Origin of the sequence: Streptomyces tateyamensis (genome assembly GCF_003205575.1) — a bacterium.
GTDB lineage: Bacteria > Actinomycetota > Actinomycetes > Streptomycetales > Streptomycetaceae > Kitasatospora > Kitasatospora tateyamensis.
The window spans coordinates 1-48,463 of sequence record NZ_PYBW01000021.1 but is presented as its reverse complement, the minus strand read 5'-3'; the positions used below and the strand labels follow the sequence as shown (position 1 = coordinate 48,463).

Below are 48,463 nucleotides of genomic sequence, written 5' to 3'. Positions count from 1 at the left end.
AGACCCTGATCGAGGAGGCGATGCTGCTCGCCGAGCAGCACCTGGCCGAGGGCGGCCCAGGCGGGGCGCCGGCCGTGGTCACGGCCGGCTGAACCCCCCAACCCGCACCGCCAGACCGAGAGGTGGAGTCATGTCACTGCTGTCCTCCGTCCAGAGCCCGGCCGACCTCAAGCGGCTGCCGGCCAACAGCCTGCCGGAACTCTCCCAGGAGATCCGCGACTTCCTGATCGAGGCGGTCTCGCGCACCGGCGGCCACCTGGGCCCCAACCTCGGGGTGGTGGAGCTGACCATCGCGCTGCACCGGGTCTTCGACTCGCCGCGGGACCGGATCCTGTTCGACACCGGGCACCAGGCCTACGTGCACAAGCTGCTGACCGGTCGGCAGGACTTCAGCCGGCTGCGCGCCAAGGGCGGCCTGTCCGGCTACCCGTCCCGGGCCGAGTCCGAGCACGACGTGATCGAGAACTCGCACGCCTCCACCGTGCTCAGCTACGCCGACGGGATCGCCAAGGCGCACCAGCTCCAGGGCCGCCGGGACCGCCAGACCGTCGCGGTGATCGGCGACGGCGCGCTCACCGGCGGCCTCGCCTGGGAGGCGATGAACAACATCGCCGAGGCCCAGGACCGCCCGCTGGTCATCGTGGTCAACGACAACGAGCGCTCGTACGCCAAGACCATCGGCGGCCTGGCCAACCACCTCAGCACGCTGCGCACCACCCAGGGCTACGAGCGCTTCCTGTCCTGGGGCAAGGAGGCGCTGCAGCGCACCCCGGTGGTCGGCCAGCCGATCTTCGAGGCGCTGCACGGCGCGAAGAAGGGATTCAAGGACTCCTTCGCCCCGCAGGGCATGTTCGAGGACCTCGGGCTGAAGTACCTCGGCCCGATCGACGGGCACGACATCGCCGCCGTGGAGTCCGCGCTGCGCAAGGCGCGCGGCTTCGGCGGCCCGGTGATCGTGCACTGCCTGACCGTCAAGGGCCGCGGCTACCGCCCCGCCGAGCTGGACGAGGCGGACCGGTTCCACGCGGTCGGCGCGATGGACCCGTACACCTGCCTGCCGCTGTCGCCCGGCGGCGGCACCTCGTGGACGTCGGTCTTCGGCGAGGAGATGCTCGCGGTCGGCACCCAGCGGCCGGACGTGGTGGCGATCACCGCGGCGATGCTGCAGCCGGTGGGCCTGGCGCCGTTCGCCAAGGCCTTCCCGCAGCGGATCTTCGACGTGGGCATCGCCGAGCAGCATGCGGTGGCCAGCGCCGCCGGCCTGGCCACGGCGGGGCTGCACCCGGTGGTCGCCGTCTACGCGACCTTCCTCAACCGGGCGTTCGACCAGGTGCTGATGGACGTGGCGCTGCACAGGCTCGGCGTCACCTTCGTGCTGGACCGGGCCGGCGTCACCGGGAACGACGGCGCCTCGCACAACGGCATGTGGGACATGTCGATCCTGCAGGTGGTGCCCGGCCTGCGGCTGGCCGCCCCGCGCGACGCCGAGCAGCTCAAGGCCCAGCTGCGCGAGGCGCTGGAGGTGACCGACGCGCCGACCGTGGTCCGATTCCCCAAGGGCGAGATCGCCCCGGTGCACCCGGCGGTGGAGCACCTCGGCGGGGTGGACGTGCTGCAGCGGACCGGCGTGCCCGGCCGCACCGGCCAGCAGATCCTGCTGGTCTCGGTCGGCACCATGGCCGGCGCCTGCCTGGACGCGGCCGCGCTGCTCACCGCCGACGGCTTCGCCACCACGGTGGTCGACCCGCGCTGGGTCAAGCCGGTCGACCCGGCCCTGGTCAAGCTGGCCGCCGCCCACCAGCTGGTGGTCACGGTCGAGGACAACGGCCGGGCCGGTGGCGTGGGCGCAGCCGTCGCGCAGGCGCTGCGCGACGCCGACGTGGACACCCCGCTGCGCGATCTGGGGCTGCGTCAGGAGTTCCTGGAGCACGCCGGGCGGGGAGAGATCATGGAGGAGGCCGGCCTCACCGGCACCGGCATCGCCGCCCAGGCCGCCGCCTTCGCCAAGCACCTACTGACCGACCGAGGAGTGAACGAGCCCCGTGCCAGCTGACCGACCAGACGGAGCCATGGACCTCGCCGCGCTGCTGGCCGCGCGCGGCGGGGAGCGGTACGAGCTGCATGCCCGTCACCTCAATCCGCAGCTGCCCCGGATGCTGCACACCATCGGCTTCGACAAGACCTACGAGCGGGCCGAAGGCGCGTACTTCTACGACGCCGAGGGCAACGACTACCTGGACATGCTGGCCGGCTTCGGCATCTTCGCGCTGGGCCGCCACCACCCGGTGGTGCGCGATGCCGTCCAGCAGGTGATGGACCTCGACCTGCCGGACCTGACCAGGTTCGACTGCCCCCCGCTGCCGGGCCTGCTGGCCGAGGAGCTGCTGGCGCTGACCCCGGGGATGGACCGGGTGTTCTTCGGCAACAGCGGCACCGAGGCGGTCGAGACGGCGCTGAAGTTCGCCCGGTACGCGACGGGGAAGAAGCGGATCCTCTTCTGCGACCACGCCTTCCACGGCCTGACCACCGGCTCGCTCTCGGTCAACGGCGAGGCCGGCTTCCGCAAGGGCTTCGACCCGCTGCTGCCGGACACCGCGATCGCGCTCGGCGACCTGGCCGCGCTCCAGCGCGAGCTGCGCAAGGGCGACGTGGCGGCGCTGATCGTCGAGCCGATCCAGGGCAAGGGCGTGCACGCTGCCCCGCCCGGCTGGCTGGCCGCCGCCCAGGCGCTGCTGCACGAGCAAAAGGCGCTGCTGATCTGCGACGAGGTGCAGACCGGGATCGGCCGCACCGGCGCGTTCTTCGCCTACCAGGACGAGCCGGGGGTGCAGCCCGACCTGGTCTGCGCGGCCAAGGCGCTGTCCGGCGGCTACGTGCCGATCGGCGCCACCCTGGGCAAGAACTGGATCTTCGAGAAGGTCTACTCCTCGATGGACCGGGTGCTGGTGCACTCGGCCAGCTTCGGGTCCAACGCGCAGGCGATGGCGGCGGGCCTGGCCACCCTGAAGGTGATGAAGGACGAGCGGGTGGTGGAGAACGCCCGGGTGGTGGGCGAGCTGTTCCGCTCCCGGCTGGCCGCGCTGGGGGAGAAGTACGAGATGCTGGCCGAGGTGCGCGGGCGTGGGCTGATGATCGGCATCGAGTTCGGCCGGCCCAAGTCGCTCAAGCTGCGCACCGGCTGGACGGCGCTGCAGGCGGCCCGCAAGGGGCTGTTCGCCCAGATGGTGGTGGTCCCGCTGCTGCAGCGGCACCGGATCCTGACCCAGGTCTCCGGTGACCACCTGGAGGTGATCAAGCTGATCCCGCCGCTGATCATCACCGAGCGCGAGGTGGACCGGTTCGTCGACGCGTTCTGCGACGTGATGGACGACGCGCACCGGGGCAGCGGGCTGATGTGGGACTTCGGCAAGACGCTGGTCAGGCAGGCGGTCGGGAACCGCTGAGGCGTCGAGGACCACTGACGGTTCAGAGCTCGACCCGCCGGCGGCGGATCACGACGTAGAGGTCGACGGCGGCGAAGACGGTCAGCGCGAAGCAGACCGCCGCGAAGCCGATCAGCGTGCTGCGGGCGGGCACGCTGGCCGGCCCCGCCAGCGCGGCGCCGGTGGCGAAGGCCGCGGTGATCAGCGCGAAGAACGGTGTGAAGAGCACCGAGAGCAGGAACCGCAGCTTCAGGTCGCTGCGGGCGAACCGCGGTTCGGTCCCGCTGCGCCAGCGGCGCGGTGTGGTGGCGTTGCGCACCCGGACCACCTCCGTCCGTTACCCGGGTACCCGGACACCTCCAGGTTAATCCGGGTACCCTTCGTGGTCCGGGGCATCCGGGCGAGTGAGCGGAGGAGCGGGCGTGAGTATCGCGGTGTGCACCATCTGCACCGGGACCGGTCGACTGGCCGGCCTGCAGTGCCGGACCTGCAAGGGCACCGGAACGACCGAGCGCGACGGCGGCGGCAACTGCTTCCTGTGTGCGGGCACCGGTACGTACACGCGCTTCCGGGTTTCGGCCGACGGCAGCAAGCACGCGTACCGCGAGGAACCCTGCCGGACCTGCGACGGCACCGGGTCGATCGCCACCAGTCACCCCGTGGACGCTTGATCGTCCATCAGGTCGCTCTTTGCTGATGTACGGTCAAAACGCTACCGTGGAGCCACTCTTCGTACCCGATGCGAGGTCTCCATGGCTGCTACCGTCACCTACTCCAGGTACTGCGCGTCCTGCGGGACGTCGGTGTCCGAGGGGCCGCAGGGCGGCTACGTCTGCGGGGCCTGCTTCCACGTGGTGGAGCCGCTCGGCGCGGACGAGGCGCGCAAGCGGCGGCGCGCCGAGCGGGCCGCCATGGCCGCGGAGGCGGCCCGGCTGCGGGCGCTGACGGAGCAGTACTGACGGCCCGCCGCCTCAGGGCTTGCGGGCGACCACCGCGTAGCCCGGCGCCCAGACCTCGGCCTGCTCGGCCGACTCCGGTCGCCACCGGGAGAGCGCCACCAGACCCGGCTCGACCTCCTCCAGGCCCGCCGTGAACCGGGCCACCTGCTCGCGGGTGCGCGGACTGACCTGGGCGGCGGCCTTCTTGTAGATCTGCTTGCCCGCCTCGGCGGTGGCCGGCGGGTCGAAGTCGCCGGTGGCGTGCGACAGGATCAGGTAGCTGCCGGAGGGCAGTGCCTCGAGCAGGGTGGCGACCAGGCCGTACGGGTCCAGTTCCTCGTCGACGAAGTGCAGCACCGCGACCAGCATCAGGGCCACCGGCCGGTCGAAGTCGAGCACCTCGTGGACCCGGGGGTCGGCCAGGATCGCGGCGGGCTCGCGCAGGTCGGCCTGGATCACCGCGGTGGCGCCGTGGCCGGCCCCGGCCATCAGGGCCCGGGCGTGCGCCAGCACGATCGGGTCGTTGTCCACGTATACCACGCCGGCCTTGGGGTTCACCTGCTGGGCCACCTCGTGGGTGTTGCCCGCGGTGGGGATGCCGGTGCCGATGTCCAGGAACTGGTCGATGCCCTGGCCGGCGACGAAGCGCACGGCCCGCTGCAGGAAGGCCCGGTTGGCCTTGGCCGCGCCGGGGGTCCGCGGGGCGACGGCGATCATCTGCTCGGCGGCGGCCCGGTCGGCGGGGAAGTTGTCCTTGCCGCCCAGGAAGTAGTTGTAGATCCGGGCCGGGTGCGGCATCTCGGGGCGCAGATCGGTGGCCGGCCGCTCCTCCTCGGTCCAGTCGGTGGCCATCCAGCTGACGTCGTTCTCCATGAGTCCCGCCCTCGTCCCGGTTGCCTGGGTCCTGACAGCAGCATAGACAGCGCACGATCATCCGGGCGACGGAGTGTCAATTGTTCGACCGGAAAACCCTGGTGGCGTGAGGGGTGAGTGGGAGCGGACGGAGTGCGCCCCCGCCTCCCGGGGCGCGCCGGGGCGCGAGCTGGTCATCCGGTCCGACGACCGGATGAATACGCAACGTCCCTGGCCACCGGGGCGACGGGTGACCAGGGACGCTACGCAGGAATGACTAGTCGAGCGGGCCGCCGGCGACGTAAATCACCTGACCGCTGACGAAACCGGCGCCCTTGCTGGTGAGGAAGGAGATGGTGTGGGCGATGTCCTCGGGCACGCCGACCCGGTTGACCGGGATCTGCGAGGCGGCCGCCTGCTTGAACGCCTCGAACTCCATGCCCACCCGGGCCGCGGTGGCGGCGGTCATGTCGGTGGCGATGAAGCCCGGGGCCACCGCGTTGGCGGTGATGCCGAACTTGCCCAGCTCGATCGCCAGGGTCTTGGTGAAGCCCTGCAGGCCCGCCTTGGCGGCGGAGTAGTTGGCCTGGCCGCGGTTGCCCTGGGCCGAGGAGGAGGAGAGGTTCACGATCCGGCCGAAGCCGGCGTCCACCATGTGCTTCTGGCAGGCCCGGGTCATCAGGAAGGCACCGCGCAGGTGCACGTTCAGCACGGTGTCCCAGTCCGCCGCGGACATCTTGAACAGCAGGTTGTCGCGCAGCACGCCGGCGTTGTTGACCAGCACCACCGGGGCGCCGAGCTCGGCGGCGATCCGCGCCACGGCCGCCTCGACCTGGGCCTCGTCGGATACGTCCGCGCCGACGGCCAGGGCCCGCCCGCCGTTCGCGATGATCTTCTCCACGGTCTCCCGGCCGGCCGACTCCTCGAGGTCGACCACGGCGACCGCGTACCCGTCGGCGGCCAGCCGCAGTGCGGTGGCGGCGCCGATGCCGCGCGCGGCACCGGTGACGACGGCGACCTGCTGGCTGCTGCTCTGCTCGGTCATGCGAAGCACTCGTCTCTACTCGGTTCAGGGGTGGAGTCACCCTACCGGCGAGTAGTTAACGGAGCCAGAGTGCCGCTTCGGTAAAAGGTCAAGTCGATATCGCGGGACGAACTACCACAAGTACACCGAACATCCGTCTACTGTCCGCCCCTGCCTGCCGCATCAGGGGCTCCGTTTGTATAGTGTGCGCCAGCAGCCGTCGGCTGCACGGCGGAGCTCCCCTCGATTCGGGTCGACATCACTGCGGTTGGTGCCGGTCCCGCCCGGGGGAGGCCAGCACGCCGCTACTGCCCCGCCCGGGTGTCCCACAGCACGCCGGGTGTGACATCAGGACGGATTCATGGTGCTGGGGGAGATCCCGACGACCCGTGTGCCCGGACGGCTTCAGCAGTCGCCCGGACACCTCATCCGCGTGACCCAGCAGGTACACACCAGGCTGTGGTCCGAGCATGTCGGAGCCGAACTGACGGCTCCTCAGTTCGCGGTCCTGCTCGCGCTCGCTCTCGAACCGGGCGCCGACCAGCGCACCGTCGGTGAGCGTGCGTCGCTGGACAAGGCGACGATGGCCGAGATGGTCGCTCGGCTGGTGCGGCGCGGGCTGGTGCTGCGCCGCCGCGATCCGGCGGACGGCCGGCGCAAGCTGCTCGCGCTCTCGCAGAACGGCGCCCAAGCCGTGCGCGAGGCCACCGGCGGAGTGGTCAGGGTGCAGCGCACCCTGTTCGAACCGCTCAGCTCCGACGAGCAGCTCGAGCTCGTCCGGGTGCTGGCCAAGATAGCCAGGCTCGAGCCGGCCGCAGTGGCCGCGCTGACCGACACCCGGCCGCTGCTGGACGCGCAGCGAGCGGTCGGCTACCTGATCCGGGTCGGCCAGCAGGTGCACACCAAGCTCTGGTCGGAGCACGTCGGCTCCGAGCTGACTGCACCTCAGTTCGCCGTGCTGGACGCCCTGGAGACCGAACCGGGGGCGGACCAGCGCACGGTCGGCGAGCTGGCCTCGCTGGACAAGGCGACGATGGCCGAGATGGTCTCCCGACTGGTCCGACGCGGCCTGGTGCTGCGCCGGCGGGACCCCTCGGACGGCCGGCGCAACCTGCTCTCGCTCTCGCCCACCGGTCAGGAGCTGTTGCACAGCGCCGCCGCCGGGGTGGCGCAGGTGGAGCGGCTGCTGCTGGAGCCGCTGGAGCCCGCTGAGCAGCAGCGGGTACTGGTACTGCTGGGCAAGGCGGCCCGGCTCGCGCCGGAGGCGTAACGATTCGCCTCCGGGATCCTGGGCAGCCGGGAATCCGGTGAAAGCAAAACCCCCGTGGGCGTTCCCGAACTGGGACGCCCACGGGGTTTTTCACTGACCCGTGGTCAGTTCATGCTCAGTTCCAGTCGAAACCGGCCGGGTCCGGTCCGATCCGCCGACCGGTGGCCACGGAGTCGACCGCGGCCATGTCCTCCGCGTCCAGCTCGAAGCCGGCCACCTCGAAGTTCTCCTTGATCCGGGCCGGGGTCACCGACTTCGGGATGGTGATCACGCCGCTCTGCAGGTGCCAGCGGAGCACCACCTGGGCCGCGGTGCGGCCGTGCTTGGCGGCGACCTTGGTCAGCGCCGGCTCGGCCAGCAGCTCCCCGCCCTGGCCCAGCGGGCTCCACGCCTCGGTGGCGATGCCGTGCTCCGCGTGGAAGGCGCGCAGCTCGCGCTGCGGGAAGTACGGGTGCAGCTCGACCTGGTTGACCGCGGGGACCAGCGAGGTGGTCTCGAACAGCGCCGTCAGCTCGGCCTGGCCGAAGTTGGAGACGCCGACCGCCTTGGCCCGACCGCCGGCCGCCAGCTCCTCGAAGGCCTGCCAGATGTTGCCGTAGCTGCCGTGCATCGGCCGCGGCCAGTGGATCAGGTACAGGTCGACGTAGTCGGTGCCCAGGCGCTCGAGCGAAGCGTCGAACTCGCGCAGCACCGCGTCCCGGCCGGCCTGGCCGGACCAGTCCTTGGTGCCGCTGTTCCACAGCTTGGTGGTGAGGAACAGCTCCTCGCGCGGCACGCCCGCCTCGCGGACGCCCTGGCCGGTGCCCGCCTCGTTCTCGTAGATGGCGGCGGTGTCGATGCTGCGGTAGCCGGCCTCGATGGCAGTGCGGACGGCGGCGGCCGCCGCCTCGTCCGGGACCTGCCAGACGCCGAAGCCGAGCTGCGGCATGGCCAGACCGTTGTTCAGGGTGATGGTGGGGATGCTGCTCACGAGAGGGAAGTGCCCTTCGGGTCGTCCAGTGGTGCCGCAGAGAGAACCCCTGGCCGGCTGTCGGTGTTCCCGGGCGGGTCGAACCAGTTTCCGATCACTCGTGTGGGGGACGCGGGGTACTCCGTAAGGGGCAGCTGACGGTGGATCGGCCCGGCTTCGGGCGACCCGGCGAGCACACTGCCCCTGTGACCAAGAACCCGGGCAGTTCGTTCTCCGGAAAACAGAAGCGAAGTGAGATCGCCGGCATCCCGACCAACGTCGTGGTGGGCGTGGTGGGCGCCGGGCTCGCGCTCTGGTTCCTGTTCGCCAACCTCGACAAGGTGAAGATCCAGTTCTGGGTGTTCACGGTGACGGCCCCGCTGTGGATCGCGCTGCTCACCACGCTGCTGATCGGCGCGGTGCTCGGCTACGTCGTCAAGGGCCGCCGGGACATGCGCTGACCCGGCCGGGGAGCCGGGCAACCGATTTCGACCAGGGGAGGGACGGCGCGTGACCACTGCGCCCTTCACCCCGCTGATCCAGCTCAGCGGGGTCAACAAGCACTACGGTGCGCTCCATGTGCTCCAGGACATCGATCTGACGGTGGGCCGGGGCGAGGTGGTGGTGGTGATCGGCCCCTCCGGCTCGGGCAAGTCGACGCTCTGCCGCGCCATCAACCGGCTGGAGTCGATCGAGAGCGGCACCATCACCATCGACGGGCAGCCGCTGCCCGCGGAGGGCCGCGGGCTGGCCCGGCTGCGGGCCGAGGTCGGGATGGTCTTCCAGTCCTTCAACCTGTTCGCCCACAAGACCGTGCTGCAGAACGTGACGCTGGCCCAGGTCAAGGTCCGCGGCCGCAGTCGGGCCGAGGCCGAGGCCAAGGGCCGGTCGCTGCTGGAGCGGGTCGGCCTGGTGGAGCACGCTGACAAGTACCCGGCCCAGCTCTCCGGCGGACAGCAGCAGCGGGTGGCCATCGCCCGGGCGCTGGCGATGGAGCCGAAGGCGCTGCTGTTCGACGAGCCGACCTCGGCCCTGGACCCGGAGATGATCACCGAGGTGCTGGACGTGATGCGCGGCCTGGCCGCGGACGGGATGACCATGGTGGTGGTCACCCACGAGATGGGCTTCGCGCGCTCCGCCGCCAACCGGGTGGTCTTCATGGCCGACGGGCGGATCGTCGAGGACCGGGCCCCGGAGGAGTTCTTCGCCAACCCGCGCAGCGAGCGGGCCAAGGACTTCCTCTCCAAGATCCTGCACCACTGAGGGGGCCGGAGTGCGACGCTTCGTCACCTGTTCGGCCCTGCTCCTGCTGCTCGCCGCGCCGCTGGGCTGCGGCAAGCCCGGCACCCCGCCGGCCAAGGGCCCGCAGCCGTCCAGCCTGCCCAGCTACCAGGTCGCCACCGCCCCGGCGGTGACCGGCTCACCCACCGTGGACGCCGCCCGCGGCCGCGGCCACCTGGTGATCGGCGCCAAGGAGGACCAGCCCTACCTGGGCCAGAAGGACCCGGCCAGCGGGGTCTACTCCGGCTTCGACATCGAGATCGCCAAGATGGTCGCCGCCGACCTGGGCTTCGGGCCCGACCGGATCGAGTTCAAGACGATCGCCTCGGCCAACCGGGAGACTGCGCTGCAGAACGGCCAGGTCGACTACTACGTCGGCACCTACACCATCAACGACAACCGCAAGAAGCTGGTCGGCTTCGCCGGCCCCTACTTCGTGGCCGGCCAGGGCCTGCTGGTGCGCAAGCACGAGAGCGGCATCACCGGCCCGCAGGACCTGGCCGGCAAGAAGGTCTGCTCGGCCGCCGGCTCCACCCCCTACCAGCGGATCCAGCAGCAGTACCCCAAGGCCAAGCTGGTCGGCTACGACACCTACTCGGCCTGCGTCGACAACCTGATCACCGGTCAGGTGGACACGGTGACCACCGACAACGCCATCCTGCAGGGCTACGCGGCCAAGGTGCCGGACGAGCTGCGGATCGCCGGGCAGCCGTTCTCCACCGAGCCCTACGGGATCGGCACCCCCAAGTCGGACACCGCGCTGCGCGGCGCGATCGACGACGCGCTGGCCCGCCACGAGCAGAACGGCGACTGGAAGAAGGCCTACGACGCCACCCTGGGCCTGTCCGGCGTGCCGGCGCCCACCCCGCCCGCGATCCAGCGGTACTGAGGAGCGGCCCGATGCACGTCCTGACCGCCAACTGGCACACCTACTGGGAAGGCTTCGTCGGCACCATCGAGCTCACCGCGGTCAGCTCGGCGCTGGCGCTGCTGCTCGGGGTGCTGATCGCCGGCTTCCGGGTCTCCCCGGTGCCGGGGCTGCGCGCCTTCGGCACCGTCTGGGTCACGCTGCTGCGCAACACCCCGCTGACCCTGCTCTTCTTCATCGTGGTGCTGGGCCTGCCCAGGTTCGGCATCTCGCTGCCCTTCTTCACCTTCGCGGTGCTGGCGCTGAGCTGCTACACCTCGGCCTTCATCTGCGAGGCGCTGCGTTCGGGCATCAACACGGTGCCGCTGGGCCAGGGCGAGGCGGCCCGCAGCCTCGGCATGACCTTCGGCCAGACCCTGTCGCTGGTGGTGCTGCCGCAGGCCGCCCGCTCGGTGATCGGGCCGATCGGCAGCCTGCTGATCGCGCTGGCCAAGAACTCGGCGATCGCCGGCTCGTTCAGCGTCACCGAACTGCTCGGCAGCTACCGGACCATCAACGAGCTGGGCTACAGCATCATCTGGACCTTCGTCTGGATCGCGGTCGGCTACCTGGTCATCACCCTGGCCATCAGCGCCGTCTTCAACCTGCTGGAACGACGACTGGCGGTGGCCCGATGACGGCGGCGGCACCGAGCGCCAGCGCGCTCTACGACATCCCCGGCCCCAAGGCCCGCTCCCGGCACCGGCTGTACGGGGTGCTGGCGCTGCTCGCGATCGCCGGACTGCTCGCCTGGATCGGCTACGAGCTGGTCAGCACCGGGCAGTTCAGCTACGCCAAGTGGAACCCGTTCCAGTACGTCGGGATCCAGGAGCTGCTCTGGCACGGGCTGCTCAACACGCTCAAGGCCTTCGGGCTGACGGTGCTCTTCGCGCTGCCCTTCGGCGCGCTGTTCGCGGCCGGGCGGCTGTCCGAGCACCGGGTGGTGCGCTGGCTGTCCACCCTGGTGGTGGAGTTCTTCCGGGCCATGCCGCTGCTGGTGATGATCTTCTTCATCTTCGTGGCGATGAAGGTGCAGCCGCTCTGGGCCCTGGTCGCCGGGCTGACCCTGTACAACGGCTCGGTGCTGGCCGAGGTGTTCCGGGCCGGGGTGCGGGCGGTGCCGCGCGGGCAGCAGGAGGCGGCGTTCGCGCTCGGGATGCGCAAGACCCAGGTGATGGCCTCGGTGCTGGTCCCGCAGGCCAACCGGGCGATGCTGCCGAGCATCATCAGCCAGCTGGTGGTGGCGTTGAAGGACACCTCGCTCGGCTTCCTGATCACCTACGAGGAGTTCCTGCACGCGGGCAAGCTGATCGCCACCAACCTGGACTACGACCTGCCGTTCATCCCGGTGGTCATGGTGATCGCACCGGTCTACATCGGCATGTGTCTGCTGCTCTCCTGGCTGGCCCACTGGGTCGAGCGGCGCGGCCGGCGCAGCCCGCGGGTGCGGGGCGGAGCGCCGATGGCCACGGCCGGGCCGGGGATGGGGCTGCCGCCGGAGGTGCGGGGGCAGGATTAGTGGCTGGGCGCGCGCTGACGGGGTGGCGGGAGCGGGGCCCCAGGGGTAGGCCGGGTCACCGGCACCCCGCCAGCGTTCGCGCTCCCTAGGAGAACGGGTCGGGCTTGGGCGGGGCTGAAGCCGCGCTGGAGGCCGGGCTGTCCGCCGACCGGGCGGGTTGCTCGGGTTGTGGGGCGAAGGGGTCGAAGTCGTCGGGCGGGATCAGGACGGGGGTGCCCTTGGCGGCCGGGGCTTGGGCCGGCTCCTCGGGTTGTGGGGCGAAGGGGTCGAAGTCGTCGGGCGGGATCAGCACCGGGGTGCCCTTGGCGGCCGGGGCCTGGGCCGGCTCCTCGGGTTGTGGGGCGAAGGGGTCGAAGTCGTCCGGCGGCACCAGCACCGGGGTCCCCTTGCCGGGTCCGGGCGGCGCCGCGGCCGCCGGGGCGCTCGCCGGGCGGGGCGGGGCCGCGGCGCCGGCCGGGGTCTGGCGGGTGACGGTGCCGAACGGGTCCTGGGGCTGATTGGCCATCACCGTGCCGAACGGGTCCAACGGCACGGGCTTGGGCACGGGCGCGGGTACGGCTTCGGGCGCGGGCGGCTCCGGGGCGGCGGCCCGGACGGGCTGGCCAGGCGGTTCCGGCAGCTTGGCGAAGGGGTCGAGGTCGTCCGGCGGCACCAGCACCGGGGTCTCCTCGACTCCCTCCGGGGCCGGGTCCGGGTCCGGCGCCGGTGTCACCGCGGGCGCGGCCGACGGCGCGGGGACCACCGGGGGAGCCGGCGGCCGCGGCGGCACCGGGGGTGCCGCCGCGGGCTGGACAGGCACCAGCTGGGGCACCGGCGGCAGCTGAGCCGCCGTCAGCTGCCGCTCCGTCAGCTGGGCCGGCTCCCCGTCCCAACCCGTCTCCACACTGCGCAGCAGGTCCGCGAAGAGCTGGGCGTACCGCTCCCAGTCCTCGCCCTGTGCCGTTCCCAGCTGCACCGAGAGCAGCGAGCCGCCGTCCGGCAGCGGCAGGAAGGCCTGCATCACCGAGCAGACCAGCCAGTGCCGCACCCCGTCCCCGGTCAGCGCGGCCGGCACCGCACCGGTGCGGCTCTGCACCAGCACCACGGCCGGCCCGGCCGGCAGGATCACCGTCCACACCTCGGCGTGCGGGCGCGAGGTGGCCAGCTCCGCGGCCAACTCGGCCACCGGGGTGGCGTCCCGGTGCACCGCCACGACCAGCGAGGCGCTGCTCGGGCGGCCGTCCAGCTCCACCGCCGCCAGGCCGGCGTACCGGACCCCGGCCGCCGCGCCCGGGTCGGCCAGCGTCGCGGTCAGCACCGCCCAGTCCCGGCGGGCCGGCAGCCCCTCGGCCGCGAACAGCTCCTCGGCCACCTCGGCCAGCTGCTCGGCCAAGGCCCGGCCCGAGCCGCGCACGGTGAGCGCGTGGAAGGCGGCCGGCAGCGCGAGCCGGACCTCGACCCCGTGGCCGGTGGGCAGCTCCTCCGGCGTCAGGGTGTGCCTGCCACCGGCGAGCTCGGCCAGCGGCGCGGCGAACGGCGGGCGCAGCCGGGCGTCCGAGGGCTGGGCGGCCACCGGCAGCTGGAAGTCGGCGGCCCGCAGCGGCCCGGCCGAACCGGTCACCCCGCTCACCGGGCCGTCGCCGTAGCGGGCCAGCAGCTCGGCGACCGCCTCGGCCGCGCGGTGCGGGGCGGGCGGCGCGGTGCTGCAGGAGAGCACGGTGCCGAAACCGGGGATGGCCAGCCGGCCCGGGCCGGAGAGGGCGAGCCAGCGGTCGAACAGCCGGGTGCGGGCCGGGCCGGTGGTCAGCGCGCGGGCCGGGTAGCGGGTGGCCCGGGGACCGAGCAGGGCCGCGGCCAGCGAGTCGATGGTGGCGCCGATCGCCTCGGCACCCGCCGTGGTCGCCGCCGCCCGGGCGCTCTCCGCACCGCCCGCGGGGGCGCCGGTCGTGGTCTCCGCCGTGTCCGCGGCCGCCGTGCTCGCGGCCGTCGTGCCGGGCGCTGCGCCCGGGTACCCGTCCTGCGTCATGTTCCGCGGCCCCCGCTCCTGATCGCGTGCGTGTGGTTTTTTGTATCAGAGCGCCGGCGGCGCCGGATCGGCTCCGTCGGCGCCGGCCCCGACGACCAGCTCGGTCAGCGCCTGCGCCAGCGCCGGGACGGCGAGCAGGCCGGCCAGGTCCTGGACCAGGTCCGAGGTGGGCGAGCCCGGGCGCTCGGCGCCCAGGTAGCCGGCCAGGGCCGCGGCCAGCTCGGGTTCGCGGGCGGCGGTGACCACCAGGGCGGCCACGAAGTCCTGCACCAGGCGGCGGCGGACCAGCTCGCGCGGCTCGCGCTGCCCGTCGGCGAGCCAAGCGAGCGAGGTGATCTCGGCCTTGGCGATCCAGGCGCGGATGGTCAGCCGCAGCTGGGGGCTGGGGTCGGGCAGCGCCAGGTGCACCAGGATCTGGTCGTGGGCGGCCTGGCGCACCTCGTCGATCACCGCGTTGGTCCCGGGACTGGCCGCCACCGAGCCACCGCGCAGCAGCGCGGCGAACCCGGGCCCGTGGCCGGCCACGTAGGCCAGGTAACGGTCCATCACCCGGTCCAGCCGGTCGGACAGGGCGCCGACCGCGGGCTCCTCGAACCGGCCGGCCAGCTCCACGGCGGCCCGGCGCAGCGACTCCTCGTAGATCGCCTGCTTGCCGGGGAAGTAGTGGTAGACCAGCGGCCGCGAGGCACCGGCGGCGGCGGCGATGTCGTCGATCGACACCTCCTCCGGCGGCCGGGCGCTGAACAGCTCCAGGGCGACGGCGATCAGCTGCTCGCGCCGCTCGTCCACGCTCAGCCGTCGGCGCGACGGGGTCCGGGCAGCGGCAGCGGGCGTTCGGGGGGCCATGCGGCCCACCCTATCGACCTGCCCGGGGCGGTGGCGGCGGGCGGAGCGGGCGCCCCGGTGGTGACGAAAGTCTGACGGCGGGCCCGCAGTCCTGTCGGCGCCGTCCCCGCGGGACGACAATGGGGAACGTGAACGACGATGCGGCACAGCGCGGCACCCCGGTGGGCCGACGGGTGATGCTGGGGGTGATCGGCCTGGGCGCCGCCGGGGTGGCGGCCGGGCCGGTGCTCTCGCGGGCGCTGGACTCGGTGCTCTCCGGGGTGGCCCGGAAGGACCCGACCGGCCTGACCGACCTGCTGCCCAACTCCGGCGGCTTCCGCTACTACTCGGTGACCGGCCCGGTCGAGGCCAGGAGCGCAACCGACTACCGCCTGACCGTGGACGGCCTGGTGGACCACCCGGCCAGCTACACGCTCGCCGACCTGGAGGCGCTGCCGCAGACCCGGATCGTGCACGACGTGCAGTGCGTGACCGGCTGGCGGGTGTCGGCCACCCCGTTCCAGGGGGTCAAGCTCGCCGACCTGCTGGCCGCTGCCGGGATCCAGCGCGGTGCCGCCGCGGTCCGGTTCAGCTGCTTCGACGGCAGCTACAGCGAGAGCCTGACCCTGGACCAGGCCCGCCGGGACGACGTGCTGGTCGCCCTGCGGATGCAGGACCGCCCGGTCACCCACGACCACGGCGGACCGGTGCGGCTGTACGTGGCGCCGATGTACTTCTACAAGTCGGCCAAGTGGCTCTCCGGGATCACCGTCACCCCGACCGTGCAGAAGGGCTACTGGGAGCACTACGGCTATGACACCGACGCCTGGGTCGGCCGCTCGAACGGACGTGACGATGCCCCGACCAGCTGACCCGACCGCTGCCGACGGCCGGCTGCCCCGGTTCTCCCGGGCCGAGCGCTGGGTGCACCGCTGCACGGCCGCGCTGATGCTCACTTGCCTGGCCACCGCCGCCTGCCTGTACCTGCCGCAGCTGGCCGAGCTGGTGGGTCGGCGCCGACTGGTCGTGGTGGTGCACGAGTGGGCGGGCCTGGCGCTGCCGGTGCCGCTGCTGCTGGGCCTCGGCTCGCGGGCGCTGCGCCGGGACCTCGGGCGGCTGAACCGGTTCCAGTCGTACGACCGGCAGTGGCTGCGCGCGGTGCTGCGCCGCGCCGACTTCCGTCCGGCCGGGAAGTTCAACGCCGGGCAGAAGCTGTACGCGGGTTGGATCGCCGGCGCGGCGGTGGTGATGCTGGGCACGGGGCTGCTGATGTGGTTCACCCACCTCGCGCCGCTGACCTGGCGGACCGGGGCGACCTTCGTGCACGACTGGCTGGCACTGGCGGTCGGCGTGGTGGTGCTGGGGCACCTCTATATGGCGTTCAACGACCCGGAGGCCCGCCGCAGCATGCGCACCGGCCGGGCCGACCCGCTCTGGGCCACCCGCGAGCACCCGCACTGGGACCCCGCCGAGGACGAGGACGGGGACGGGGACCGGGACACGGTCCGCTAGCGGGCGGCCAGGTAGCGGTGCCAGGCGGCGAGGCCGTCGGGGACGAAGGGCCACTCGGTGAGCCGGGCCGCGATCTGGTCCTCCGTCAGCCAGTCGTGCCAGTCGATCTCGGACTGCTGCGGTGCGACCGGTCCGGTCCAGCGGGCCTGGTGCACGTCGCAGAACCAGGCGCTGCCGTCCTCGTGCCGGTAGAGGAAGCGGAACAGCGGCTCGGTGCTGATCCCGGCCACCCCCAGCTCCTCCTCGGCCTCGCGCACCGCCGCCTCGGCGTAGCTCTCGCCGGTGCCGAGCACCCCGCCCACGAACACGTCGTAAGTGCCCGGCGCGAAGGACTTGGCGGCCGCCCGCCGGTGCACGAAGATCCGCTGCTGCGCGTCCCGGACCAGCACCATCGCGCAGCGGTGGGTCAGCTTGCGCCGGTACACCTCGCCGCGCGGCGCGGTGCCCACCACCCGGTCCTGCTCGTCGACCACGTCCAGCACTTCGTCCTCGGGCTCGATCATGGGCTCAGACTAGAGTGCGAGCGGCAAGCGGGCGGCGAAAGGCAGAGGTCAGCGTGGACGGCGTGCAGATCCAGGGGAGTGCGGCCGAGGGCTTCGAGCCGGTCCGGGAGGCGTTCGCCGCCAACTTCCGGGAGTACGGCGAACTCGGCGCGGCCTTCGCGCTCTACCACCGCGGCCGCAAGGTGGTGGACCTGTGGGCCGGTGACGCCCGTCCGGAGGTGGGCGGCCGGCCGGCGCCCGCGGTGGCCTGGCAGGCCGACTCCACCCAGGTGCTGCGCTCGGTCACCAAAGGGGCGACGGCCGCCGCCGCCCTGCTGCTGGCCCAGCGCGGCGAGCTGGACCTGGACGCCCCGGTGGCGCAGTACTGGCCGGAGTTCAAGGCGGCCGGCAAGGAGCGGATCCCGGTGCGTTGGCTGCTCTCGCACCGGGCCGGGCTGCCCGCGCTGGACCGCCAACTGCGGGTGGGCGAGGTGCTGGCCTGGGAGCCGGCGGTGGCGGCGGTGGCCGCCCAGCGCCCGTTCTGGGAGCCGGGCACCGCGCACGGCTACCACCCGTACACCTACGGCTGGCTGGTCGGCGAGGTGGTCCGGCGGGTGAGCGGGCGCACCGTGGGCCGCTACTTCGCCGAGGAGATCGCCGAGCCGCTCGGCCTGGACCTGTGGATCGGCCTGCCGGCCCGGGTCGCCGCCCGGGTGGGCCGGCTGGTCGACCTGCCCCGCCCGGCCGATCCGGACGGCGGCCTGCGGCTGCGGCCCCGGCGCGGCGTGGTGGAGGCCTACCAGGATCCGCAGTCGCTGACCGCCCGCTCGTTCGCCGCGGTCAGCCCCAAGCTGGATCTGAACGACCCGGTCGTGCAGGCCGCCGAGATCCCCGGTGCCAACGGGATCGGCACCGCCCGCGCGGTGGCCCGGTTCTACGCGGCGCTGATCGGCGCCACCGAGCAGGGCACCGCGCTGTTCGACCGCTTCACGCTGGCCGAGGCGATGGGGCCGGCCAGCGACGGGCCGGACCGGGTGCTGGTCGTCAACTCCCGTTTCGGGCACGGCTACTTCCGGCACGGGCCGACCTCGCCGATGAGCTCCCCGGCGGCCTTCGGGCACCCGGGGCGCGGCGGTGCACTGGGGTTCGCCGATCCGGAGCTGGGCCTGGCCTTCGGCTACGTCACCTGCGGCATGCAACCGGGGGTGACCGGCGACATCCGGTCGCGCAGGCTCATCGCGGCGGTCCGTTCCTGCCTGGAATGAGTGTGCTTAGATCCCGAAAGGGGTCGTTCGACGCACCGAAAGGAGTCCTGCATGGGGCCGGCCGAACTGCTCGTTCTGACCTTCCCGCAGGAGACCATCACGGCCGAGGCCGCCCAGGCGCTGGTCAAGCTGCGCACCGCGGGCGACATCCGGGTGATCGACTCCCTGGTGGTCACCCACGCCGCCTCCGGCGAGGTGACCTACGGCGAACTCGCGGACTTCGAGCACCTGCGGGACATCGTCGGCGACGGCCCCGAGGAACTGCAGCTGATCGGGCCGGAGGACGCGCAGGAGACGGCCGAGCTGCTGGAGCCCGGCACGGTGGCCGTGCTGGTGCTGATCGAGCACCTGTGGGCCCAGGAGGCGGCCCAGGCGCTGCGCGCGGTCGGCGGACGGATCGCCACCGGAGTGCGGATCCCGCCGGAGCACATCGAAGAGGCCGTGCGCGCCGCGGCCGGGAGGTGAGGGGCAGTGTTCCGTCCGATGCGGCCGATCCGGCCGGTCAGGGTGGTGCGCCCGGTGGGTGCCCCGCTGGTGCGCGGCCTGGTGGTCGGCGGTGCGGCCTACGCGGCGGGGCGTGGCGCGGCCCGTTCGGCAGCCGACGAGCAGGCGCAGGACCAGGCGATCGCCGACCTCCGGGCCCAGCAGCAGGCCCGGCCCGTACCGCCGGCCGCCGCCGCGTCGCCGGGCGTCGCCGACATGGCCGACCAGCTGACCCGCCTCGGCACGATGGTCCAACAGGGCCTGCTCACCCCCGGGGAGTTCCAGCAGGCCAAGGCCAAGCTGCTCGGCTGACCTCTCGTCAGGGGGAACCTGGGCGAAGCATGTCCCTCGCGGCCCGGTCGGCGCTAGCCTCGGTGGAGACTACGCAGTTCCGAGCCGGAGGGGACCGAGGGTGACTGAGCAGGGGAGTGCTGGTCAACCAGCCGCGCCGGGCGTTGGCGGCGGCGCTCGAGCGGCCGGGCGAGCGGCCCGGCACCCCCTAGGCTCGGCATGTCACCGGGCCCCAGTGAAGGAGCGGTAGTTGACGACCCATGAGCTGCGACCTGTACAGGTCTCGCACGCCCCGCTGCAGCACGGCGGGGCCGGGGCGGCGATCGAGCGGTGGACGGTGCGGGGCGGGCCGATCGAGGTCTCGGTGCTGACCCTCGGCGCCACCCTGCACACCGCGCTGGTGCCGGACCGCACCGGAGCCGTGGCCCAGGTGCTGCTGGCCAGTGACGAACTGGGCCAGATCCTCGGCCCGGCCCGGCACTTCGGTGCCACCGTGGGCCGCTACGCGAACCGGATCGCCGACAGCCGGATCACCCTGGACGGCCACGAGCACCGGCTCACCCCGACCGGGCACGGGGTCACCCTGCACGGCGGCCCGGACGGGTTCGCCGACCGGCTGTGGGCGGCCGAGGAGGTGGCCGACGGGGAGCGGGCCGGGGTCCGGCTGCATCTGCACAGTCCGGACGGCGACCAGGGCTTCCCGGGCGCGCTGGACGTCTGGGTCAGCTACCTGCTCGACCCGGCCGGCGAACTGTCCATCGAGTACCGGGCGGTGACGACCCGTCCGACCGTGATCAACCTCACTAATCATGCCTACGTCAACCTGGCCGGCGAGGGCAGCGGCGACGTGCTGGACCACCTGCTGACCCTGGAAGCGGACGCCTACACCCCGGTCGACGAGCGCCAGGTCCCCTACGGTCCGTACGAGTCGGTGGCCGGCACCCCGTTCGACTTCACCACCGCCCGGCCGATCGGCGGTCAGCTCGCGCAGGACCACCCGCAGTTGAAGGCGGCCGGCGGCTTCGACCACAACTTCGTACTCCGAGCAAGGCCGCAGGACGGGGTCGCGGCCCGGGCGGCGCTGCTCACCGACCCGGTCTCCGGGCGGACCCTGGAGGTGCTCACCACCGAGCCGGGGCTGCAGGTCTACACCGCCAACACCTTCGCGGGCACGGTGCGCGGCGCGGCCGGGGTCCCTTACGGACCGTATGCGGGGATCGCACTGGAGACCCAGCACCACCCCGACTCCCCGCACCACCCCGAGTACCCGAGCACCGAGCTCCGGCCGGACGAGGAGTTCCGCAGTAGGACCGTGCTGCGTTTTTCCTGGTGACCCCGGTCTGTTGCTTGGTGGTCACGCGGTATGACTAGTATCACTCCGTCAAAGGTCGTACCACAGACGGCGTGTCGCCCCCGGCTGCCGTCCCTCACGAGGAGACTGCCCTGCGCACGCGTAGAGCCTCCAGGCTGGGCACCACCAAGGCGCGTCGGCCGCGTCTGACCCTGCGGACCGCACTGCTGGTCCTGGCGATCGTCCCCAGCGTGGCCCTGGCCGCGCTCTGGGGCGTCACCACGACGCAGACGTTCTCGGACTACCAACGCCAGGCGGCGCAGACCCTGTTGGCGGAGAAGGCCGGACAGCCGTCCACCGCCGTCTTCTTCAACCTCCAGGAGGAGCGCCGGCTCTCCGCCACGGAGCTGGCCAAGCCCGGCAGCTCCACCGACGCCCTGGCGCAGCAGCGCAAGCTGACCGACGACTCGGTCCGCACCTTCCTGCGGGAGTCCGCGGTCTCCGCCGACAACGCGCCCGCCGAGGTCATGACGGCCGTCGGCAAGGCCCGCCAGGTGCTGAACGAGCTGCCGCAGAAGCGCGCTGCCGTGGACCAGGCCAAGGTCGACCAGGAGTCGATCTTCACGTACTACTCCGGCCTGATCGAGGTCGACCTCAACCTGTTCACCGCACTGAGCCACGTGGACAACCCGGAGGTCAACTACCTCTCGCGCAGCCAGGTGGCGATGTTCTGGGCCGACGAGGCGATCTCGCGCGAGGACGCGATGTTCGCCCGCGGCTGGCCCTCCGGCAAGATGTCGCCGGTCGACCTGGCCACCGTCCGCGGTGAGGTCAGCGTCCAGGGCTTCACCTACCTCGAGGAGATCCAGCCCTACCTGCTCCCGCAGGAGGCGGACGCCCAGAAGGTGCCCGGCAGTGCCGGCTGGAAGAACAAGACCGCGATCGAGGCCGACCTGATGCGCCCGGCCCTGCCGGACGCCTCGGGCCTGGTGCCGCTACCGTCGCTGCAGGACAAGTTCCGGCCCGCGATCCAGGATGTCAAGCAGCAGTTCGACACCATGGCCCGGACCCGCACCGACCGCGTGGTGGCCACCGGCGAGGACGCGATCCAGTCGCTGCTGACCAAGCTGCTGGTGACCAGCGCCGTCGGCCTGGCCGCGGTGGTCGTGGTCATCTTCACCAGCTGGCGGCTGACCCGCTCGCTGCGCCGCCGGATCGTGGAGCTGCACAACCGGGCCGGTGAGCTGGAGCGCACCCTTCCCGAGGTCGTCGACAAGCTGGCGGCCGGCGAGCAAGTGCCTTTGGCGGCCGAGGAGATCAGCAGCGACTACGCCCGTCCGGACGGCGACGAGCTGACCCGCCTCGGCACGGCGCTCACCCTGGCCCGGGCCAGCGCGGTCGGCGCCGCCGTGCGCCAGGCCGAGCAGCACCGCGGCTTCGAGAAGCTGCTGCAGCGCATCGCGCGCCGCACCCAGCTACTCATCGGCCTCCAGCTCAAGACGCTGGACGAGATGGAGCGCAAGCACGAGGACCCCGAGGTGCTGGAGGGGCTGTTCGACCTCGACCACCTCACCGCCCGCCTGCGCCGCTACGAGGAGAACCTGGTGATCCTCGCCGGCGGCCAGCCGCAGCGCCGCTGGCGCCGCCCGGTGCCGCTGCTGGACGTGCTGCGTGCTGCCCAGGGCGAGGTGCAGGACTACCGGCGGATCCTGCTGGACGTCGAGGGCTCCCCGTGGCTCAACGAGCGCGCGGTCGGCCCGGTGGTGCACGTGCTCGCCGAGCTGATGGAGAACGCGGCCGCCTTCTCCAAGCCGCCCACCCCGGTGGAGGTGCGCGCGGCGGTGGTCGGCCGAGGCCTGGCGGTGGAGATCGAGGACCGCGGCCTGGGCATGGAGGCCGCCCAGTACGACGCCGCCAACGAGCTGATGCGCCGTCCGCCCCGGCTGGACGTGCTGGCCCAGGCCGACGACGTCCGGCTCGGTCTCTACGTGGTCGCCCGGCTGGCCGCCGCACTGGACCTGAAGGTGGAGTTCCGCCCGTCCTCGTTCGGCGGCACCCGCGCGGTGGTGCTGATCCCGGGCGAGCTGGTCACCGGCGCCCCGGCGGCCCCCGAGCCGGTGGCCGCCGTGCTGATCGGCGACGCCGACCCGCTGCCGGCCCGCACCCGGGGCCGTGCGCTGGCCGACCTGCCCGAGCCGCTCATGGAGGTACCGGTGCCGCACCAGCCGCCACCACCGGTCGAGGCCGACACCCTGCGCCCGTCCTGGGCCCGCCACGGCGAGCCGCTGGAGCACGGCGCCGCCGATGCCGACTTCGAACCCCCACTTCCGCAGCGGGTGCGCCAGGCCAGCCTGGCGGCGGAGCTGCGCACCCCGGAACCCGAGGCACCGTCGGCCCCCAGCGGCGCGAACCCGGTGCGCACCCGCTCCGGCGCCACCATCGGCGCCTTCCAGCGCCGCTCCCGGGCGGCCCGTACCGGCGAGTTCGGTGACGAGAGCGCCGAGTCCACCCACATCCCGACGACCGAGGACCAGTCATGACGCGCACCACCGCCACCCATCAGGACCTGGACTGGCTGCTGGACGGACTTGTCGGGTCGGTGGCCGGGACCAGACACGCGGTCCTGCTCTCCGACGACGGCCTGGTGGTCAGCCACTCGCGCAACATCGACCGGGCGGACGCCGAACGGCTGGCCGCGGTGGCGACCGGCCAGCAGAGCCTGGCCCGCGGGGTCGGCACGCTGTTCCACGGCGGCCCGGTGCACCAGGTGATCGTCGAGCTGGCCGAACTGTGGCTGTTCGTCACCGCGGCCGGCCAGGGCACCCACCTGGCGGTGATCGCCTCCCAGGAGGTGGACGCCGAGATGATGTCGCTGGCCATGCACACCCTGGTCCAGCAGGTGGGCCAGAAACTGGGTACCGAGATCCGGAGCGTCGTCGGGTGAGCGAGCACTGGAGCGAACGGGCGGCCCAGGAGGACGACGGCGCGGAGAGCATGGTCCGCCCGTACACCATCACCCGCGGCCGCACCGCACCGGAGCGCGACGACCTGACCCTGATCACGGTGCTGACCACCGCTCAGGACGCGGCCGAGACCGGGCGGCGGCTGCAGCCCGAGCACCGGCTGATCCTGCAGCGCTGCCGGCGCCCGGCCGCGGTCGCGGAGCTCGCGGCCGACCTGGACCTGCCGGTCTCGGTGACCAAGATCCTGCTGGGCGACCTGATCGCCCAGGGGTTGCTGCTGGCCCGGGCCCCGCTGTCGGTGGCCAGGGCCAGCGGCGGCGGCCCCGACCTCGCCCTGCTGGCCGCTGTACGTGACGGACTGCGGAGACTTTGATGACGAATGACCAGACTGCCCCGGCGGCCGTCAAGATCCTGATCGCCGGCGGCTTCGGGGTGGGCAAGACCACCCTGGTCGCCTCGGTCAGCGAGGTCGCCCCGCTGCGCACCGAGGAGTACCTGACCCGGGCCAGTGTCGGGGTGGACTTCCTGGACGGGGTGGACGCCAAGGACACCACCACGGTGGCCCTGGACTTCGGCCGGATCACCATCAGCCCCGAGCTGGTGGTCTACCTGTTCGGCACCCCGGGCCAGGAGCGGTTCTGGTTCATGTGGAACGACCTGGTCAACGGGGTGCTGGGCGGGGTGGTCATCGCGGACACCCGGCGGCTGGACACCAGCTTCGCCTCGATCGACTTCTTCGAGAGCCGCGGGGTGCCGTTCGTGGTGGCGATCAACTGCTTCGACGGCATGAACACCCGCTCGGCCGCCGAGATCCGGGCCGCGCTCGACCTCGACCAGCAGGTGCCCCTGCTGATCGGCGACGTGCGAACCCGCGGCTTCGGGCGGGACGTGCTGCTCGCCCTGGTCGACCACCTGATGACCCCGGCGCTGGCCTGAGCCGCGCCGGGGCCGGTCAACTGTGACGGAGCGTCACCCGCTCAGCTGTGGTGCCAGTCGGCCGAGAAATCGGTCCCGGCGCTGAGCGGGGTGACGCTGACCAGGGTGGTGCCCTTCTGCGCCATGGTGATCGCCTCCGGGGCGAAGGAGCCCAGCGGCTTCTCGTCGGCGGTGGCGCCGGTGAAGTGCACCGTGCCGAAGTCGGTCAGCGGCAGCGGGCCTGCCATGGTGGACGGCGCCTCGGCCACCACCTCGGCCGAGGCCAGCCGGGCGTTGCGCAGGGTGCGGTGCACGGTGTGCGTCCAGCCCTTGGTGGTGTCGCTGAGCACCAGGGTGAAGGAGCCCCGGCTGCCGGCCGTCACCGAGGCGGTGAACCGGTCGCCGGCGTCGACCGGGTCGGCGTAGTTGACCGGGTAGGCGGGGTACATCTCGTACCAGGAGTAGTACTTCGGCTGTCCGCCCGAACAGTCCGCCTCGCTGCCGGTCTGCTCGACCGAGTCGCTGCCGTCGCCGTCCAGACCGACCCAGAAGCTGGACCAGGTGTCCTGCCCGGTGCAGGTGGCGGTGGGCTGGACCCAGCTGGCCGAGACGCTGGTGAACCGGGAGCCGGTGGCGGCGTAGCCGGACCAGTTGGTGCTGGTGCCGTTGGCCAGGTCGGGGTGCGGGCCGCTGCTGTGCGGCCGGGTGCGGATCAGCGGAGCGTTCGCGGGGCCGGGGGCGGCGAGGGCGGGGGCGGCGCAGGCCAGGACGCCCGTGAGGGCGGTGGCCAGTGCCAGGGACCGGCGGATCATGGGGGACTCCCTGGTGGGGGCAAGGGATTGACGGTGCGTCGTCAACGCTAAGCCCAGAGTGATGATCCGACGAGCGCTCGTGGTCCGAACAGCTGAACGGGCGTCGGCCCGCCCCGGGACGCTTCCCGGAGCGGGCCGACGCTGCGTCAGCTGCTCAGCCGCGCACGGTGCCCGAGACCTCGCCGAAGCCGATCCGCACTCCGTCCGCGCCCGGCGCCGAGGCGGTGATCCGCACCGTGTCGCCGTCCTGCAGGAAGGTCCGGCTGGTGCCGTCGGCCAGCGCGATCGGGTCGCGGCCGTTCCAGGTCAGCTCGATCAGCGAGCCGCGCTGGTCCGGCTCGTCCCCCGAGACGGTGCCCGAGCCGTACAGGTCGCCGGTGCGCAGCGAGGCGCCGTTGACCGTGGTGTGGGCCAGCATCTGGGCCGGCGACCAGTACATCCCGGCGTACGGCGGGCGGGAGACCAGTTGGCCGTTGAGCTCCACCTCGAGCACCAGGTCCAGGCCCCACGGCTCCTTCTCCACCAGGTAGGGCAGCGGTGGCGGATCCTGCACCGGGGTGGCCGTCCGGGCCGCCGCCAGCGCCGCCAGCGGCACCACCCAGGGCGAGATCGAGGTGGCGAAGGACTTGCCGAGGAAGGGGCCCAGCGGCACGTACTCCCAGGCCTGCACGTCCCGGGCGCTCCAGTCGTTGAGCAGCACCACGCCGAAGACGTGCTGTGCGAAGTCGTCGACGGCCACCGGCTCGCCGAGCGCGGAGCCGGCGCCGACCACGAAGCCCAGCTCGGCCTCGATGTCCAGGCGGGCCGAGGGGCCGAAGACCGGCGCCGGGTCCTGCGGGCCCTTTCGCTGGCCGCTCGGGCGCCGGACCTCGGTGCCGGAGACCACCACGGTGCCGGCCCGGCCGTGGTAGCCGACCGGCAGGTGCTTCCAGTTGGGCAGCAGCGCCGCCCCGTCCGGGCGGAAGATCCGGCCCAGGTTGGTGGCGTGCTGCTCGCAGGCGTAGAAGTCGACGTAGTCGGCGACCTCGACCGGCAGGTGCATCGTCACCTGGTCCTGGCGGTACAGGTTGGCCGCCACCAGGCGCCGTTCCTGGTCACCGGTGAGCAGCCCGGTGACCCGCTCGCGCACATAGGCCCACTCGCGCGGGCCACGGCGCATGAAGCGGTTGAGCGAGCTGGTGGCCAGGTCGGCGCCGAGCGGGGTGCCGGCCCAGACCGCCGACAGGTCCAGCACCTGCTCGCCGATCGCCACGCCCACCCGGGGCTCGCGGCCGGGCGGTGAGAACACCCCGTAGGGCAGGTTCTGCACCGGGAAGTCCGAGCCCTCGGGAACCGGGATCCAGGTCTGCAAGGTCACTTGGCCGCACCGTCCTGCGGGCCGCGCCCGCTCCAGCTCCACGCGTACTTTCCGTCCTCGCTCACCCGGCCGCCCTCGGCGACCTCCAGCGGCCGGAAGGTGTCGACCATCACCGCGAGCTCGTCGAAGAACTCGGCGCCGATCGAGCGCTCGTAGGCGCCCGGCTGCGGGCCGTGGGTGTGGCCGCCCGGGTGCAGCGAGACCGAGCCCTGCCCGATCCCGGAGCCCTTGCGGGCCTCGTAGTCGCCGCCGCAGTAGAACATCACCTCGTCGCTGTCCACGTTGGAGTGGTAGTACGGCACCGGGACCGACAGCGGGTGGTAGTCCACCTTGCGCGGCACGAAGTTGCAGATGACGAAGTTGTCGCCCTCGAAGACCTGGTGCACCGGCGGCGGCTGGTGGATCCGGCCGGTGATCGGCTCGAAGTCGGCGATGTTGAAGGCGTACGGGTAGAGGCAGCCGTCCCAGCCGACCACGTCGAACGGGTGGGTCGGGGTGACGAAGACCGTGCCGGCCAGGCCCGCGGCGCCGTTGCCCCGGTGCTTGACGTAGATCTCGACGTCGCCTTGGTCCTCCACCAGCAGCGGGCCATCGGGTCCGCGCAGGTCGCGCTCGCAGAACGGCGCGTGCTCCAGCAGCTGCCCGTACTTGGACAGGTAGCGGCGGGCCGGGGTGATGTGGCTGTTGGCCTCGATCGCGTACAGCCGCAGCGGCTGCTCGCCGGACGGCAGCCAGCGGTGGGTGGTGGCCCGGGGCAGCACCACGTAGTCGCCCTGGCCCACCGTCAGGGAGCCGAAGACGGTCTCCACGGTGCCGGCGCCGGACTCCACGTAGACGCACTCGTCGCCGGTCGCGTTGCGGTAGAGCGGCGAGGCCTGGCCGCAGGCGACGTAGCCGATCCGCAGGTCGGCGTTGGACAGCACGGTGCGCCGGCCGCGCACGGCGTCGGTCCGGCGCCACTGCTCGCCCGGGAACAGGTCGTGCAGCTTGAAGTGGAAGGGCCTGAGCGGGTGGTTGGGCTCCGGCTTGTCCTCCGGCAGCACCCAGACCCGGCTGTCCACCAGCGCGGAGGGGATCGCCCGGTGGTAGAGCAGCGAGGAGTCGGAGAAGAACCCCTCCTCGCCCATCAGCTCCTCGTAGTAGAGGCCGCCGGCCTCGTCGCGGTGCTGGGTGTGCCTCTTGGGCGGCACGGAGCCGACGGAGCGGTAGTACGCCATAGCGCCTCCTGAGCGACTGCGGCCCTGGACTGCGCCGGCCAGGGCGGGCCCGCCCGTGGGGTGGGGGCGGCCCCGCACCCATCCCATGGCGCGCACCCCGGCGTGTCAAGGACCACCGGGCGCGGGCCCTTGTGAGGCCGATGGGGGCAGGACGCGTCCAGGCAACCGGGAGGACACGTGGATGTAACGATCACCCTCTTGTTGCAGAAACTTGCTGCAAGGGCTTTCATCGCCGCTCGCCCCGCTGTTACGTTCCTGCCCGAGCCCGAAACCGACGCCTGGTGCGGTCGGCGTCGGGGGCCAGTATGCGCCCCCACCTCCCCGGCTCGGGCATCCACCCCCACCCTTTATCTAGGAGTTCTCATGCGGCGTGGCATCGCGGCCTCCGCCCTCGTTGCGGCCCTCGCGGTTTCCCTTGCGGCTTGCGGCAGCAGCGGCTCCAGTTCGTCCAAGGCCGACGGCCCGGTGACCATCACCTACTGGGACACTTCGAACGCCACCAACGAGGCGCCGAACTACCAGGCGCTGGCCCAGAAGTTCGAGGCCGCCAACCCGAACATCAAGGTCAACTTCGTCAACGTCCCGTTCGACCAGGCGCAGAACAAGCTGCAGACCGCGATGGGCAGCAAGGGCGCCCCGGACGTCTTCCGCTCCGAGGTCGGCTGGACCGCGGCCTTCGCCAAGGCGGGCTACCTGACTCCGCTGGACGGCACCCCGGCGCTGCCGAACGCCTCCGCCTTCCAGCCCAGCCTGATCAAGCAGGCCGGCTTCCAGGGCAAGACCTACGGCGTCCCGCTGGTCACCGACACCCTGGGCCTGATGTACAACAAGGCGCTCTTCGCCAAGGCCGGCATCACCACCGCCCCGACCACCTGGGACGAGCTGAAGACCGACGCGGCCGCGCTCAAGGACAAGGCCGGCGTGGACGGTTTCTGGATGCGCGCCGCGGACGGCTACTACGCGATGCCGCTGCTCTTCGGCGAGGGCACCGACATGGTCGACGCCGCCGGCAAGAAGATCACCGTCAACTCGCCGCAGGCCGCCAAGGCGGTCAGCACCTACCAGTCGCTGTTCACCTCGCCCGGCACCGTCAAGGCCGACGTGACCACCGACTCGTACGCGCACATGATGGACGCCTTCAACAACGGCAAGGTCGCGGCGATCATCCAGGGTCCCTGGGAGATCACCAACATCTACAAGGGCTCCGCGTTCGGCGACAAGGCCAACCTCGGCATCGCGCCGGTCCCGGCCGGCTCCGCGGGCAAGGCCGGCGCGCCGACCGGCGGCCACAACATCGCCGTCTTCGCCGGCTCGGACGCCGCCCACCAGGCCGCCGCCGAGAAGTTCGCCGCCTTCATGACCTCGGCCGAGAGCGAGGCCTTCATCGCGCAGAAGAACTCCACCCTGCCGACCCGCTCCGACGCCTTCACCGCCGAGGTCAAGGCCGACCCGGGCATCGCCGGCTTCCAGGCGATCCTCAGCGCCGCCCAGCCGCGCCCCGAACTGCCCGAGTACAGCTCGCTGTTCACCTCGCTCGGCACCAACCTCGGCAAGATCGCGCAGAACCAGGAGGGCGTGCAGGCCGGCCTGGACGCCACTGCCGGCGACTACGCCAAGCTCCTCCCGGACTTCGCGAAGTAGTCCCCGCCGCCCGGCCCGCCTTCGGGCGGGCCGGGCCCAGCCGTACCACCAGCAGTCGCCGTAGCCGAGCCTGCGGACTTCTCGAAGAGGTGTCGAAATGACAGTCGCCGTGCAGGGTACGGCCGGCCGGGGCGGGCGCGACCGCGGATCGCGTCCCGGACCGGTGCAGCGCCTGAAGCTCTCGTACAGCAAGCACTGGTACGCCTACGCGATGGCCGCGCCCGTGGTCATCGTGCTCGGCCTGCTGGTGGCCTATCCGCTGGGCCGGGGCATCTACCTGACGCTGACCGACGCGACCAGCCTCAACGTCGGGCACACCGTCGGGGTCAACCACATCCCCGACAGCTTCAAGTTCGTCGGGCTGCACAACTACCAGGACGTGCTCTTCGGCCCCGGCTCGTACGACCGGTTCTGGTCGCACTTCATCTGGACCATCGTGTGGACCGTGGTCTGCGTCGCCCTGCACTACAGCCTCGGCCTCGGCCTGGCGATGCTGCTCAACCAGAAGCTGCGCGGGCGGACCGCCTACCGGATGATGCTCATCGTGCCCTGGGCCGTGCCCACCTTCGTGACCGTCTTCTCCTGGCGCCTGATGCTGGCCGACGGCGGACTGGTCAACACCGTGCTCGGCTCGCTGCACCTGGGCCAGCCCGGCTGGCTGGCCGACCCGCTGGCCCAGAAGGCCGCCGCGATCCTGGTCAACACCTGGTGCGGCGTCCCGTTCATGATGGTCTCGCTGCTCGGCGGCCTGCAGTCGATCCCCGCCGAGCTCTACGAGGCGGCCGAGATGGACGGCGCGAGCGCCTGGCAGCGGTTCCGCCACGTCACGCTGCCCGGCCTGCGCGCGGTCAGCAGCACCGTGGTCCTGCTCGGCATCATCTGGACCTTCAACCAGTTCGTCATCATCTTCCTGCTGTTCGGTCAGAACGCTCCCGACGTGCAGATCCTGGTGACCTGGGCCTACCGCCTCGGGTTCGGCCAGCAGCCGCGCGACTACGCGCAGTCGGCCAGCTACGGCATCATCCTGCTCTCCATCCTGATCGTCTTCACCGCCTTCTACCAGCGCTGGCTCAAGCGCAACGACCAGGCCGCGATCTGACGACCGCTCGGCCGACAGCAGCGACGAGACCCACGCAGGAACGGAAGGCAGGCCACCCGATGAGCACCACCGCAGACCTCCCCACCCAGCAGACCGGCACGGCCACGCGCGCCGGGCGGCCGAGCGCCGCGCGACCCGCCCGGGTCCGCCGACGCGGTCAGAGCAGCCGAACGGCCACCGTGCTGTCGCACGCCGTGCTGACCGTGGCCAGCCTGATCGCGGTCCTCCCGGTGCTGTACATCTTCTTCATCTCGCTCGGCCCGGACAAGATGGACTACCTCCACCCCGGGCAGATCCTCGGCAAGGCGACGCTCGCCAACTTCGGCAAGGTGCTGGGCCGGACCGACTTCCTGACCTGGTTCCTCAACTCGGTCCTGGTGGCCGGCGGCACCTGCGTCATCGGCGTGCTGATCGCCGCCAGCACCGGCTACGCGGTCTCCCGGATGCGCTTCCCCGGCCTGCGTCCGCTGATGTGGTCGCTGCTGGTCACGCAGATGTTCCCGATCGCCGTGCTGATCGTGCCGATGTACTACATCATGGCCAACCTCGGCCTGCTGGACAGCTACGGCGGCCTGATCCTGGTCTACGCCAGCACCGTGGTGCCGTACTGCGCCTGGCTGCTCAAGGGCTACTTCGACACCATCCCGGTGGAGATCGACGAGGCCGGCCGGGTCGACGGGCTCTCCCCGTTCGGCGCGTTCTGGCGGCTGATCCTGCCGCTGGCCCGCCCGGGACTGGCGGTCGCGGCCTTCTACACCTTCCTGACCGCCTGGGCCGAGGTGCCGTTCGCCTCCACCTTCCTGCTCAGCTCCGACAAGTACACCCTCGCGGTCGGCCTGACCACCTTCGTCAGCCAGTACGAGAGCCAGTGGAACCTGATGGCAGCCACCTCGGTGCTGATCGCCCTGCCGGCCTCGGCCTTCTTCTACCTCGTCCAGAAGCACCTGGTGACCGGCCTGACCGCAGGTGCCGCGAAGTCCTGACATAGCGTCAGCACCCGTACCCCCACGTCTTCTCCTCGTTCCCAAGGGATCTGTCTTCGATGACCCAGGTTTCCACTGCTCAGAGCGCGGCCGACACCTCCCGGCCCCTCGCCGCCGCCGACACCCAGGCGCCGGGCAAGCCCAGAGGCTGGTGGCGCGACGCGGTCATCTACCAGGTGTACCCGCGCAGTTTCGCCGACGCGAACGGGGACGGGATGGGCGACCTGCCCGGCATCCGCAGCCGGCTGCCCTACCTGCGCGACCTCGGGGTGGACGCGGTCTGGCTCTCCCCGTTCTACGCCTCCCCGCAGGCCGACGCCGGGTACGACGTGGCCGACTACCGCGCCGTGGACCCGATGTTCGGCACTCTGCTGGATGCCGACGCGCTGATCCGCGAGGCGCACGAGCTGGGCCTGCGGATCATCGTGGACCTGGTGCCCAACCACTCCTCCGACCAGCACGAGTGGTTCCAGCGCGCGCTGCGCGAGGGCCCGGGCTCCCCGCTGCGGGACCGCTACCACTTCCGCCCCGGCCTCGGCGCCGACGGCGAACTGCCGCCCAACGACTGGGAGTCCATCTTCGGCGGCCCGGCCTGGACCCGCACCGAGAACCCCGACGGCACCCCGGGGGAGTGGTACCTGCACCTGTTCGCCCCCGAGCAGCCCGACTTCAACTGGGACAGCCGCGCGGTCGCCGACGAGTTCCGCTCGATCCTGCGGTTCTGGCTGGACATGGGCGTGGACGGCTTCCGGGTCGACGTGGCGCACGGCCTGGTCAAGGCCCCCGGCCTGCCCGACCTCGGCAGCCACAACCAGCTGCACCTGCTCGGCAACGAGGTGATGCCGTTCTTCGACCAGGACGGCGTGCACGAGATCTACCGCACCTGGCGCGAGATCCTGGACGAGTACCCGGGCGAGCGGATCGCGGTCGCCGAGGCGTGGACCCCCACCGTCGAGCGCACCGCCAACTACGTGCGCCCGGACGAGATGCACCAGGCCTTCAACTTCCAGTACCTCGGCACCTCCTGGGACGCCGCCGAGCTGCGCGAGGTGATCGACAGGTCGCTGGCCGCGATGCGCCCGGTCGGCGCGCCCACCACCTGGGTGCTCTCCAACCACGACGTCACCCGGCACGCCACCCGGTTCGCCAACCCGCCCGGCGGCACCCAGATCCGCACGCCCGGCGACCGTGAACTCGGCCTGCGCCGGGCCCGCGCGGCCACCCTGCTGATGCTGGCGCTGCCCGGCTCCGCCTACGTCTACCAGGGCGAGGAACTCGGCCTGCCGGACGTCACCGACCTGCCCGACGAGGTCCGCCAGGACCCGTCCTTCTTCCGGGCCAGCGGCCAGGACGGCTTCCGCGACGGCTGCCGGGTGCCGATCCCGTGGTCGGGCACCGAGGCGCCGTTCGGCTTCGGGCCGGCCCAGGGCGGACCCAGCTGGCTGCCGCAGCCGGCCGAGTGGGCCGGGCTCAGCGTGGCCGCGCAGACCGGCGACCCGACCTCCACCCTGGAGCTGTACCGCAGCGCGCTGGCCGTCCGCAGGCAGCACCCGGACCTGGGGGCGGGCACGGCGGTCCAGTGGCTGGACACGCCTGCCGGCGTGCTCGGGTTCCGCCGCGGCTCCTTCGTCTGCCTGGCCAACACCGCCGGCGAGGCGGTGGAGTTCGACACCCCGGGCCGACTGCTGGTCAGCTCCGCAGTTGACGCGGTACCCGGCCTGCTGGCTCCGGACAGCACCAGTTGGTGGGCGGTCTGACGTGGTTGCAATAGGCTCTGGGATCGTGACTACGGCGCGACTCTCGGACATCGCGGCGCAGGCGGGGGTCAGCGAGGCCACCGTCAGCCGCGTCCTCAACGGCAAGGCGGGCGTCTCCGCGACGACCCGGCAGACCGTGCTGGCCGCCCTCGACGTGCTCGGCTACGAGCGGCCGACCCGGCTGCGCCAGCGCAGCGCCGGGCTGATCGGGCTGATCACGCCCGAGTTGAGCAACCCGATCTTCCCCGCGCTCGCGCAGGTGATCGAGCAGGTGCTCAGCCGGCACGGGTACACCCCGGTGCTCTGCACCCAGACCCCCGGCGGCTCCACCGAGGACGAACTGGTGGAGATGCTGGTGGAGCGGGGGGTGGCCGGGATCGTCTTCGTCTCCGGCCTGCACGCCGACTCCACCGCCGACCACGACCGGTACGCCAAGCTGACCGGGCGTCAGGTGCCGTTCGTGCTGATCAACGGTTACAGCGACCGGATCGCCGCACCGTTCATCTCGCCGGACGACCGGGCCGCGATGTGGATGGCGGTCCAGCACCTGGCCGAGCTCGGGCACGAGCGGATCGGGCTGGCGGTCGGGCAGCGGCGGTACGTGCCGGTGCTGCGCAAGATCGAGGGGTTCACCGCGGCGATGCGCTCGGTGCTCGGCGTCGGTGCCGAGGAGGCCGAGCAGCTGGTGCACCACACGCTGTTCAGCGTGGAGGGCGGGCACTCGGCGGCCGGGGCGCTGCTGGACCGGGGCTGCACGGCGATCGTGTGCGGCAGCGACATGATGGCGCTGGGGGCGATCCGGGCGGTGCGGCAGCGCGGGCTGTCGGTGCCCGGGGACGTCTCGGTGGTCGGGTTCGACGACTCGCCGCTGATCGCGTTCACCGAGCCGCCGCTGACCACGATCCGGCAGCCGGTGGAGGCGATGGCCACCGCGGCGGTGGACGCGCTGCTGGAGGAGGTCGGCGGAGAGCCGGCCCAGCGGGCCGAGTTCATGTTCCAGCCCGAACTGGTGATGCGCGGCTCCACCGGGGCCCGCGCCCGCTGAGCCTGCTTCGAAGCGCCGCCGGCCCCACCCGGGCCGGCGGCGCTTCGGCGTGCCCGGGTGCCTGGGCCACCCCGTGCGTGAGCCTGCGTCACCCGCCCGGGGCCGGGCCCGGCCATGCCCGTAGGCCGGTCCCCGGGAGAGGTGGGGGACCGGCCTACGGGCGCTGTGCTGCGGTGCGGGTCAGACGCGGCCCGCGAAGTCCGGGGTGTAGTTCGAGATGGTCTCGTACTTCACGCCCGCGCTCGGGTTGGCCGCCTCGACGTACTGGCCGCCGCCGATGTACAGGCCCACGTGGTAGACGCCCGCGTTGCTGCCGTCGTTCGACCAGAAGAGCAGATCGCCCGGCTGCAGGTTGTTCAGCGAGACCCGGGTGGTGGCCGCGGCCTGGTCGGCGGCGACGCGCGGGATGGAGACGCCGGCCTTGGCCAGCGCGGCCTGGGTCAGGCCGGAGCAGTCCCAGCCGCCGTTGCCGGTGCCGCCCCAGATGTACGCCTGGCCGACCTTGGACTCGGCGAAGGCGATCGCCGAGGCGAAGGCGCCGGAGGCCGGCTGCGCGGCGGTCTTGGCGCTGGTGGTCTTCACCGACGGCGCGGCCGGGGCGGCGGCCGGGGCCGAGGAGCCGTTGTCCTCGTCGCTGGAGGGCGCGGCCGGCGCGGCCGGGGTGGCGACCGTGACGGTGCCCAGCACCAGCTGCTCGCCCGGGTAGATCCAGTCCGGACCCTGGGTCAGGGCCGACTTGTTGAGGTCGTAGAGCTTCTGCCAGCCGCCGTCCACGTGCTGGTTCTGGGCGATGGTGGAGAGCCAGTCGCCCTGGACCACGGTGTAGGTCTTGTTCTGGGTGCTGGTGGTCTGCTGCGGCGCGGCGGCCACGGCGTCCTGGGAGGCACCGTGGTGGCGGCCCGAGTGGTTCTGGGCGCTGCCCTGGTTCGAGCTGCTCTGCGAGCCGCTGTTCTGCGCCTGCGGGGCCTGCTGCGCCTGCGGGGCCTGCTGGGCCGAGGTGTTGACCTGCGGGGCGGCGCCGCCGCGGGTCAGGCCGGCCTGGATGGAGCAGACCGGCCAGGCGCCGGGGCCCTGGTCGGCGAGGACCTTCTCGGCCACCGAGATCTGCTGGTCCTTGGTGGCCAGGTTGGCCTCGGAGGCGTACTGGTGGCCGCCGTAGGCCGCCCAGGTGGAGGAGGTGAACTGCAGGCCGCCGTAGAAGCCGTTGCCGGTGTTGATCGACCAGTCGTTGGTCGACTCGCAGGTGGCGACCTTGTCCCAGACCGAGACCGGCGCGGCGGAGGCGGTGGTGGCGGTGATGCAGGGCAGCGCCAGGCCGAGGCCGAGCAGGCCGGTCGCGGCGATCGCGCGCTTGGCGGTGCGGGGACGGTTCGTGCCAGTGGTGGGCAGCATGAAGACGCGTTCCTCTCCTACGCCTGCGAGGTGAGCTGTCGGATTCGGGCTGGAGTTGCCCGGCCGTGCTGAGCACGGCTTCACCCCTAGCCCGGCGACCGGTCGATGACCGGTGCCAGGGCGGCTTACCTGGTTCCCCCGCTCCTGCCGTGGTGCGTTTTCGCGCTGCCAGCGGTGCTGGTGGCAGGACTCGGCGTCCGGCCCGCTGGGTCCGTGTGACCACGAACGGGGAGCACGTTAGACAGGCATAAGTTGATTCCGCAAACAGCTGTGAGCGCGGTCACAGCGGCTTCACCACTCCCTCAAGATCGAGGATCATGGCCAGCTGATGGGGCGTCGGCGGTTGCCGGACCAATGCGCCTTCTCAGTAGGGCAGTTGCCGTCATCTCAGGGTGACGGGCCATCGGTTCCGCGGCCCGGTCACGGGCTCCGTCGACCGTCCGGATTCCGGCCCGCGGGGGCCGGCCCCGAGCCTCGGTTACCGTTTCGAGACCAAAGTCGACTCGCCCTCAGATGTCCGTTTTGCCCTCGCCTGTCACTCCGTCAGCACCAGCTGTTCAGCTGGACCCGAGCGCACTGCGGACCGCTCCGACCCGGCCCGCCTCGACCCGGCTCCGGAGGCGACGAGGCCTCCGAACGCGGCGAGGCCCCGCGGCTGCCTCAGGGGCGGCCACGGGGCCTGCGGACGTGGTGCGGCGGGGCGGGCCCTACTCGGCCGCCTCCGCCTGCTCGGCGGCCTGCTCCTGCTCCTCCTCCACCGCCGGCAGCAGGGCCGGCAGCACCGCGAGGTAGGCGGAGGTGATCAGCTGCGCCACCGTGGCGTACGCGCCGACAGGTGCCGCGCTCGGGCAGCCGGTCGCCTCGGTGGCGGCCAGCAGCAGCTCGGTCGGGGCCTCTGGACCGATCACCAGCGGGGCGAGCGCCGGGCGCTCAGCACCGGTGGCGCGCAGGTGCTCGACGGCGCCGGCCACCGAACCGGGCACGTCCAGCGCGGCGGCGACCACCGGGACCGCCAGCCGGGCCGCCAGCAGCACGCCGGTGATCCCGGCGGCCGCGGCCGCCTCCTCGCCGCCGACCGTGGTCAGCACGACCCCGTCGGCGGCGGTGGCGATGGCGAACAGGCGGGCCCGGTCGGCCCGGGCCAGCCCGGCCTCGGACAGGCGCACGTGCACGGCCTCGGCCAGCAGTGGGTGCGGGCCGAGCGGGTCGGTGACCACGGCGCCGGCCCGGGCGGCCAGTTCCTGCAGTGCGGCCAGGTACGCGTGCGGGCCGGACAGCAGCGGGACCAGGACCGGCACCGGCATGCCGGCCGCGGCGGCCTCCGCCAGCAGGTCCTCGACGCTGGGCCGCGGCCGCTCGGCGGTCGGGCTGCCCTGCGTGCCCTCGGCGGCGTCCGCGGTGGACTCCTGGGCGGCCGCCGACTCGCTGCCGCCGGCCAGCCAGCCGGCTGCGAGCGGCAGGCCGGGGTTCTCGCTGCGGATCACCGAGACCAGCTCGTCCACCAACGCGACCGCCTCGGGCGTCGCCGCCGCGGGCACGGCCAGCAGCAGTGCCGGCGCGCCCGCGGGCACCTCGGGGCGCTCGGGGCGGCGGTGGCGCCCCCGTGCACGGGAGCCGGGCGTGCGGACGGGCAGCGGGGCGCCCGGGATAGCAGCAGTGCTCATGGCGCAGAATCGTAGGACATGCCCGTGATCACTTCGCATCCGGCTGCCGATCCGGGGGCAGCTCCGGGACAAGACGGAGCAAATCCGGCAATCTGCCCGGCCCGCCGTCAAGATGTGACGGAGTGTGAGGGGCCGGCTGCGAAGTTGATCACTTGTGCAGCTTGTCAACGGCCGAACCGGCCACGCTCTGTCGGGCGTCCCCTCCATCGGCGGTGACGATCAACGAGCTGATTCATCCTCATCTGTCCGGTTCTGCCCGGCAGTAGACCGCTCCCACGAGGCACTCTGGCATCGCGGATGCCCGTGCGTGCACGCGCAAAATCACATGCCGATGCACGTGCATTAGCGTTATCATTACGACAAGTAAGGCATTCGCGCTGCCCATGCGAGCCGGAAGGCGGCCGGCGGTCGGAGCGGACGGGCGCCGAGCGGTTCGATCACTCCAGCGCTCTCTGGGAGATTCCTATGCACGACACGTACAACGGCATGGCGGCCACCGACCTCGAGGGCGTGGTCTGGCAGAAGAGCCGGCACAGCAACTCCAAGGGCAACTGCGTGGAGCTCGCCGCCCTGCCCGGCGGCGCGGTCGCGATGCGCAACTCGCGCTTTCCGGACGGCCCGGCGCTGATCTACACCCGGGACGAGATCGAGGCGCTGCTGCTCGGCGTGAAGGACGGGGAGTTCGACCACCTGGTCGGCTGACCCGGGCAGTGCTCGGACGGATCCAGGACGCGCCGTCGTGGCGGGGGAAGCCGCGACGGCGTTCGGCGTTCCCCGGCCCGGCAGATCATCGCCGCCACTTCCGTCACCGCTGCCACTGCTACCGCCGCTGTCAGTGCCTCGACCGTGATGCGGCCGGCGGCGGAAACGACGAAACGCCGCGCACTGGCGCGGCGTTCCGGGCACGGCGGGCGGCGGCCTAGGCGGAGCGCCGGTGGCGGCCGGCCGATGCGGCGTCAGCTATCAGCACGGCAGAGGAGACTGACGGACAGTCGGCGGCCTGGAAGAGCGCCCAGACCACCTTGCCCGTGCCGGAGGCCAGCGGGTGCCAGCCCCAGGACTGGCTGAAGGAGTCCACCAGGTGCAGTCCGCGCCCGGACTCGGCGACGAAGTCGGCCTCTCTGGTCACCGGGCCCACGCTGCTCGGATCGCTGACGGCACAGACCAGTTGGGGTGCCCGGTGGACCAGGCTGATCCGGATCGGCAGTCGGCTCTCGCTGCTCTGGCCGGGGCCGGCCTGGATCGGGAAGGACGCCCGCCCGGGGCTCTGCGACAGGTCTGCGGCGGTCGGTTCGCCGATCGCGTGCCGCAGCGCATTGGTCACCAACTCCGAGGCCACCAGGGCGACATCGTCGAAGAGGTAGTCGAGGCCCCAGTGTTGCAGGCTGGTTCGGGCGAAATCTCGCGCGGTGCGTACCGCGTCATAGCGAGGGGCGAGAGTGCATGTCGCCACGTCAGGATCGACGGCCACGGCCGTACCGGTGCCCATGAAGAGCTCCTCCCATAAGGGGGCGGACACGGCTGGACCCGGCGGGGTCATGCCGGTCACCTCCGACTCGCTTCGGCCGCTTCGCCAACGCCGCGACCAAGTGCGTGGGGTCGACAACGAAGCCCGCGGGACTGCCACAGGGGGCGTGCAACTGCACGTGCACCATCGTGCTCTGTGCTTACGGCGGATGCAAGAGTCGATTCACGTGCAGTCGACTCATTGGCATATGCAGACGCCGGATGCACGTGCATCCGCACGAGCGCTATACCGTGCTCCTGGCCGTGCCGATGGACGTGCCGATGCAGAATTGATAGATCCTTGTGCCATCACCGGCACTGTGAGCGGCCGGATAGTGGCAGACTGTGCCCTGTTTCCCGAAGCGGAGGTTCCGACGGCATGACCACAGCGCAGCCCGGCGGCGGCGGTTCCATGGTGCGCCGGATCCTGCTGGGCTCCCAGCTGCGTCGGCTGCGGGAGGCACGGGGTGTCACGCGTGAGGACGCCGGCTACCAGATCCGGGCCTCCGAGTCGAAGATCAGCCGGATGGAGCTGGGTCGGGTCTCCTTCAAGGAGCGCGACGTCGCGGACCTGCTCACGCTCTACGGCGTCACCGACGGCGAGGAGCGCGAGTCGCTGCTCGGCCTGGTCCGCGAGGCGAACAAGTCCGGCTGGTGGCACAGCTTCAGCGACGTGCTGCCGGGCTGGTTCCAGACCTACGTGGGCCTGGAGGAGGCCGCCTCGCTGATCCGCACCTACGAGGTGCAGTTCATCCCGGGGCTGCTGCAGTGCGAGGACTACGCCCGCGCGGTCTTCGGGCAGAGCCGCCCGGTGCTCAGCGAGGAGGAGATCGACCGTCTGGTCGGCCTGCGGCTGCGCCGGCAGAAGCTGCTGACGGAGGGTCAGGGCCCGCGGCTGTGGGCCGTGATCGACGAGGCCGCGCTGCGCCGCCCGGTCGGCGGCCCCAAGGTGATGCGCACCCAGCTGCAGTACCTGATCGACATCTCCGAGCAGCCCAACGTGGTGATCCAGGTGATGCCGTTCCGGTTCGGTGCGCACGCCGGTGAGAGCGGTGCGTTCAGCATCCTGCGCTTCCCGGAGCAGGACCTGGCGGACGTGGTCTACCTGGAACAGCTGACCAGCGCGCTCTACCTGGACAAGCGCGACGACGTGGACGCCTACGTCCAGGTGATGGAGCGGCTGTGTGTCGACAGCCTCACCCCCGAGCGCACGGTCGAGTTGCTCTCCTCGATCCTCAACGAGGCCTGATCCGCCAGGAGTCCAGCGCCTGCTACCGCGTCTGGCGTATCCAGTGCACCCCGGCCGGCGGGTCGGCCTGCGGCGGGTTGCCCAGCTCCCAGGCCAGCCCGTAGCGGGCGAACAGGTCGGCGCGGATCGGCGCCAGCGGGGTCTGCGCGTTCGGCAGCAGCACCCCGATGCAGCCGCCCATCAGCGCGCTGCGCAGCACCGCGTGCTCGGCCACCGGGTCCTCGGCGCCCCAGTCGGCCAGCACCTCGCGCAGCAGTGCCCCCAGCCGCTGCTGCTCCGGGTCCTGCACGAAGCCGCCGACGTCGGGGTCGAGGATCAGCGCCAGGTGCGAGCGCATCACCCGCGGGTGGTCCAGCGCGGTGCGCAGCACCTGGTCGATCGCGGTGGCCAGCCGCTGCTCGGCGCCGGCGTCCGGGGCCAGCGCGGCCAGCGCCGCGGCCAGTTCGAGGTGCATCAGGCGGTGGGTGGCCGACTGCATCAGCAGTCGTTTGCCGTCGAAGTAGTAGGAGACCAGGCCGCGCGCGAGTCCGGCGGCCTCGGCGATGTCGGCCAGGGTGGTGGCGGCGTATCCGCGCTGGTCGACCAGGTCGGTGGTGGCCCGCATCAGGCGCCGACGGGAGCGCAGCCGCATCTCCTCGTTGACCGATTCCCCGCGAGGTGCCATCGTGTCAGCTCCGTACGTTGGTTGGCTCTCGGTCAATATACTTTGACCGGGAGTGACCGACGGTCTGGGCCCGAGGCGAAGGCGGGCGTCGGTCCAAGTACGGTGCTCGGCGTCGGTCTCACCAGAACGGGGGACTGGTGAGACCGACGGCCGGCCGACTGCGCGGCTGACTACCGGTCAGACCCGTCCACGGCCCTGCACCGTGGACGCCCCCGTCTCAAGCGCCGCCTCGGCGCCGATCCGCGGGTAATCGTAGTCCGGCACCGAGTGCCGCGCTGCGCTGCGTCGCCGGTCGAACAGCGCGCCCGCGGTGACCGCCAGCAGGCCGAGCGCGGCCACCCCGGAGACCAGGACCAGCGCCGGGCGGTACCCCGCCAGCTGGTCGGCCGGGCTGGTGCCGCCGTGGCTGCCGGTGGTGATCACCGCGGCGGTCACCGCCAGCACCAGCGCATTGCCCACCTGCATCGCGGTGTTGACCAGGCCCGAGGCCAGGCCCTGCTCCTCGTCGGCCACTCCGTTGGTGGCGGCGATGTTGGCGGAGGGGTAGAAGAGCGCGAAGCCGATGCCGAGCAGCACCATGCTGGGCAGCACCAGGGTCAGGAAGCCGCTGTGCGGGCCGAGCCGCAGGAAGAACAGGTAGCCGGCCACCATCGCGCCGGCGCCCAGCACCAGCAGCCGGCCGGTGCCGAAGCGGTCCACGATCGCGCCCATCTTGGTCGCCGACAGCGCCACCAGCGCGCCGACCGGCAGCAGGGCGAAGCCCATCCCCAGCGCCGACCAGCCGAGCAGCCGCTGCAGGTAGAGCGTGACCACGAACTGGAAGCCGGCGTACGAACCCATCAGCAAGCAGGCGGCCAGGTTGCCGCGGGCCACACTGCTGTTGCGGAAGATGCCCAGGCGCACCAGCGGGTGCGCGGTGCGCTGTTCTATCAGCAGGAAGGCGGCCAGCAGCGCGGCCACCGCGGCCAGCGAGCCGATCGTGCGCAGGCTCGCCCATCCGACCGACTGTGCCTCGGTAACGGTGAAGACCAGCAGCAGCAGCGCCACCGTGCCGCTCACCGCACCGGCCACGTCGTACCCGCCGCGGTGCGGCTCGCGGGCCTGACGGGGCAGCAGGCGCAGCGCGAGGGCCAGCGCGGCCAGGGCGACCGGCACCGGCATCAGGAAGGTCCAGCGCCAGCCGACCGTGGTGAGCAGGCCGCTGAGCACCAGGCCGAGCGAGTAGCCGCTGGCCCCGCAGGTGGTGAAGATCGACAGCGCCTTGTTGCGGGCCGGGCCCTCGGCGAAGGTGGTGGTGATGATCGACAGGGCGGCGGGTGCGGTGAAGGCGGCGGCCGCGCCCTTGAGGAAGCGGGCGCCGATCAGCAGCGCGCCGTCGTCCACCAGGCCGCCGAGCAGCGAGGCGGCGGCGAAGACGGCCAGCGCGATCAGGAAGACCCGGCGGCGGCCGAGCAGGTCGGCGGCCCGGCCGCCGAGCAGCAGCAGCCCGCCGTAGCCGAGCACGTAGCCGCTGACCACCCACTGCAGGGTGGAGGTGGAGAGCTTCAGGTCGGTGCCGATGGACGGCAGCGCGACGCCGACCATCGAGACGTCGAGTGCGTCCAGGAAGAGCGCGGTGCAGAGCACGATCAGGGTGCCCCAGAGACGGGGACTCCAGCTAAGGGAGCCGTCTGTCGTTGGCAGGGCGCGAGTTGGCGATCCGTCATGGCTGGTGGTCATGGGGCCGACACTACATGCAGGTGCAATCAATGCAAGAGAATTTAATGCTTCTGCATATAGTTCATGTGCACGTGGTAAGGTCCGGGCCGTGCCTACCACTGAGCCGTTCGACCCGGCTGTCCTGGTCCTGGAGTGGCGCGAGCTGCTGGCCCGCCATGCGGCCACCGCCTGCGCGCTCGACCGGGAGCTGGGTGACCGGTTCGAGCTCGGCACCAGTGAGTTCGAGGCGCTGGAGCGGCTCGCCGAGCAGGGCGGCGAGGCCCCCGGCAAGCTGCGGGTGCAGGAACTCGCCGAGACGGTGCACCTGAGCCAGAGCGCGCTGTCCCGACTGATCGGCCGGCTGGAGAAGGCCGGCCTGGTCGAGCGCGCCATGTGCGCGGACGACCGGCGGGGCGTCCATGTCACCCTCACCGCCGCCGGCCGCGAGCGCTACCTGGCGGCCCGCCCGGTGCACCGCGCGGTGCTCGCCCGGATGCTGACGTAGCCTCAGACTACCCCTGGGTGACGCCGGTTGACTCCACGTAGTGCCCGGCCTCGGTCGTGGGCCGGGGTCAGCGCAGTGCGCCCAGGCCGGGGGCCAGTGCGAGCAGCAGCACCGCGGCCGGCGCCGCCAGGGCGAGCAGCGTCAGGCCCAGCCGGGTGCGCTTGGGCAGCCGCGGCTCGCCGGCCAGCAGCCGGTCCACCCGGCGCGGCGCCTGGGCGAGCCCGGTCGGCGCGGCGTCCCCGGTGCAGCCCTCGAAGACGCCCCGCCCGGCGTTGATCTCCACCATCGCGTGCGCCGTGGTCATCCGGCCGTGTCGGCGGGCCGCGCGGTCGTCGGCAGCCAGCTCCACCAACTCGCCCACCTGGTCCCGGAAGGCGGAGAAGACCCCGACCCCGGGGAAGCCCGCCGCCAGCGCCTGGGCGCCCTGGGCCAGCCAGTGGTGGCGGTGCCGCACGTGCCCGCGCTCGTGACTGAGCAGCGCCGCCAGCTCGTTGTCGGTCAGCCGGCTCAACGCCCCGGTGGTGACGACCAGTTTGGACTGCGAGCCGGGCAGCGACCAGGCCTCGGGGCGCACCGACTCCAGCACCACCAGGCGCTCGCGCCGGGCCGGCTGGTGGCCCACCCCGGCCGGCAGCTCAGGCGCCCGATCGGCCAACTCCCGGTGCCGGCGGCCGCGCTGGGCCCGGGCCGCGCGGATCTCACGGGCCAGCGAGAGCGCGGTGCGCAGGCCGCCCAGGGCCAGCAGCGCCGCTCCGAGCCGCCCCCAACCCTCCTGCCCGGCAAGGCCGTAGGCGGCCTCCACGCCGCCGGGCGCGGCGCGGAACAGCAGTTCGCGCACCGCCGGCAGCGCGGCCGACAACGCCAGCAGCAGGCTCAGCAGGCAGCACAGCAGTACCGCGACCACCAGGCACTGCCAGACCAGCAGGGCCAGCACCGGCTCGCGCTCGACCCAGCGGGCCCGGGCCAGCAGAAGGGGCCCGGTGGTGGCGAAGAGCAGACCGAGCAGCAGCAGGCCGAACAGGGCCGTCATGGCAGGCAGTCCCCCCGGGGGAAGAGCGCGCGAAGTGCGCTGCGGCTCAATCTAGGCGCTGCCCGCCCGGCGCGGAACGGCGGCCCACCCGCAGTGACCAAGGACACCACCGCCGGTGCCGGCCCGGCTACATGGCCAGCAGCATGGCGAACATCCCCACGCCCATGGCGAGTCGGCAGGCCTGCGGGACCGGGCCGCCGGGCAGTGCGGTGCGGGTGCCGTCCACGGTGAGCAGCCGGCTGCCCGCCCAGAGCGCGTAGCTGCCGAAGTAGAGCAGCAGCACGGCCGTCAGCGCGGGCCAGCCCATCGGCATCGCCATGCCCGGGTGCGGGGGGTGGCCGGGCCGGGCCAGCGCCATGTAGGCCATCGCCGCCGCGCCGACCGCGTGGTGCAGGCGGTGGCCGCGCTCGCGCCGGGCCCGGTGGCCGGCCGCCGCGGTGAGCGAGACGGCGGCGAGCAGTCCGAACAGTGCCACCCAGAGCGGGGCGGGCAACCGGCTGCCGCTGGCGATCATCACCGCGGTGGCCAGCCCCATCGCCGCCTCGGCCGCGTCCGAGCCGCGCTCCGGGTGGCGGGCGTCCGGCCGGCGCAGCCGGGCCAGGCAGATAGTGCCGGTGGCGGCGGTGAGCAGGGTGAGCAGCCAGGAGAGCAGAACCGGTCCGTGCACGGCCACCCCCCTCGCTCAGCACGGGACAAGGTCCACGATCACCCAGGGTGGGGGTGTGACAGCAGGGCGCGTGCAGGGGCGTACGGAGGTGCGGGCCGCTTCCCGTCCCGGCTCGCGCGCTGCACGCCCGGCGGGGCGTCCGCCCGGGTGGCCGTCCCGCCTGGCGCGGCGCTCCGGGCGCCGCGAGGCTCGGAAGCGGTCGGACTTTTCTGCGGAGCCAACGGCCGTCCGCCGTAAGGATTCCGGGCAGACAGGCGGTGGCGCGCAGATTCTCTCACCGACCCCCCCTTGAACAGGAGAACCTTTCGTCCTTATCGTGTTCTTGACTCAATACCTTCTGTTGAAGCAGGTCTCCCATGCAGAATCTTTCGTCGCCGCCCGCGGCGGCAGCCGACCTCCCGGTGGCGCCCCCCGCCGACCACCCCGCCTGGCTCCGCCTCAAGGACGCCGTCGAGGCACTGCGCCCGCTGCAGTCCAAGGACGGCTCGATCGATCTGTCGGCCGTCCAGCGCGGCACCGTGGACCCGCTGCTCGCCACCGTGCTCGACGCGGTCCAGGAGCTGGCCCCGCTCTTCCCGCACGATGCCGCCTACCTCGAGGCCGTCGGGGCCGACCTGCGCAAGTGGGCCGAGACCGGCTACCGCGAGCCCGACTTCCTGGACTCGCTGCTGGCCTTCCAGCCCGCCGCCGACCGGGTCGACGGCCTGGCCCACCTGGTCGTCTTCCCGATGTACACCCAGAACGGCAACCCGAACCGCAACCTGGAGGCCGTGCTGCTCCAGGTGGTCTGGCCCGACTGGCTGGCCGAGCTGGAGCGCACCCGCTTCGACAACCCGATGTTCGTGCCGATCACGTTCACCGACTTCACCGCCGGCTACGACACCAACTCCGCGGTGCTCTTCCCGGAGACCGTCGCCGTGCGCAAGGCGCCGGAACGTTTCACCTGGGGCGGCATCTTCTGCGACCGCGAGGCCGCCCGGTTCCGCGCCGTCTCCAGCTCCGCCGTGCAGCAGCTCGGCCTGGAGATCCCGGCCGACGCCGCCGAGCTGATCGCCGACCAGGAGCGCGCCCAGCAGACCTTCGTGCTCTGGGACCTGGTCCACGACCGCACCCACAGCCACGGCGACCTGCCGTTCGACCCCTTCATGATCAAGCAGCGCAGCCCGTTCTGGATGTACGGGCTGGAGGAGCTGCGCTGCGACCTGACCGCCTTCAAGGAGGCCGTCCGGCTCGAGGCCGAGGGCTACAAGCAGGGCCGCGACGTGCAGTACGCGATCCTGTTCGACCGCCTCTTCCGCTTCCCCGTCACCGGTGACCGGGTGCGCAACTACGACGGCATGGGCGGCCAGCTGCTCTTCGCCTACCTGCACCAGCACGACGCGCTGCGCTGGCGCGACAACCGGCTGACCATCGACTGGACCCGGGTCGCCGAGGTCACCAACGCGCTCTGCGCCGAGATCGAGGCCCTCTACCGGGCCGGCATCGACCGCCCGAAGACCGCGCACTGGATCGCCGCCTACGAGCTGGTCTCCCGGTACCTCACCCCGCACCCGGCCTCCACCTGGGCCAAGGGCCCGGCCGCGCTGCCGCTGGACGCGGGCGACACCAAGGCCGTCAACAAGGCCCTGTGCGACGCCGTCCACCCGGACGAGTTCCCGCTCAGCATGTTCTACGAAGCCCTGGCGAAGAAGCTCGGCGGCGTCATCGCCGCCACCACCGGCATCACCGGCGCCGGCCTGCAGGAGGTGGCCGCATGAGCGAGCAGAGCGAGCGCTCCAGCCGACCCGTCGCCACCCCCGGACTCGAGGGCAAGGTCATCGCTGTCGCCGGTGCCAGCGGCCCCGCCGGGCGCGCCGTGCTGCGCCGCCTGGCGGCCGGCGGCGCGACCGTGATCGGTGCCGACATCGACCAGCAGCGCCTCGACGCGGCGATCACGGCGGTCAAGGCCGCCGTCCCGGACGCGCGGATCAGCGGCCAGGTGATCGACCTGCTCGACCCCCAGGAGGTCCACGACTGGGCCGACCACCTGGAGGGCGAGCACGGCCACGTCGACGGCATGATCCACCTGGTCGGCGGCTGGCGCGGCAGCAAGACCTTCCACGACTCGCGGATCGACGACTGGGACTTCCTGCACGACACCGTGGTGCGCACCCTGCAGCACACCTCGCTCGCCTTCCAGCCCGCGCTGCTGCGCAGCGAGGCCGGCCGGTTCGCGATGATCGGTGCCGCCGCGGCCCACAAGCCCACCGCCGGCGGCGCGGTCTACGCCGCCGCCAAGGCCGCCACCGAGGCCTGGACCCTGGCGATGGCCGACTCCTTCAAGAAGGAGACCACCGCAGAGGACGGCAGCCCCACCGCGGCCGCGGTCATCCTGGTGATCAAGGCGCTGCTCTCCCCGGAGATGCGGGCCGAGAAGCCCGAGGCCAAGTTCACCGGCTACACCGAGACCGCCGACCTGGCCGACCAGCTGGCCGCGCTCTGGGACCGCCCCGCAGCAGAACTGAACGGACAGCACCTGTGGCTGACAGCCCGATGACCTTCCCCACCGGCACCGACGCGGTGGTGCACCACGACGCCGGCGTGCGCGGTTTCGCCAGCGACAACTACGCCGGCGTCCACCCGGAGGTACTGGCCGCCATCGCGCTGGCCAACGGCGGCCACCAGGTCGCCTACGGCGAGGACCAGTACACCGAGCACCTGCAGTCCGTCTTCAAGCGCCACTTCGGCGAGCGGGCCGAGGCCTACCCGGTCTTCAACGGCACCGGCGCCAACGTGGTCGCGCTCCAGGCGCTGCTGCCGCGCTGGGGCGCGGTGATCGCGGCCCAGAGCGCGCACATCAACGTGGACGAGTGCGGGGCGCCGGAGAAGATGGCCGGCATCAAGATCCACACCGTCCCCACCCCCGACGGCAAGCTCACCCCCGAACTGATCGACCAGCAGGCCTACGGCTGGGACGACGAGCACCGGGCCGCCCCGCTGGCCGTCTCCATCACCCAGTCCACCGAGCTCGGCACCCTCTACACGGTGGACGAGGTCAAGGCGATCTGCGAGCACGCCCACGAGCGCGGCATGCTGGTCCACATGGACGGCTCGCGCCTGGGGAACGCCGCCGCCTCGCTCGGCCGCCCGTTCCGCGAGTTCACCACCGAGGCGGGCGTGGACGTGCTCTCCTTCGGCGGTACCAAGAACGGCCTGCTGTTCGGCGAGGTCGTGGTGGTGCTCAACCCCGAGCGGGTCCGCAACATCAAGTACCTGCGCAAGATGTCGATGCAGCTCGCCTCGAAGATGCGCTTCGTCTCGGTCCAGTTCGAGGCGCTGCTCACCGGCGACCTGTGGCTGCGCAACGCCGGCCACGCCAACGCGATGGCCCAGCGCCTGGAGACCGCCGTGCGCGGAATCGACGGCGTCACCGTGGTCCGTCCCGTGCAGGCCAACGCGGTCTTCGCGATCCTGCCGCGCGAGGTGAGCGAGCGGCTGCAGAAGCGGTACCGCTTCTACTTCTGGGACGAGCAGACCGGCGAGGTGCGCTGGATGGCCTCCTACGACACCACGGAGGAGGACATCGACGCCTTCGCCGCGGCGATCGCGGAGGAGATGGCGCGCTGACGCCCGCTCCCCCGCGCACCTCTGGCCGCTGCTACCGCTCCGGTAGCAGCGGCCAGAGCGCATTCTCGGCCGCGCCGGCTCGGACCACGCCTGCGGCCTGGCCGATGCCCGGGGCTGTCGGCGTGAAGGGTGTCATGCCCACGAATCGTTCCTTCCTTCGCACAGTCGGCTGACGGTTGCTCAGAATGCCGGAGGCCGATTTGCCTGTGGCGCCCGGGTGCCCGTACAGTTCCGGAGTCGCGCCGGGAAGGGCGACGGAGCCGAAGAGCTCGAGAAACTCCGGTAAATCGGAGCGAAACGAGTCTGATAAGCTCTACGAAGTAAGAACGAAGCCCGGAGAGAACGCGAGAGCGGGATCAAAGGAAGCGTCCGTTCCT

The 48,463-nt window shown here is 72.2% G+C and carries 48 protein-coding genes and 1 riboswitch; of the genes, 31 read left to right on the top strand and 17 right to left on the bottom strand.

Annotated features, from left to right (window positions below; all coding sequences use genetic code 11):
* Positions 1–130: 130 nt before the first annotated feature.
* Complete coding sequence (dxs, locus tag C7C46_RS06240; RefSeq protein ID WP_110666564.1) at positions 131–2,053, top strand: 1-deoxy-D-xylulose-5-phosphate synthase; 1,923 nt, start codon at positions 131–133, stop codon at positions 2,051–2,053.
* Positions 2,054–2,069: 16 nt separating this feature from the next.
* A complete protein-coding gene (locus C7C46_RS06235; RefSeq protein WP_110666562.1) occupies positions 2,070–3,443 on the top strand; it encodes an aspartate aminotransferase family protein in 1,374 nt (457 codons plus the stop codon).
* Between the two features lie 22 nt (positions 3,444–3,465).
* Here C7C46_RS06235 and C7C46_RS06230 read toward each other — a convergent pair whose 3' ends face one another.
* Positions 3,466–3,741: a DUF6343 family protein gene (locus C7C46_RS06230; protein WP_110666582.1), complete on the bottom strand. Its 276-nt coding sequence runs from the start codon at positions 3,739–3,741 to the stop codon at positions 3,466–3,468.
* A 103-nt stretch (positions 3,742–3,844) separates the two neighbouring features.
* Between C7C46_RS06230 and C7C46_RS06225 the strand changes: the two genes are divergently transcribed.
* Together C7C46_RS06225 and C7C46_RS06220 are read left to right on the top strand one after the other, a co-directional pair.
* On the top strand, positions 3,845–4,093 hold the full coding sequence (locus tag C7C46_RS06225) for a hypothetical protein (RefSeq protein ID WP_110666560.1): 249 nt from the start codon (positions 3,845–3,847) through the stop codon (positions 4,091–4,093).
* 81 nt (positions 4,094–4,174) lie between these two features.
* Complete coding sequence (locus tag C7C46_RS06220; protein WP_110666558.1) at positions 4,175–4,381, top strand: hypothetical protein; 207 nt, start codon at positions 4,175–4,177, stop codon at positions 4,379–4,381.
* Between the two features lie 12 nt (positions 4,382–4,393).
* Here the strand turns inward: C7C46_RS06220 and C7C46_RS06215 are convergent, their stop codons facing one another.
* Both C7C46_RS06215 and C7C46_RS06210 read right to left on the bottom strand, forming a co-directional pair.
* Entirely contained in the window at positions 4,394–5,233 is an 840-nt protein-coding gene (locus tag C7C46_RS06215; protein WP_110666556.1) for an SAM-dependent methyltransferase, read from the bottom strand.
* A gap of 256 nt (positions 5,234–5,489) precedes the next feature.
* Positions 5,490–6,257 (bottom strand): SDR family oxidoreductase, encoded by a 768-nt coding sequence (locus C7C46_RS06210; RefSeq protein ID WP_110666554.1) that lies wholly within the window; start codon positions 6,255–6,257, stop codon positions 5,490–5,492.
* Between the two features lie 412 nt (positions 6,258–6,669).
* On the opposite strand from C7C46_RS06210, the gene C7C46_RS36275 reads away from it, so the two are divergent.
* On the top strand, positions 6,670–7,506 hold the full coding sequence (locus C7C46_RS36275; RefSeq protein ID WP_245984233.1) for a MarR family winged helix-turn-helix transcriptional regulator: 837 nt from the start codon (positions 6,670–6,672) through the stop codon (positions 7,504–7,506).
* A gap of 115 nt (positions 7,507–7,621) precedes the next feature.
* Here the strand turns inward: C7C46_RS36275 and C7C46_RS06195 are convergent, their stop codons facing one another.
* Complete coding sequence (locus C7C46_RS06195; RefSeq protein ID WP_110666552.1) at positions 7,622–8,476, bottom strand: aldo/keto reductase; 855 nt, start codon at positions 8,474–8,476, stop codon at positions 7,622–7,624.
* A gap of 185 nt (positions 8,477–8,661) precedes the next feature.
* Between C7C46_RS06195 and C7C46_RS06190 the strand changes: the two genes are divergently transcribed.
* From C7C46_RS06190 to C7C46_RS06170, 5 genes are read left to right on the top strand one after another with little or no spacing between them, the layout of a single operon-like run.
* Positions 8,662–8,916 carry a LapA family protein gene (locus C7C46_RS06190; protein ID WP_110666550.1) on the top strand — a complete coding sequence of 85 codons (255 nt, stop codon included), beginning with the start codon at positions 8,662–8,664 and terminating at the stop codon, positions 8,914–8,916.
* A 49-nt stretch (positions 8,917–8,965) separates the two neighbouring features.
* Complete coding sequence (locus C7C46_RS06185; protein ID WP_110666548.1) at positions 8,966–9,718, top strand: amino acid ABC transporter ATP-binding protein; 753 nt, start codon at positions 8,966–8,968, stop codon at positions 9,716–9,718.
* A 10-nt stretch (positions 9,719–9,728) separates the two neighbouring features.
* Positions 9,729–10,625: a glutamate ABC transporter substrate-binding protein gene (locus tag C7C46_RS06180; RefSeq protein WP_110666546.1), complete on the top strand. Its 897-nt coding sequence runs from the start codon at positions 9,729–9,731 to the stop codon at positions 10,623–10,625.
* Between the two features lie 11 nt (positions 10,626–10,636).
* The gene (locus C7C46_RS06175; protein WP_110666544.1) at positions 10,637–11,281 is read left to right on the top strand and encodes an amino acid ABC transporter permease; all 645 of its coding nucleotides are present in this window, start codon (positions 10,637–10,639) and stop codon (positions 11,279–11,281) included.
* The gene (locus C7C46_RS06170; RefSeq protein WP_110666542.1) at positions 11,278–12,162 is read left to right on the top strand and encodes an amino acid ABC transporter permease; all 885 of its coding nucleotides are present in this window, start codon (positions 11,278–11,280) and stop codon (positions 12,160–12,162) included. The genes C7C46_RS06175 and C7C46_RS06170 overlap by 4 nt, the downstream gene beginning before the upstream one ends.
* Positions 12,163–12,247: 85 nt before the next feature.
* Here the strand turns inward: C7C46_RS06170 and C7C46_RS37225 are convergent, their stop codons facing one another.
* The gene (locus C7C46_RS37225; RefSeq protein WP_181442218.1) at positions 12,248–14,167 is read right to left on the bottom strand and encodes a hypothetical protein; all 1,920 of its coding nucleotides are present in this window, start codon (positions 14,165–14,167) and stop codon (positions 12,248–12,250) included.
* A gap of 45 nt (positions 14,168–14,212) precedes the next feature.
* The gene (locus C7C46_RS06155) at positions 14,213–15,013 is read right to left on the bottom strand and encodes a TetR/AcrR family transcriptional regulator (RefSeq protein WP_110666536.1); all 801 of its coding nucleotides are present in this window, start codon (positions 15,011–15,013) and stop codon (positions 14,213–14,215) included.
* A gap of 119 nt (positions 15,014–15,132) precedes the next feature.
* Between C7C46_RS06155 and C7C46_RS06150 the strand changes: the two genes are divergently transcribed.
* Both C7C46_RS06150 and C7C46_RS06145 read left to right on the top strand, forming a co-directional pair.
* Positions 15,133–15,864, top strand: coding sequence for a molybdopterin-dependent oxidoreductase (locus C7C46_RS06150; RefSeq protein ID WP_110666534.1), 732 nt, complete (start codon positions 15,133–15,135; stop codon positions 15,862–15,864).
* Positions 15,848–16,504 (top strand): cytochrome b/b6 domain-containing protein, encoded by a 657-nt coding sequence (locus C7C46_RS06145; protein WP_245984231.1) that lies wholly within the window; start codon positions 15,848–15,850, stop codon positions 16,502–16,504. The genes C7C46_RS06150 and C7C46_RS06145 overlap by 17 nt, the downstream gene beginning before the upstream one ends.
* On the opposite strand, the gene C7C46_RS06140 is transcribed toward C7C46_RS06145, so the two are convergent.
* A complete protein-coding gene (locus C7C46_RS06140; RefSeq protein ID WP_110666529.1) occupies positions 16,501–17,007 on the bottom strand; it encodes an NUDIX hydrolase in 507 nt (168 codons plus the stop codon). The two genes, C7C46_RS06145 and C7C46_RS06140, sit on opposite strands and share 4 nt — an antisense overlap.
* 62 nt (positions 17,008–17,069) lie before the next feature.
* Here C7C46_RS06140 and C7C46_RS06135 point away from each other — a divergent pair, with 62 nt between their 5' ends.
* The 8 genes from C7C46_RS06135 to C7C46_RS06100 all read left to right on the top strand — a co-directional run bounded on the left by C7C46_RS06135 (position 17,070) and on the right by C7C46_RS06100 (position 24,215).
* Positions 17,070–18,251 (top strand): serine hydrolase domain-containing protein, encoded by a 1,182-nt coding sequence (locus C7C46_RS06135; RefSeq protein ID WP_110666577.1) that lies wholly within the window; start codon positions 17,070–17,072, stop codon positions 18,249–18,251.
* A gap of 51 nt (positions 18,252–18,302) precedes the next feature.
* A complete protein-coding gene (locus tag C7C46_RS06130; RefSeq protein ID WP_110666527.1) occupies positions 18,303–18,716 on the top strand; it encodes a DUF6325 family protein in 414 nt (137 codons plus the stop codon).
* A gap of 6 nt (positions 18,717–18,722) precedes the next feature.
* Positions 18,723–19,046, top strand: coding sequence for an SHOCT domain-containing protein (locus C7C46_RS06125; RefSeq protein ID WP_110666525.1), 324 nt, complete (start codon positions 18,723–18,725; stop codon positions 19,044–19,046).
* A gap of 229 nt (positions 19,047–19,275) precedes the next feature.
* The gene (locus C7C46_RS06120; protein ID WP_245984229.1) at positions 19,276–20,358 is read left to right on the top strand and encodes an aldose epimerase family protein; all 1,083 of its coding nucleotides are present in this window, start codon (positions 19,276–19,278) and stop codon (positions 20,356–20,358) included.
* A 71-nt stretch (positions 20,359–20,429) separates the two neighbouring features.
* Entirely contained in the window at positions 20,430–22,856 is a 2,427-nt protein-coding gene (locus C7C46_RS06115) for a sensor histidine kinase (RefSeq protein WP_245984227.1), read from the top strand.
* The gene (locus tag C7C46_RS06110) at positions 22,853–23,260 is read left to right on the top strand and encodes a roadblock/LC7 domain-containing protein (RefSeq protein ID WP_110666523.1); all 408 of its coding nucleotides are present in this window, start codon (positions 22,853–22,855) and stop codon (positions 23,258–23,260) included. Before C7C46_RS06115 ends, C7C46_RS06110 begins: the two co-directional genes overlap by 4 nt.
* A 50-nt stretch (positions 23,261–23,310) precedes the next feature.
* Complete coding sequence (locus tag C7C46_RS06105; RefSeq protein ID WP_110666570.1) at positions 23,311–23,652, top strand: DUF742 domain-containing protein; 342 nt, start codon at positions 23,311–23,313, stop codon at positions 23,650–23,652.
* The gene (locus tag C7C46_RS06100; protein WP_110666521.1) at positions 23,652–24,215 is read left to right on the top strand and encodes a GTP-binding protein; all 564 of its coding nucleotides are present in this window, start codon (positions 23,652–23,654) and stop codon (positions 24,213–24,215) included. The genes C7C46_RS06105 and C7C46_RS06100 overlap by 1 nt, the downstream gene beginning before the upstream one ends.
* Before the next feature lie 41 nt (positions 24,216–24,256).
* Here C7C46_RS06100 and C7C46_RS06095 read toward each other — a convergent pair whose 3' ends face one another.
* The 3 genes from C7C46_RS06095 to C7C46_RS06085 all read right to left on the bottom strand — a co-directional run bounded on the left by C7C46_RS06095 (position 24,257) and on the right by C7C46_RS06085 (position 27,580).
* A complete protein-coding gene (locus C7C46_RS06095; RefSeq protein ID WP_110666519.1) occupies positions 24,257–25,006 on the bottom strand; it encodes a G1 family glutamic endopeptidase in 750 nt (249 codons plus the stop codon).
* A gap of 154 nt (positions 25,007–25,160) precedes the next feature.
* Positions 25,161–26,363: a fumarylacetoacetase gene (gene fahA / locus C7C46_RS06090; RefSeq protein WP_110666517.1), complete on the bottom strand. Its 1,203-nt coding sequence runs from the start codon at positions 26,361–26,363 to the stop codon at positions 25,161–25,163.
* Positions 26,360–27,580, bottom strand: a complete 1,221-nt coding sequence (locus tag C7C46_RS06085; RefSeq protein ID WP_110666515.1) for a homogentisate 1,2-dioxygenase — start codon at positions 27,578–27,580, stop codon at positions 26,360–26,362. The genes fahA and C7C46_RS06085 overlap by 4 nt, the downstream gene beginning before the upstream one ends.
* Positions 27,581–27,943: 363 nt before the next feature.
* On the opposite strand from C7C46_RS06085, the gene C7C46_RS06080 reads away from it, so the two are divergent.
* The 5 genes from C7C46_RS06080 to C7C46_RS06060 all read left to right on the top strand — a co-directional run bounded on the left by C7C46_RS06080 (position 27,944) and on the right by C7C46_RS06060 (position 34,105).
* Complete coding sequence (locus C7C46_RS06080; RefSeq protein ID WP_110666513.1) at positions 27,944–29,221, top strand: extracellular solute-binding protein; 1,278 nt, start codon at positions 27,944–27,946, stop codon at positions 29,219–29,221.
* Positions 29,222–29,318: 97 nt separating this feature from the next.
* The gene (locus C7C46_RS06075; protein WP_110666511.1) at positions 29,319–30,320 is read left to right on the top strand and encodes a carbohydrate ABC transporter permease; all 1,002 of its coding nucleotides are present in this window, start codon (positions 29,319–29,321) and stop codon (positions 30,318–30,320) included.
* Between the two features lie 59 nt (positions 30,321–30,379).
* Entirely contained in the window at positions 30,380–31,303 is a 924-nt protein-coding gene (locus C7C46_RS06070; RefSeq protein WP_110666509.1) for a sugar ABC transporter permease, read from the top strand.
* A gap of 59 nt (positions 31,304–31,362) precedes the next feature.
* Positions 31,363–33,060, top strand: coding sequence for a glycoside hydrolase family 13 protein (locus tag C7C46_RS06065; protein ID WP_110666507.1), 1,698 nt, complete (start codon positions 31,363–31,365; stop codon positions 33,058–33,060).
* Between the two features lie 25 nt (positions 33,061–33,085).
* Complete coding sequence (locus C7C46_RS06060; RefSeq protein ID WP_181442217.1) at positions 33,086–34,105, top strand: LacI family DNA-binding transcriptional regulator; 1,020 nt, start codon at positions 33,086–33,088, stop codon at positions 34,103–34,105.
* 180 nt (positions 34,106–34,285) lie between these two features.
* On the opposite strand, the gene C7C46_RS37220 is transcribed toward C7C46_RS06060, so the two are convergent.
* Positions 34,286–35,497: a transglycosylase family protein gene (locus C7C46_RS37220; protein WP_110666503.1), complete on the bottom strand. Its 1,212-nt coding sequence runs from the start codon at positions 35,495–35,497 to the stop codon at positions 34,286–34,288.
* 7 nt (positions 35,498–35,504) lie between these two features.
* Positions 35,505–35,664: riboswitch (cyclic di-AMP (ydaO/yuaA leader) on the bottom strand.
* Positions 35,665–36,204: 540 nt separating this feature from the next.
* Complete coding sequence (locus C7C46_RS06050) at positions 36,205–37,161, bottom strand: sirohydrochlorin chelatase family protein (RefSeq protein WP_245984225.1); 957 nt, start codon at positions 37,159–37,161, stop codon at positions 36,205–36,207.
* Between the two features lie 465 nt (positions 37,162–37,626).
* Here C7C46_RS06050 and C7C46_RS06045 point away from each other — a divergent pair, with 465 nt between their 5' ends.
* On the top strand, positions 37,627–37,863 hold the full coding sequence (locus tag C7C46_RS06045; protein WP_110666501.1) for a DUF397 domain-containing protein: 237 nt from the start codon (positions 37,627–37,629) through the stop codon (positions 37,861–37,863).
* Positions 37,864–38,080: 217 nt separating this feature from the next.
* On the opposite strand, the gene C7C46_RS06040 is transcribed toward C7C46_RS06045, so the two are convergent.
* On the bottom strand, positions 38,081–38,650 hold the full coding sequence (locus tag C7C46_RS06040; RefSeq protein WP_110666499.1) for an ATP-binding protein: 570 nt from the start codon (positions 38,648–38,650) through the stop codon (positions 38,081–38,083).
* A 396-nt stretch (positions 38,651–39,046) separates the two neighbouring features.
* Here C7C46_RS06040 and C7C46_RS06035 point away from each other — a divergent pair, with 396 nt between their 5' ends.
* Entirely contained in the window at positions 39,047–39,916 is an 870-nt protein-coding gene (locus C7C46_RS06035) for a helix-turn-helix domain-containing protein (protein ID WP_110666497.1), read from the top strand.
* Positions 39,917–39,938: 22 nt separating this feature from the next.
* On the opposite strand, the gene C7C46_RS06030 is transcribed toward C7C46_RS06035, so the two are convergent.
* Together C7C46_RS06030 and C7C46_RS06025 are read right to left on the bottom strand one after the other, a co-directional pair.
* A complete protein-coding gene (locus C7C46_RS06030; protein WP_110666494.1) occupies positions 39,939–40,580 on the bottom strand; it encodes a TetR/AcrR family transcriptional regulator in 642 nt (213 codons plus the stop codon).
* Between the two features lie 177 nt (positions 40,581–40,757).
* Positions 40,758–42,299, bottom strand: coding sequence for an MFS transporter (locus C7C46_RS06025; RefSeq protein WP_110666492.1), 1,542 nt, complete (start codon positions 42,297–42,299; stop codon positions 40,758–40,760).
* 88 nt (positions 42,300–42,387) lie between these two features.
* Here C7C46_RS06025 and C7C46_RS06020 point away from each other — a divergent pair, with 88 nt between their 5' ends.
* Positions 42,388–42,783 carry a MarR family winged helix-turn-helix transcriptional regulator gene (locus tag C7C46_RS06020; RefSeq protein ID WP_245984223.1) on the top strand — a complete coding sequence of 132 codons (396 nt, stop codon included), beginning with the start codon at positions 42,388–42,390 and terminating at the stop codon, positions 42,781–42,783.
* A gap of 67 nt (positions 42,784–42,850) precedes the next feature.
* Here C7C46_RS06020 and C7C46_RS06015 read toward each other — a convergent pair whose 3' ends face one another.
* Together C7C46_RS06015 and C7C46_RS06010 are read right to left on the bottom strand one after the other, a co-directional pair.
* Entirely contained in the window at positions 42,851–43,813 is a 963-nt protein-coding gene (locus C7C46_RS06015) for a M56 family metallopeptidase (protein ID WP_110666489.1), read from the bottom strand.
* A gap of 127 nt (positions 43,814–43,940) precedes the next feature.
* Complete coding sequence (locus C7C46_RS06010; protein ID WP_110666568.1) at positions 43,941–44,480, bottom strand: DUF5134 domain-containing protein; 540 nt, start codon at positions 44,478–44,480, stop codon at positions 43,941–43,943.
* Positions 44,481–44,836: 356 nt separating this feature from the next.
* Here C7C46_RS06010 and C7C46_RS06005 point away from each other — a divergent pair, with 356 nt between their 5' ends.
* From C7C46_RS06005 to C7C46_RS05995, 3 genes are read left to right on the top strand one after another with little or no spacing between them, the layout of a single operon-like run.
* Positions 44,837–46,237, top strand: coding sequence for a DUF6421 family protein (locus C7C46_RS06005; protein WP_110666487.1), 1,401 nt, complete (start codon positions 44,837–44,839; stop codon positions 46,235–46,237).
* Positions 46,234–47,016 carry an SDR family NAD(P)-dependent oxidoreductase gene (locus tag C7C46_RS06000; protein WP_110666485.1) on the top strand — a complete coding sequence of 261 codons (783 nt, stop codon included), beginning with the start codon at positions 46,234–46,236 and terminating at the stop codon, positions 47,014–47,016. The genes C7C46_RS06005 and C7C46_RS06000 overlap by 4 nt, the downstream gene beginning before the upstream one ends.
* Positions 47,013–48,086, top strand: coding sequence for a threonine aldolase family protein (locus C7C46_RS05995; protein WP_110666566.1), 1,074 nt, complete (start codon positions 47,013–47,015; stop codon positions 48,084–48,086). Before C7C46_RS06000 ends, C7C46_RS05995 begins: the two co-directional genes overlap by 4 nt.
* The last annotated feature ends 377 nt before the right edge of the window (positions 48,087–48,463 follow it).

Coding starts and splice junctions, on each gene's coding strand:
- C7C46_RS06150 (WP_110666534.1), top strand. CDS start 15,133: ATGGGGAACGTGAACGACGATGCGGCACAGCGCGGCACCCCGGTGGGC.
- C7C46_RS06050 (WP_245984225.1), bottom strand. CDS start 37,161: ATGAGCACTGCTGCTATCCCGGGCGCCCCGCTGCCCGTCCGCACGCCC.
- C7C46_RS37220 (WP_110666503.1), bottom strand. CDS start 35,497: ATGCTGCCCACCACTGGCACGAACCGTCCCCGCACCGCCAAGCGCGCG.
- C7C46_RS06140 (WP_110666529.1), bottom strand. CDS start 17,007: ATGATCGAGCCCGAGGACGAAGTGCTGGACGTGGTCGACGAGCAGGAC.
- C7C46_RS06040 (WP_110666499.1), bottom strand. CDS start 38,650: ATGGGCACCGGTACGGCCGTGGCCGTCGATCCTGACGTGGCGACATGC.
- C7C46_RS06045 (WP_110666501.1), top strand. CDS start 37,627: ATGCACGACACGTACAACGGCATGGCGGCCACCGACCTCGAGGGCGTG.
- C7C46_RS06075 (WP_110666511.1), top strand. CDS start 29,319: ATGACAGTCGCCGTGCAGGGTACGGCCGGCCGGGGCGGGCGCGACCGC.
- C7C46_RS06215 (WP_110666556.1), bottom strand. CDS start 5,233: ATGGAGAACGACGTCAGCTGGATGGCCACCGACTGGACCGAGGAGGAG.
- C7C46_RS06015 (WP_110666489.1), bottom strand. CDS start 43,813: ATGACGGCCCTGTTCGGCCTGCTGCTGCTCGGTCTGCTCTTCGCCACC.
- C7C46_RS06155 (WP_110666536.1), bottom strand. CDS start 15,013: ATGGCCCCCCGAACGCCCGCTGCCGCTGCCCGGACCCCGTCGCGCCGA.
- C7C46_RS06220 (WP_110666558.1), top strand. CDS start 4,175: ATGGCTGCTACCGTCACCTACTCCAGGTACTGCGCGTCCTGCGGGACG.
- C7C46_RS06110 (WP_110666523.1), top strand. CDS start 22,853: ATGACGCGCACCACCGCCACCCATCAGGACCTGGACTGGCTGCTGGAC.
- C7C46_RS06030 (WP_110666494.1), bottom strand. CDS start 40,580: ATGGCACCTCGCGGGGAATCGGTCAACGAGGAGATGCGGCTGCGCTCC.
- C7C46_RS06145 (WP_245984231.1), top strand. CDS start 15,848: ATGCCCCGACCAGCTGACCCGACCGCTGCCGACGGCCGGCTGCCCCGG.
- C7C46_RS06000 (WP_110666485.1), top strand. CDS start 46,234: ATGAGCGAGCAGAGCGAGCGCTCCAGCCGACCCGTCGCCACCCCCGGA.
- C7C46_RS05995 (WP_110666566.1), top strand. CDS start 47,013: ATGACCTTCCCCACCGGCACCGACGCGGTGGTGCACCACGACGCCGGC.
- C7C46_RS06130 (WP_110666527.1), top strand. CDS start 18,303: ATGGGGCCGGCCGAACTGCTCGTTCTGACCTTCCCGCAGGAGACCATC.
- dxs (WP_110666564.1), top strand. CDS start 131: ATGTCACTGCTGTCCTCCGTCCAGAGCCCGGCCGACCTCAAGCGGCTG.
- C7C46_RS06100 (WP_110666521.1), top strand. CDS start 23,652: ATGACGAATGACCAGACTGCCCCGGCGGCCGTCAAGATCCTGATCGCC.
- C7C46_RS06035 (WP_110666497.1), top strand. CDS start 39,047: ATGACCACAGCGCAGCCCGGCGGCGGCGGTTCCATGGTGCGCCGGATC.
- C7C46_RS06170 (WP_110666542.1), top strand. CDS start 11,278: ATGACGGCGGCGGCACCGAGCGCCAGCGCGCTCTACGACATCCCCGGC.
- C7C46_RS06085 (WP_110666515.1), bottom strand. CDS start 27,580: ATGGCGTACTACCGCTCCGTCGGCTCCGTGCCGCCCAAGAGGCACACC.
- C7C46_RS06175 (WP_110666544.1), top strand. CDS start 10,637: ATGCACGTCCTGACCGCCAACTGGCACACCTACTGGGAAGGCTTCGTC.
- C7C46_RS06235 (WP_110666562.1), top strand. CDS start 2,070: ATGGACCTCGCCGCGCTGCTGGCCGCGCGCGGCGGGGAGCGGTACGAG.
- C7C46_RS06105 (WP_110666570.1), top strand. CDS start 23,311: ATGGTCCGCCCGTACACCATCACCCGCGGCCGCACCGCACCGGAGCGC.
- C7C46_RS37225 (WP_181442218.1), bottom strand. CDS start 14,167: ATGACGCAGGACGGGTACCCGGGCGCAGCGCCCGGCACGACGGCCGCG.
- C7C46_RS06065 (WP_110666507.1), top strand. CDS start 31,363: ATGACCCAGGTTTCCACTGCTCAGAGCGCGGCCGACACCTCCCGGCCC.
- C7C46_RS06210 (WP_110666554.1), bottom strand. CDS start 6,257: ATGACCGAGCAGAGCAGCAGCCAGCAGGTCGCCGTCGTCACCGGTGCC.
- C7C46_RS06070 (WP_110666509.1), top strand. CDS start 30,380: ATGAGCACCACCGCAGACCTCCCCACCCAGCAGACCGGCACGGCCACG.
- C7C46_RS06025 (WP_110666492.1), bottom strand. CDS start 42,299: ATGACCACCAGCCATGACGGATCGCCAACTCGCGCCCTGCCAACGACA.
- C7C46_RS06005 (WP_110666487.1), top strand. CDS start 44,837: ATGCAGAATCTTTCGTCGCCGCCCGCGGCGGCAGCCGACCTCCCGGTG.
- C7C46_RS06095 (WP_110666519.1), bottom strand. CDS start 25,006: ATGATCCGCCGGTCCCTGGCACTGGCCACCGCCCTCACGGGCGTCCTG.
- C7C46_RS06080 (WP_110666513.1), top strand. CDS start 27,944: ATGCGGCGTGGCATCGCGGCCTCCGCCCTCGTTGCGGCCCTCGCGGTT.